Annotated in this window: 52 protein-coding genes, 1 tRNA gene and 1 pseudogene (1 of these 54 running past the window's edge); 29 read left to right on the top strand and 25 right to left on the bottom strand. The window is 46.8% G+C overall.

Annotation, left to right across the window (positions count from 1 at the left end; translation table 11 throughout):
* Together ACM64D_RS07035 and ACM64D_RS07030 are read left to right on the top strand one after the other, a co-directional pair.
* Positions 1 to 213: the 3' portion of a hypothetical protein gene (locus tag ACM64D_RS07035; RefSeq protein WP_415062490.1), read on the top strand. The gene continues 87 nt to the left of window position 1, outside the view; the window shows 213 of its 300 coding nt (coding positions 88-300); the start codon falls outside the window, past its left edge; it ends in the stop codon at positions 211 to 213.
* Positions 213 to 713, top strand: a complete 501-nt coding sequence (locus ACM64D_RS07030; RefSeq protein WP_415062489.1) for a hypothetical protein — start codon at positions 213 to 215, stop codon at positions 711 to 713. The genes ACM64D_RS07035 and ACM64D_RS07030 overlap by 1 nt, the downstream gene beginning before the upstream one ends.
* Positions 714 to 716: 3 nt before the next feature.
* Here ACM64D_RS07030 and ACM64D_RS07025 read toward each other — a convergent pair whose 3' ends face one another.
* Complete coding sequence (locus ACM64D_RS07025; protein WP_415062488.1) at positions 717 to 1550, bottom strand: hypothetical protein; 834 nt, start codon at positions 1548 to 1550, stop codon at positions 717 to 719.
* A 217-nt stretch (positions 1551 to 1767) separates the two neighbouring features.
* Between ACM64D_RS07025 and ACM64D_RS07020 the strand changes: the two genes are divergently transcribed.
* Genes ACM64D_RS07020 through ACM64D_RS07000 form a run of 5 tightly spaced genes read left to right on the top strand, consistent with a single transcriptional unit; the run spans position 1768 to position 7580 of the window.
* Positions 1768 to 2241, top strand: a complete 474-nt coding sequence (locus ACM64D_RS07020) for a cytochrome c3 family protein (RefSeq protein WP_415062487.1) — start codon at positions 1768 to 1770, stop codon at positions 2239 to 2241.
* Entirely contained in the window at positions 2228 to 3214 is a 987-nt protein-coding gene (locus ACM64D_RS07015) for a 4Fe-4S dicluster domain-containing protein (RefSeq protein WP_415062486.1), read from the top strand. The genes ACM64D_RS07020 and ACM64D_RS07015 overlap by 14 nt, the downstream gene beginning before the upstream one ends.
* A gap of 5 nt (positions 3215 to 3219) precedes the next feature.
* Positions 3220 to 4431 (top strand): sulfate reduction electron transfer complex DsrMKJOP subunit DsrP, encoded by a 1212-nt coding sequence (dsrP, locus tag ACM64D_RS07010; protein ID WP_415062485.1) that lies wholly within the window; start codon positions 3220 to 3222, stop codon positions 4429 to 4431.
* On the top strand, positions 4418 to 6067 hold the full coding sequence (locus ACM64D_RS07005) for a cytochrome c biogenesis protein ResB (RefSeq protein ID WP_415062484.1): 1650 nt from the start codon (positions 4418 to 4420) through the stop codon (positions 6065 to 6067). Before dsrP ends, ACM64D_RS07005 begins: the two co-directional genes overlap by 14 nt.
* Before the next feature lies 1 nt (position 6068).
* On the top strand, positions 6069 to 7580 hold the full coding sequence (locus tag ACM64D_RS07000) for a cytochrome c biogenesis protein (protein ID WP_415062483.1): 1512 nt from the start codon (positions 6069 to 6071) through the stop codon (positions 7578 to 7580).
* A gap of 4 nt (positions 7581 to 7584) precedes the next feature.
* Here ACM64D_RS07000 and ACM64D_RS06995 read toward each other — a convergent pair whose 3' ends face one another.
* Positions 7585 to 8688, bottom strand: coding sequence for a cyanophycinase (locus ACM64D_RS06995; protein WP_415062482.1), 1104 nt, complete (start codon positions 8686 to 8688; stop codon positions 7585 to 7587).
* A gap of 227 nt (positions 8689 to 8915) precedes the next feature.
* On the opposite strand from ACM64D_RS06995, the gene ACM64D_RS06990 reads away from it, so the two are divergent.
* Positions 8916 to 9007, top strand: a tRNA-Leu gene (locus tag ACM64D_RS06990).
* Between the two features lie 246 nt (positions 9008 to 9253).
* Here the strand turns inward: ACM64D_RS06990 and ACM64D_RS06985 are convergent.
* Complete coding sequence (locus ACM64D_RS06985) at positions 9254 to 9715, bottom strand: ASCH domain-containing protein (protein ID WP_415062481.1); 462 nt, start codon at positions 9713 to 9715, stop codon at positions 9254 to 9256.
* A 415-nt stretch (positions 9716 to 10130) separates the two neighbouring features.
* Here ACM64D_RS06985 and ACM64D_RS06980 point away from each other — a divergent pair, with 415 nt between their 5' ends.
* Both ACM64D_RS06980 and ACM64D_RS06975 read left to right on the top strand, forming a co-directional pair.
* On the top strand, positions 10131 to 12125 hold the full coding sequence (locus ACM64D_RS06980) for an Ig-like domain-containing protein (RefSeq protein ID WP_415062480.1): 1995 nt from the start codon (positions 10131 to 10133) through the stop codon (positions 12123 to 12125).
* A gap of 218 nt (positions 12126 to 12343) precedes the next feature.
* The gene (locus tag ACM64D_RS06975) at positions 12344 to 12943 is read left to right on the top strand and encodes a hypothetical protein (RefSeq protein WP_415062479.1); all 600 of its coding nucleotides are present in this window, start codon (positions 12344 to 12346) and stop codon (positions 12941 to 12943) included.
* 48 nt (positions 12944 to 12991) lie between these two features.
* Here ACM64D_RS06975 and ACM64D_RS06970 read toward each other — a convergent pair whose 3' ends face one another.
* Both ACM64D_RS06970 and ACM64D_RS06965 read right to left on the bottom strand, forming a co-directional pair.
* Positions 12992 to 13666, bottom strand: coding sequence for an RluA family pseudouridine synthase (locus ACM64D_RS06970; protein WP_415062478.1), 675 nt, complete (start codon positions 13664 to 13666; stop codon positions 12992 to 12994).
* Positions 13663 to 14544 (bottom strand): DUF1524 domain-containing protein, encoded by an 882-nt coding sequence (locus ACM64D_RS06965; protein ID WP_415062477.1) that lies wholly within the window; start codon positions 14542 to 14544, stop codon positions 13663 to 13665. Before ACM64D_RS06965 ends, ACM64D_RS06970 begins: the two co-directional genes overlap by 4 nt.
* Before the next feature lie 291 nt (positions 14545 to 14835).
* Here ACM64D_RS06965 and ACM64D_RS06960 point away from each other — a divergent pair, with 291 nt between their 5' ends.
* The 4 genes from ACM64D_RS06960 to ACM64D_RS06945 all read left to right on the top strand — a co-directional run bounded on the left by ACM64D_RS06960 (position 14836) and on the right by ACM64D_RS06945 (position 20340).
* Positions 14836 to 15024: a hypothetical protein gene (locus ACM64D_RS06960; protein WP_415062476.1), complete on the top strand. Its 189-nt coding sequence runs from the start codon at positions 14836 to 14838 to the stop codon at positions 15022 to 15024.
* Positions 15025 to 15158: 134 nt separating this feature from the next.
* The gene (locus ACM64D_RS06955; protein WP_415062475.1) at positions 15159 to 15806 is read left to right on the top strand and encodes a TetR/AcrR family transcriptional regulator; all 648 of its coding nucleotides are present in this window, start codon (positions 15159 to 15161) and stop codon (positions 15804 to 15806) included.
* Positions 15803 to 17236, top strand: coding sequence for a TolC family protein (locus ACM64D_RS06950; protein WP_415062474.1), 1434 nt, complete (start codon positions 15803 to 15805; stop codon positions 17234 to 17236). The genes ACM64D_RS06955 and ACM64D_RS06950 overlap by 4 nt, the downstream gene beginning before the upstream one ends.
* Positions 17237 to 17238: 2 nt before the next feature.
* Entirely contained in the window at positions 17239 to 20340 is a 3102-nt protein-coding gene (locus tag ACM64D_RS06945; RefSeq protein ID WP_415062473.1) for an efflux RND transporter permease subunit, read from the top strand.
* Here ACM64D_RS06945 and ACM64D_RS06940 read toward each other — a convergent pair.
* Positions 20337 to 21749 carry a protein adenylyltransferase SelO family protein gene (locus ACM64D_RS06940; RefSeq protein ID WP_415062472.1) on the bottom strand — a complete coding sequence of 471 codons (1413 nt, stop codon included), beginning with the start codon at positions 21747 to 21749 and terminating at the stop codon, positions 20337 to 20339. The two genes, ACM64D_RS06945 and ACM64D_RS06940, sit on opposite strands and share 4 nt — an antisense overlap.
* Before the next feature lie 98 nt (positions 21750 to 21847).
* On the opposite strand from ACM64D_RS06940, the gene ACM64D_RS06935 reads away from it, so the two are divergent.
* Positions 21848 to 22288: a MerC domain-containing protein gene (locus tag ACM64D_RS06935; RefSeq protein ID WP_415062471.1), complete on the top strand. Its 441-nt coding sequence runs from the start codon at positions 21848 to 21850 to the stop codon at positions 22286 to 22288.
* Here the strand turns inward: ACM64D_RS06935 and ACM64D_RS06930 are convergent.
* Positions 22181 to 22948, bottom strand: a complete 768-nt coding sequence (locus ACM64D_RS06930) for a murein L,D-transpeptidase catalytic domain family protein (protein ID WP_415062470.1) — start codon at positions 22946 to 22948, stop codon at positions 22181 to 22183. The genes ACM64D_RS06935 and ACM64D_RS06930 overlap by 108 nt on opposite strands.
* Before the next feature lie 283 nt (positions 22949 to 23231).
* Here ACM64D_RS06930 and ACM64D_RS06925 point away from each other — a divergent pair, with 283 nt between their 5' ends.
* Entirely contained in the window at positions 23232 to 23606 is a 375-nt protein-coding gene (locus tag ACM64D_RS06925; protein WP_415062469.1) for a high-potential iron-sulfur protein, read from the top strand.
* A gap of 75 nt (positions 23607 to 23681) precedes the next feature.
* Here the strand turns inward: ACM64D_RS06925 and ACM64D_RS06920 are convergent, their stop codons facing one another.
* Complete coding sequence (locus ACM64D_RS06920) at positions 23682 to 25346, bottom strand: AMP-binding protein (protein ID WP_415062468.1); 1665 nt, start codon at positions 25344 to 25346, stop codon at positions 23682 to 23684.
* A 111-nt stretch (positions 25347 to 25457) separates the two neighbouring features.
* On the opposite strand from ACM64D_RS06920, the gene ACM64D_RS06915 reads away from it, so the two are divergent.
* Together ACM64D_RS06915 and ACM64D_RS06910 are read left to right on the top strand one after the other, a co-directional pair.
* Positions 25458 to 26540 carry a hypothetical protein gene (locus ACM64D_RS06915; RefSeq protein ID WP_415062467.1) on the top strand — a complete coding sequence of 361 codons (1083 nt, stop codon included), beginning with the start codon at positions 25458 to 25460 and terminating at the stop codon, positions 26538 to 26540.
* On the top strand, positions 26530 to 27003 hold the full coding sequence (locus tag ACM64D_RS06910) for a peroxiredoxin (protein WP_415062466.1): 474 nt from the start codon (positions 26530 to 26532) through the stop codon (positions 27001 to 27003). Before ACM64D_RS06915 ends, ACM64D_RS06910 begins: the two co-directional genes overlap by 11 nt.
* Positions 27004 to 27054: 51 nt before the next feature.
* On the opposite strand, the gene htpG is transcribed toward ACM64D_RS06910, so the two are convergent.
* Together htpG and ACM64D_RS06900 are read right to left on the bottom strand one after the other, a co-directional pair.
* Positions 27055 to 28926, bottom strand: coding sequence for a molecular chaperone HtpG (htpG, locus tag ACM64D_RS06905; RefSeq protein ID WP_415062465.1), 1872 nt, complete (start codon positions 28924 to 28926; stop codon positions 27055 to 27057).
* Positions 28927 to 29022: 96 nt separating this feature from the next.
* On the bottom strand, positions 29023 to 29847 hold the full coding sequence (locus ACM64D_RS06900; RefSeq protein WP_415062464.1) for a C1 family peptidase: 825 nt from the start codon (positions 29845 to 29847) through the stop codon (positions 29023 to 29025).
* Positions 29848 to 30186: 339 nt separating this feature from the next.
* Between ACM64D_RS06900 and thrS the strand changes: the two genes are divergently transcribed.
* Positions 30187 to 31449 (top strand): threonine--tRNA ligase, encoded by a 1263-nt coding sequence (gene thrS, locus ACM64D_RS06895; protein WP_415062463.1) that lies wholly within the window; start codon positions 30187 to 30189, stop codon positions 31447 to 31449.
* A 19-nt stretch (positions 31450 to 31468) separates the two neighbouring features.
* Here thrS and ACM64D_RS06890 read toward each other — a convergent pair whose 3' ends face one another.
* The 5 genes from ACM64D_RS06890 to ACM64D_RS06870 are packed head-to-tail and all read right to left on the bottom strand — an operon-like array spanning position 31469 to position 35879.
* The gene (locus ACM64D_RS06890) at positions 31469 to 32548 is read right to left on the bottom strand and encodes a tryptophan 2,3-dioxygenase family protein (protein WP_415062462.1); all 1080 of its coding nucleotides are present in this window, start codon (positions 32546 to 32548) and stop codon (positions 31469 to 31471) included.
* Entirely contained in the window at positions 32545 to 33570 is a 1026-nt protein-coding gene (locus ACM64D_RS06885; RefSeq protein ID WP_415062461.1) for a threonine aldolase family protein, read from the bottom strand. The genes ACM64D_RS06890 and ACM64D_RS06885 overlap by 4 nt, the downstream gene beginning before the upstream one ends.
* Before the next feature lies 1 nt (position 33571).
* On the bottom strand, positions 33572 to 34531 hold the full coding sequence (locus ACM64D_RS06880; protein WP_415062460.1) for a formimidoylglutamase: 960 nt from the start codon (positions 34529 to 34531) through the stop codon (positions 33572 to 33574).
* Complete coding sequence (locus tag ACM64D_RS06875; protein ID WP_415062459.1) at positions 34531 to 35115, bottom strand: hypothetical protein; 585 nt, start codon at positions 35113 to 35115, stop codon at positions 34531 to 34533. The genes ACM64D_RS06880 and ACM64D_RS06875 overlap by 1 nt, the downstream gene beginning before the upstream one ends.
* Positions 35116 to 35159: 44 nt before the next feature.
* The gene (locus ACM64D_RS06870) at positions 35160 to 35879 is read right to left on the bottom strand and encodes a creatininase family protein (protein ID WP_415062458.1); all 720 of its coding nucleotides are present in this window, start codon (positions 35877 to 35879) and stop codon (positions 35160 to 35162) included.
* A gap of 41 nt (positions 35880 to 35920) precedes the next feature.
* On the opposite strand from ACM64D_RS06870, the gene ACM64D_RS06865 reads away from it, so the two are divergent.
* Complete coding sequence (locus ACM64D_RS06865) at positions 35921 to 36763, top strand: hypothetical protein (RefSeq protein WP_415062457.1); 843 nt, start codon at positions 35921 to 35923, stop codon at positions 36761 to 36763.
* Positions 36764 to 36796: 33 nt separating this feature from the next.
* Complete coding sequence (locus ACM64D_RS06860; protein ID WP_415062456.1) at positions 36797 to 37333, top strand: hypothetical protein; 537 nt, start codon at positions 36797 to 36799, stop codon at positions 37331 to 37333.
* Between the two features lie 53 nt (positions 37334 to 37386).
* On the opposite strand, the gene ACM64D_RS06855 is transcribed toward ACM64D_RS06860, so the two are convergent.
* Positions 37387 to 38313, bottom strand: coding sequence for an HD-GYP domain-containing protein (locus tag ACM64D_RS06855; protein ID WP_415062455.1), 927 nt, complete (start codon positions 38311 to 38313; stop codon positions 37387 to 37389).
* A gap of 34 nt (positions 38314 to 38347) precedes the next feature.
* Here ACM64D_RS06855 and ACM64D_RS06850 point away from each other — a divergent pair, with 34 nt between their 5' ends.
* Positions 38348 to 38866: a hypothetical protein gene (locus tag ACM64D_RS06850; protein WP_415062454.1), complete on the top strand. Its 519-nt coding sequence runs from the start codon at positions 38348 to 38350 to the stop codon at positions 38864 to 38866.
* Here ACM64D_RS06850 and queG read toward each other — a convergent pair.
* Positions 38863 to 39915 carry a tRNA epoxyqueuosine(34) reductase QueG gene (gene queG / locus ACM64D_RS06845; RefSeq protein WP_415062453.1) on the bottom strand — a complete coding sequence of 351 codons (1053 nt, stop codon included), beginning with the start codon at positions 39913 to 39915 and terminating at the stop codon, positions 38863 to 38865. The genes ACM64D_RS06850 and queG overlap by 4 nt on opposite strands.
* A 63-nt stretch (positions 39916 to 39978) precedes the next feature.
* Here queG and ACM64D_RS06840 point away from each other — a divergent pair, with 63 nt between their 5' ends.
* Entirely contained in the window at positions 39979 to 41187 is a 1209-nt protein-coding gene (locus ACM64D_RS06840; RefSeq protein WP_415062452.1) for a CCA tRNA nucleotidyltransferase, read from the top strand.
* Positions 41180 to 41791: an RDD family protein gene (locus ACM64D_RS06835; protein WP_415062451.1), complete on the top strand. Its 612-nt coding sequence runs from the start codon at positions 41180 to 41182 to the stop codon at positions 41789 to 41791. Before ACM64D_RS06840 ends, ACM64D_RS06835 begins: the two co-directional genes overlap by 8 nt.
* Here the strand turns inward: ACM64D_RS06835 and ACM64D_RS06830 are convergent.
* Genes ACM64D_RS06830 through ACM64D_RS06820 form a run of 3 tightly spaced genes read right to left on the bottom strand, consistent with a single transcriptional unit; the run spans position 41788 to position 44110 of the window.
* On the bottom strand, positions 41788 to 43167 hold the full coding sequence (locus ACM64D_RS06830) for an HD domain-containing phosphohydrolase (RefSeq protein WP_415062450.1): 1380 nt from the start codon (positions 43165 to 43167) through the stop codon (positions 41788 to 41790). The genes ACM64D_RS06835 and ACM64D_RS06830 overlap by 4 nt on opposite strands.
* Entirely contained in the window at positions 43167 to 43667 is a 501-nt protein-coding gene (locus tag ACM64D_RS06825; protein ID WP_415062449.1) for a chemotaxis protein CheX, read from the bottom strand. Before ACM64D_RS06825 ends, ACM64D_RS06830 begins: the two co-directional genes overlap by 1 nt.
* Before the next feature lie 17 nt (positions 43668 to 43684).
* Positions 43685 to 44110: a response regulator gene (locus ACM64D_RS06820; protein WP_415062448.1), complete on the bottom strand. Its 426-nt coding sequence runs from the start codon at positions 44108 to 44110 to the stop codon at positions 43685 to 43687.
* Positions 44111 to 44321: 211 nt separating this feature from the next.
* Here ACM64D_RS06820 and ACM64D_RS06815 point away from each other — a divergent pair, with 211 nt between their 5' ends.
* Complete coding sequence (locus tag ACM64D_RS06815) at positions 44322 to 44714, top strand: helix-turn-helix domain-containing protein (protein WP_262552272.1); 393 nt, start codon at positions 44322 to 44324, stop codon at positions 44712 to 44714.
* 36 nt (positions 44715 to 44750) lie between these two features.
* Positions 44751 to 45278: an acyl-CoA thioesterase gene (locus tag ACM64D_RS06810; protein WP_415062447.1), complete on the top strand. Its 528-nt coding sequence runs from the start codon at positions 44751 to 44753 to the stop codon at positions 45276 to 45278.
* Here the strand turns inward: ACM64D_RS06810 and hflX are convergent, their stop codons facing one another.
* Genes hflX through ACM64D_RS06795 form a run of 3 tightly spaced genes read right to left on the bottom strand, consistent with a single transcriptional unit; the run spans position 45279 to position 50037 of the window.
* Complete coding sequence (hflX, locus tag ACM64D_RS06805) at positions 45279 to 46553, bottom strand: GTPase HflX (RefSeq protein ID WP_415062446.1); 1275 nt, start codon at positions 46551 to 46553, stop codon at positions 45279 to 45281.
* Positions 46554 to 46604: 51 nt separating this feature from the next.
* On the bottom strand, positions 46605 to 47708 hold the full coding sequence (gene chrA / locus ACM64D_RS06800) for a chromate efflux transporter (RefSeq protein WP_415062445.1): 1104 nt from the start codon (positions 47706 to 47708) through the stop codon (positions 46605 to 46607).
* A complete protein-coding gene (locus ACM64D_RS06795) occupies positions 47701 to 50037 on the bottom strand; it encodes an NADP-dependent malic enzyme (protein ID WP_415062444.1) in 2337 nt (778 codons plus the stop codon). Before ACM64D_RS06795 ends, chrA begins: the two co-directional genes overlap by 8 nt.
* A gap of 398 nt (positions 50038 to 50435) precedes the next feature.
* On the opposite strand from ACM64D_RS06795, the gene ACM64D_RS06790 reads away from it, so the two are divergent.
* Both ACM64D_RS06790 and ACM64D_RS06785 read left to right on the top strand, forming a co-directional pair.
* The gene (locus tag ACM64D_RS06790; RefSeq protein ID WP_415062443.1) at positions 50436 to 51779 is read left to right on the top strand and encodes a thiolase family protein; all 1344 of its coding nucleotides are present in this window, start codon (positions 50436 to 50438) and stop codon (positions 51777 to 51779) included.
* Positions 51780 to 51984: 205 nt separating this feature from the next.
* Complete coding sequence (locus ACM64D_RS06785; RefSeq protein WP_415062442.1) at positions 51985 to 54138, top strand: 3-hydroxyacyl-CoA dehydrogenase NAD-binding domain-containing protein; 2154 nt, start codon at positions 51985 to 51987, stop codon at positions 54136 to 54138.
* A gap of 54 nt (positions 54139 to 54192) precedes the next feature.
* On the opposite strand, the gene ACM64D_RS06780 is transcribed toward ACM64D_RS06785, so the two are convergent.
* Positions 54193 to 54396: a CPXCG motif-containing cysteine-rich protein gene (locus ACM64D_RS06780; RefSeq protein WP_415062441.1), complete on the bottom strand. Its 204-nt coding sequence runs from the start codon at positions 54394 to 54396 to the stop codon at positions 54193 to 54195.
* 95 nt (positions 54397 to 54491) lie between these two features.
* Complete coding sequence (locus ACM64D_RS06775) at positions 54492 to 55862, bottom strand: peptide MFS transporter (RefSeq protein ID WP_415062440.1); 1371 nt, start codon at positions 55860 to 55862, stop codon at positions 54492 to 54494.
* A gap of 109 nt (positions 55863 to 55971) precedes the next feature.
* Here ACM64D_RS06775 and ACM64D_RS06770 point away from each other — a divergent pair.
* Positions 55972 to 56795, top strand: a pseudogene (locus ACM64D_RS06770) (hypothetical protein); the annotation flags it as partial.

The following is a 56795-nucleotide window of genomic DNA, read 5'->3' as shown; positions in this document are numbered from 1 at the left end:
TCCGACGGGCCTGGGGGAATTAATATCATCATCAGTGAAGAACATCAGGGGGGCTGGGGTCGGTCCGAGTGTTTGATGTGCCATAATGCTTCTTTGAATGTTCATAGAAACTCGAATTCCGTGATTGATCCCGAGGCCTTAAATGAGGAAGTGTGGCGTAATGGGGGCTCCAGATTCTGTCTGAAGTGTCACGGCCCAAATGGAGTTGAATAGTGCTTTGGCTGTTATTGGTTCTTAGTCAGGGGTTTACGTCAATGGCCGGTACCGGGCTCTCTGAGAATGTAGAGCTGCAGGCGCGGCCTGTGAAGGCGATCTATTCGCAGTGTGCGAACTGTCACCGCAAGAAGGATTATGCTTTGGTTCCCGGGAAGAAACAGCCCCAACGTGAGCATAAGAATATCAAGCTTGCGCATGGCCAAAAGGAAATGTCTTGTAATCACTGTCATGATAAAAACAATCATAACTTCTTGCGCTCGGAAGGCGAGAAGGTGAACTTTCAGGAGCCATCAAAGGTCTGCTATCAGTGCCATTCCGATGTTTATAAAAGTTGGGAAAACAATATTCACGGAAAACGAACAGGATCGTGGAAAGATAAAAAGGTGCAGTATCACTGTACGGAATGTCATAATCCTCATTTAGTGCCGTTTCAAAAGATGAAGGCGGAGCCTCCACCTTCACGACCTAAATACAGTATTCCCAAAAAGTCTCATTAAAATTTATTCTTCTTCTTTGCCGAAACCGATCTCAGGGAACGAGGACTCCGGTTCTTTTTCATGACAAGAAAGGCAAGTGTCCAGTGTGGGCACTTTGCGTTTGGGGTTCAGATGGCATGAATAGCAAGAACCCTTTTTCTCGGCATTATTTTTAACATAACGGAAGTGTCGGGTCGACCCATCGCCTTCAGCATTGATGAAGTTCTGACCATGAGGCAGATCCGCATGGCAAGAGTTGCAGGCGACATAGTGTTCAGGATGGCGATTCTTAAAGGCCGTGGGTTCATTCGGTTTGTTTTCGTGGCACTTCAGGCATTTGCTATGGTCTCTTTCCAGCGGATTTTCGATCTCGGACTGGCTGCTGCTGATCTTTGAAAATGCGGCACCGTGATTTTCTGGCAGAGCCCATTTTTTATCATGAGGGTATTGATGGCAGTTCAGGCAGGCCACTTTGGCTGATCCGCCCTTAAGATCTTTTCCGTGGCAAGTGGTGCAAGAATTTCTATCCTCGAGATATTTAGATCCATGTTCTGTGGTTTGTTTAAAGCTTGCTGTGTGAGGGAAGGACTGGTGACAGCTATTGCAGGAGATTTTAGAGGAGCCCCCACGATAATCGTCGCCATGGCAAGTCTGACAGGATTTTGCGTTGGCTTGGAATATTTTCCCGTGGGTGGCGGTTTTAAATGCACTAGTATGGGGGTAGATGTTTTCGGACTTATAGCTGACCACAAGGTCAGAGTTGGTTTTAAGAGGTGCCGATTTATCTTCTTTGGAACAGCCCAGATTTAGAAGGAGACTGACAGCAGTCAATAAAACGAGAGTTGTCATTCTTGTCATAAGCGAGTCCTCACTTCACACAGTTCAATATCAAATCTTATTCCAGCTATTGAGCCTTGTCCTTTTCCCTCTGTTTCTTTTGAGTGTCAAAGTCTTTGGCAGTGACGACTTTTTTGCTCATCATGCCAGCCGGTGGAGAGCAAATAGTTCGCAACGATTTCACTCTGGCGCTCTCAAATTGCGCATCCTAAGTGCTTCGTGTATGAATCTCGCGACAATGAAAAAATCAATTATGTTCGTTCTTTTGTTAGGTTTGAGTTTGCCTCTTCAGGGCTGGGGTCGACAGTTGGTCAAAGAGGCGCAATGCCTTGAGTGCCACTCCAAGGGCTCTGTACTTGTAAAAAAGAAAGGTCATGCGAACCTTGAAAGTAAACACTTTCCCAAGAGTGGAACTTGCTCAAGTTGCCATGTTCCCAGTGATGTTACGAAGTTACGTCTTCTAACGGGAGAGACGTTGAGATATTCGCAATCGCCCACCCTCTGTGGTCAGTGCCACGGTCTTGTGAAACGTGATTGGGATCATGCCATTCATGGTAAAAAAATGGGATCTTGGACAAAATCAGGGGAACCTCAACTTTGTGTTCAGTGCCATGATCCACATGCGCCGAAATTCCCTGTTATGAAAGCATTGCCGGCACCCCCGCAGCCCCAATTGGGTATTAAGAAGGAAGAGTCTCATGGACAGCACTGATAAAGACAAGATCAACCAGTGGTCAGAAAGAGTAAGTCAGCGAGTCGATAAGGTCTTGGATCAACCTGTTGAGCGACGAGGTTTTCTAAAAGGTCTTTTGGGAACAGTCGGCGGGGTTGCTGCGGCCTCAACGGCGGCGGGTGCGATTGCTAGCGAAGTTCTTCCTGAGTCTGATTTTTCCTGGGAAAAGTTTTTTCAGGATCACTATAAAGTGATGACGGCAGAAGATAAGGAAAAAGTTTTTGCGCGGATAGAAACAGAGACCAAGAAGAAATATGGAGCGGATGTTAAGGTTCGAGACCCTCAGGCGCTAGACGGAGTGAAGTTCGCTTACGGCCTTAATCTTTCAAAGTGCAATGGTTCTCGGATGTGTGTTTATGCCTGTATGAAAGAGAACAACCAAAGTCGAGACCCGCAGATTCAGTACATCAAAGTGATCGAAATGGATATCGGGACCCTGAATCTTGAAAAAGGGGATATGTACTACGAAGGGGAATCTGTTCCTAAAGCCGGAAAGTACTATCTGCCGGTGCAGTGTCACCAATGTGATAATCCTCCATGTGCCAAGGTGTGTCCCGTGGAAGCAACCTGGAAGGAAAAAGACGGTATCGTCGTCATTGATTATGACTGGTGTATCGGATGCCGTTATTGTATGGCGGCTTGTCCTTACGAAGCTCGACGTTTTAATTTCAGCACTCCCAAAGTACCCAAAGAAGAGGTCAATCCTGATCAGGGTTATCTAAGTAATCGGATGCGCCCTAAAGGGGTCGTTGAAAAATGTCATTTCTGTCTTCATAGAACCCGTGAAGGAAAAAATCCGGCCTGCATGGAGGCTTGTCCTACTGGAGCTAGAAAGTTTGGAAATATTCTGGATCCAAATAGCGAAGTGGCGATGATTCTTAAGACGAAGCGTGTGTTTGTTCTGAAAGAAGAGCTCAATACCATTCCGAGCTTCTTTTATTATTTTGACTGAGGTTGATGATGAAGTCCTATTTGAACTATTGGCTAAGAATGATCCGTTGCGCGATCGTAGGGCCTCCTGCCTTTTATATTTGGAATAGTATTCTTACATTTCTTTTTCTTTTGGGCGGTATTGCCTATATCTATCAACTGCAAAACGGTCTTATCGTCACCAATCTCACTGATCAGGTTAGTTGGGGTGCCTATATCGCAAACTTTACCTTTTTGGTGGGGGTGGCCGCCGCTGCCGTCTTGTTGGTGTTTCCGACGTATGTTCTGCATCGTGAAGATGTAAAAGACGTGGTTTTATTAGGGGAATTGATGGCCTTTACGGCGATCACGATGTGTTTGATGTTCATTTTGGTGGATATGGGACGTCCCGATCGTTTTACTCACGTGATGCCGGTGTTGGGACGTTTGAATTTTCCACGTTCCGTTTTGGCTTGGGATGTTGTGGTTTTAAATGGGTATCTCTTTTTGAATCTGCATGTTCCGGGATATTTGCTTTATATGACTTATAAGGGAAAGAAGCCCAATAAGTGGTTGTACATTCCCTTTGTCTTTGTTTCGATCGCTTGGGCAGTCAGTATTCATACGGTGACGGCGTTCCTGTATTCAGGATTGGGAGGACGTCCTTACTGGAATACGGCGATCCTGGCTCCGCGATTTCTGGTCAGTGCTTTTGCGGGAGGTCCCGCGATTTTGATCATCGTGTTCACTTTGGTGACGTTATTTACAAAGTTAAAAGTCAGACCCCAGGTCTTCGACATGCTCAAAAAAATTGCGATGGTTTTTTTGCCCATCAATATGTTTTTGTTCGGCAGTGAGATCTATAAAGAGTTTTACACTGACAGCGTCCATACGGAATCTATGCGCTATCTGTTTTTTGGTTCTCATGGGCACGCGATGTTAAAGCCCTATATTTGGGCCAGCATTGTGATGAGTTTCACCGCGATGGCGATTTTCTATACTCCGAAACTTCGTCAGAATTCGAAGACGCTGATTTTTGCCTGTGTGCTGGCGGTTTTGGGCATTTGGATTGAAAAAGGGATGGGTCTTATCATTCCAGGATTTATTCCAACTCCACTAGGTGACATGGTCGAGTATACACCTTCGTTGGTGGAATTTTTCGTCTGCCTGGGAATTTGGTCTTTTGGTGCTTTGCTCTTCACGATTCTTGCGAAAGTCGCCGTGGCGATTCAAGTGGGGGAGCTTCGTGAAAATTCTTAAAACAATTTGGAAAATCTCGGGCTCTGCGAAATTCGCCATTCCTCTTTTGGGGGTTTTCACTTTGGCGATGATTGTCGGAACGATTGTGGAAAGTCGTTTGGGGACTCACTTTGCCACCAGAGCGGTTTACTTCACTTGGTGGTTCTTTGTGATCCAGGGGCTGATGGTTTTAAGTTTGATCGTCGCGGTTTTGGACCGTTTGCCCGTTCGCAAAAGACTTACGGGGTTTTATATTGTTCATGCGGCGATCGTGCTTATTATCGCGGGCTCTGTGGTGACCAAGATTAAGGGACTCGATGGGGAACTTCAATTAAGTCCGGACGAGGCCGCTCAGCTTGTCAGAGTGAATGAAGATCAAATTTATGTTTCGACGCCACAAAAAGAGTATCAATTTTCGTTGCCCTTCACTGTGGGAGTTCAAGACTCTGTAAAACATCTTTTGGATGACGGTGATCTCAAGATTGATTTGCTCCGATTTTATCCCTATGCCAGTGTTGATAAAAATTGGATTGAACAAAAGGGTTACTGGGCGACGGATTGGCTTCTTAAAAATGACGATGTTGTACAAAAAGTGGAACTGATGTTTCCTCCAAGTGCGATTTTGTCAGACGAGGCGCAACTGGGGCCTATGAAAGTTAAACTTCTGTCGTGGAGCGATTTTGGCGGCAAAACAAAAGCCAAAGAGAGTGGCCTTGTTACGTTGCATATCAAAAATCAAGAGAGCCCTTTGCAGATCTCGCAGCTTCCGGCAAAGGTTCGTCTAGAGGATGGCTCTTTTGTCAGTCTTAAAAGTGTTCACGTAGAAAAGTCTTCGGTGCGCTTTATTGAAGTCATCTATGCGGGGAAAGTTTATAAGTTCTTTCCAAAATACTCTGAGTTTCCGATGTCAGATCATCTGGAAGTGGATAAAGAATCCCCTTTACGTCTTTTCGGCAGCGAAGCGACCTCCGGAGGAAAAAATCAGGTTCTGATCTCCCGAGACCCGTCGGGACGGATTTATATCGCTTTTCAGGTTAAGGGGGCTTGGCAAATCTGGCCCTACTCCGACCATGGAGTTCGACTTCCTTGGATGAATTTAAGGATGACTCTTTTAAAGCAGCGTGTGGATCAAAGAGCTGAACTTATCTATGAAGAGGGCAAAGCCCATAAAGACAGTGAGCGAAACACCATGGCAGCCTTAGTGCGAATCACGAAAGCTTCAGGTGACTCCGCAGACAGCAAAGAGGTCTGGTTGTCGGATGCGACCCGGGAAGATTTCACCGTTTCTGATATGGGTGTTTCTGGTTTTATCGGGAAAAAACTTGTCCGACTGCCGTTTGCGCTGACCTTGGATAGATTTAAGATGGAAACGAACCCGGGAACGGAGGAGGCTGCAAGCTATGAGTCCTTCGTGAAGGTGGGAGACGGTAATGAAACCGCTCACATCTATATGAATCATCCCTTAAAAAAAGAAGGTTTTACGTTTTATCAGGCATCTTATTTTCAGGACGATCAAGGGCAGTATCACTCAGTGCTTTCTGTGAATCAGGACCCAGGTCGTTGGCTTAAATACCTGGGATCTTTGGTTCTTATTGTGGGATTGTTGATTCATTATCTGATTGTTTATCGGGCGACAGCCGCTTCTAAGGAAGTGTAATTTGAAAACAGTTCTTTTTATTTTAGCGATATTTACCGGACTGACGTCACAGGCGCAGGAGTTCTGCCAGAACAAGTCCTTAGAGAATATTCCTGTTTTGGCGGACGGTCGTATTAAGCCACTTCGGGTTCATGCCACGGAATTGCGAAAAAAGGTTTTCACACACAATTGTGGAGTCTCGGATTCTGAGTTGTTTTGTTATCTTTCCCTGGGGCAAAGAGCGCAACTTCAAAACGAACGAAAATGTGAAGTTCTTTTAAAGGTTGATCATGAAAAGGTCATGAAACTTCTTTCCCGCGTCGGTCACGATGTGCCGCCTGAAATGGCTGAAAAGAATCAGTTTGTGTTAAGAACTGAATATGAAAACGAAGAGAGACAGGGGCACAAAGAATCAGGATATGCGCTCAGTCTGGCGCGCGTCCTCACGGGATTGGCCATTTTGAAAGAGATAGAGTCGGGACAGGATTGGAAAGTGCTCGATGATTCCCATCAATGGCAGCCGATCGCACACGTGAGTCCCGAGGCTCTGGAAAAAACACTTTTTTCTCAGGAAGGTTTTTTGAAGTCCTCCGAGGCCGAATCGTTGAAGTATGAAATTATTTTGGATCGGTTGAATCCTTTTTCTGTCGCGATCTGGGTGGGGCTTGTCGCATTTCTGCTGACCTTGGGGGCTATTCGAATTCCCAGATTATTCGTTTATGGATATTTTGCCTCTATTGCTCTTTATCTGTTGCAGATTTTGACCATGGTTTTACGAACTCTTGTGTCGGGGCGGGCCCCGGTGGCGAATATGTTTGAAACTGTGATGTGGGCTGGTTTTGGTATTTTGACTCTGGGGTTGATCCTGAGTTGGAAGAAGCGTGATGCAAAAGTTCTGAGCATTGCTTTAGGGGTGATTGTTATTGTCCTGTTTATGATGAGATTTTCAACGACCATGCTAGATAGTAGCATTCGTCCTTTGGCACCGGTGCTTCGGGATAATTTCTGGTTAAGCACTCACGTTACCACCATTACGTTGTCTTATTCTTGTTTTGCCTTTGGCTGGTTTATTGCCAACGTGGCCTTGGTGATGTTTCTCATGGGGCGAATGACACTTTCTCAAGTGTTAAAAATGAATGAAACCATCCGCTTGAACATGCAGGTGGGAAGTGTTTTGTTGGCGGCGGGAATTATTTTGGGTGGCGTTTGGGCGGATTATTCTTGGGGGCGTTTTTGGGGTTGGGATCCTAAAGAGACCTGGTCTCTGATCGCCTTGATGATCTATATGATGATCCTGCACGGAAAGTACGCGGGTTGGTTTAAGAATATTCACTTCACCATGTTAGGCGCTTTTGGATTCATGTTTGTGTTGATGGCCTGGTTCGGGGTGAACTACATTCTGGCCACAGGACTTCATAGTTACGGCTTTAGCTCTGGAGGAGCGGCCTTCTTGGCAAGCATCTTCGGCGCACAGATGGCAATTCTTTTAGGTGTCTGGATTCGAGTCAAGACAGCCTCTGGCGGCGTGGCTTAAGTATCTAGCGAGTCGGCCATTCCTCAGCGGGGCTTTCCCCAATGACCGGAAGAAATGGATTGGACCCATCAATCCACCAGTATTGGGAGATTCCACCAAAGCCTCGCCATAAAGACATATTAAATCTGGCGCTGGGGGTGTCAGAACCTTTAATCGTGTAAGCCGCAATAGCTTGGCGGCTGCCGAACCAATCCAAAGACGATCCCGGCTGGATCCGCTCAATCGGGGTCAGGCCTTGAAGGAAGTAGACACTTCCAACTCCATAGACCTGGGCAATGCCCGTATCGTCATAACAAACCGCAGTTCCTTCGTCCGCGCCGATTCCTCGGATATTCTCATAGTAGATGTCGTCATAGTTATTATAGATGGCGCGAGCCATGAATCCCATCAGTCTTCCTTTGCGATTGCGCTGACTGAAGTGAGTTTCCGTGATGACATTTTTCATGTAGGGAGGAACCAATACCTCTCGATCCAGGGCGAGGAACTTTCCGGTGGGATCTTTAAGAGCGTCTTCGGACGTCACAAAAGCTTTTTTGTTTGCGGGGGAGGGGAGATCGGCGCGGTAATCAATTCCTGCCAGAAGAGCCATCCCCGCACTGCTGCCTCCCACAGGAATGCGTTTGGTGCGCATCACATAGTCGACGGCCTTAATCAGGCGTGAGTTTCTAAACCAGTTGATATAGCGAGATTGATCACCTCCCGCAAAGAACACCAACTCGGCGTTGAGGATCATGCGTTCCACATCAGCTCGATTGGCGTCCCGGGCTCGGGAAATGGTGATGGTTTTTACCGAGTTGACCCGAGGAAAACCGTTTTCACCTTCATCGTTATAGATCCAAGGTTCATAGCCTCCGCGTTGGCCGTCGCTTCGAATGATCACAATGTCGCCACCACCGGAGGCTTCCAGCATGGCCCGCCAGCCTTGCCCCCAACGGTTGTCGCTGCCACCTCCGGCTAAACAGATCAAAGGGGTTGTGGAGGTTGAAATATCGGTCGTACTGCCTGTTGTATGAATTCTGACGGCGTAAGCAGGATGAACCACGGTGAGCGTGAGAATGAGAGTGCGAGCGATGAATTTCCTTAAGACTTTAAAAATGTCTACCAGCATTTCAGGCTCCATTAATCGTTGGGACCACTCAAAAAACGGTACCATAGATAAAAGAGGCTGCTCAAGTTTCCAGGGGTTAATGGTCGCGGTGGATTTTTTTGCGTTCCGGCTGGGGCCTTTTTCTTCTATCTGTTGATTATTTAAGCATTTTTAGGGGTTAAGGCCTCTATTTTCGGGGTTCGACTATTGACCTTTATCATAAGAAATGTTTGAGTGTTTGTTCGCGTGCCCCGGTGGCGAAATTGGTAGACGCACAGGACTTAAAATCCTGGGCTTCCTTTACAGGGGCGTGCCGGTTCAATTCCGGCCCGGGGCACCATTTCCTCTTCTTTTGCTTCAGACAGTCCTCGCTCGGGCTTACTTCACTTAATTAAGTTAACTTTTTGACTCGATGATTTTCTTTTGCCTTCGTGTTGACTACAGAGGCCTGCGGAACTCGCAAAAGAAGAGGAAATGGTGCTCGTGGATTTGGGATATTACTTGCTGGCCCCGCGGGCGTCGCGGTCGGGAATGCGCCAGGTTTCGACAATTACTTTGGCTAGTTCTTAAGTTAAGTGGTTCGGGATTAAGGGAAAACTTTTTCAAATTCTTCAAAAACAATCGGCATTGATTCATTAAAGATAAGACCCATTTTTTCGAATTCTTCTTTGTAAAATTTAATATGAACTCGCCGCCAGTACTGCAGAGTTCGATCACCTTCACCTTCGCGATAGGCATTTTCTTCTGAAATCTTATTGAATGGAATAATGGAAACCTTGGTGGTTTTGACAATGCAAACGGCGTTTCGGTCCCAGTCGGTTACTACAAAAATGCCATCCACGGATGGAAGCTGGCCTCCAGTTTTCTGAATAGACCAAAGAGATTGTGCCGTAGCACGCTTGATGCCTTTATTTACTAAAATCGCAAGTTCATTGGCTTCTTTTTCATTATTGCAAAACAAATCGGCAAGGATCTCCGCTGGTGCCGATGTCCCTATTAGCCGATGATAGTCCTGCCACATTTTCTTTACCGATTCGCTGAAATCCATGAAGACTTTGTACTTCAACGTAATTGAGCTGTCCATAAAAGGAATAGTTTCGATACTGAACAAGAATTAAATAAGACTGACTTCCTGACTCGCACGACTCGCTGTTTAACAACAGCATCTCGATATTCTTCTAATAATGGGTACCACTTCCAACAGTACAGATTCTACATACAGCTGAAAGAACACAGCGTTCGGCGAAGAAAAACTCGTGATTAGCGTGGATACTTTATGCCCTTTAGTTTTTCAATAGGCTTCGCTCCTGGATCTCTTGGGGAGTTGTGAAGAAAGTGAGGTTGAATCCATTTGCGATGTTCCCCTGTGATAAAAGCACATTGATGTCCATAGAATAAAAATGCAAGGAAAGACTTATATCTCCCGGCGATGAGCCGATAAGTAAAGACATCCTGGAGATAATATGCGCGTTCTGGTAACTCTTCTGTTTTTGCTCCAAAGTGCTTGCACTTTAGATAGTGTTATTCAGGAACTTCACCTGAAGTCTATTGACTCGGCGGTTCTGGATCTTGATGGTCAGATTATTGTGACGTCTCACAATAAGACTGCTGTGCATATCAAAGGAAACTGCTCACCCGAAAGTATGATGTTTCAAATAAGGAGCCATCAGGGCTCTTTTCCCGTGACCTGTGAAAAGGGCCTATGGGAAGTCGACTTGGACTTGAGTGGCCTGCCAGAGGGAAGTCAAACCATTGAGGCGGTGATCGAAGAGCAGAATCTTGTGTTTCAGTGGCCGGTCCTCAAAGACACGACTCCTCCTTCAGCATTGACCTTGGTTTTGGAATCGGGGGCTCCCGCCACCTCAAAGCTCAACATCAATGCCGAAGTCGGTGGCGCGGATATTGACTCCATCTATTTGAGCGAGTCCTCCGCATGCATCGGTGGAGGGACGTGGCAGAAGTGGACTCCATCGACGACGTGGCTGCTTTCTGTCGGTGATGAGGTGAAAACGGTTTATCTGAAGGCTCGAGATGCATATGGCAATGAATCAGCCTGTATTAGTGAAAACATTGTTCTGGATACGACACCTCCTGAGGTCACCTTGTCCTATGCAGGATCGAACGCCTTTTCCGAAGCAAGCTTTTCTTTAACCATCACACCATCAGAGGATGTGACCGGTTTGAGTCTGTCCAGCTTTTTACTTACGAATGCGACGTTGAGTGATCTTGTCGTCACGGGATCTGGTTACACTGTGACGGTCACGCCAAGTTCATACGGAGTGGTGCAGGTGACTTTGAATGCAGATGCGGTTCAGGATGTTGTGGGCCTGGGTAATTCCAGCGCAGTCAGCATATCGCGGACGTACAGCGCTGTTCCGATCTTTGCAGGGTATATTCCGGCCTCTAAGATGTCAGATGATTTTCTGTATGTTTCAAGTGGAATAGTCAGCATTTGCAACATGACGGCTGCCAATAGTTGTGTGGCGATTCCGGCATACACTGATGCAAGTTCCGCGGTGGTAACATTAACGTCTGCGCGCTTGTTGCTAAATGGAGATGTGGTCGCGGTTGGATATGTAGTGGTGGGAGGCTATCGGCAGGCTGTTGCAGCTTTATATGATATCAGTGCAGGGACATGGGCAGAGTTAAATCGCTTCTCTTACGAGGCTACCACCGGCTCAGACGTATACTCTGTGGCGGTGTCTCCGTCGGGCTCTTTGGCGATGTTGGTCTCAGCTAAAGATTCCAGTGGAATTTTGAACGTCATTGTTCGGGAGCTGCGGGCGGGAGAACCTGAGGTATGGCAATCCGTCGATGTGTTTAATCGCGGTGGATCCCTTGGTTCGGCATCGGAAATTATGTACACCAGCGATGAAAGTTTGATCTGGGCCGGGAAGTTGTACAACAGCTCATTGCAGTCGGCGGGTTTGGTTCGTCGAAGAGACGGGACCGACAATAGTAAATGGTCCACCGTCGATCAATATGTTCATGGCGGTGTGGAAACAGGTTTTATGGCCCTGGATGTTTTCGAGGACAAGATTTTCCTTGTCGGCTGGATTGGCGGCGGTACCCGCCAGATGATCCTTCGCCAATGTCTCATTTCTACCAGCAGTTGCACCAATCTTCGCGTGGAATCTGTTGGTGGGACAGACACGTATCCGAATAAAATCATGACAACGAACGGAACAACTTTGTACATCTCGTCTTCGAATCGGTCGGGTCCGAGCGGATCTTCGCAGTCGCTTTTGTTGTCTTATGATGTGCCCGGCAATCAACTCACGCAGAAGCATGCATATCAATTGGCGTCGGGCTGGAACTCCAATCCTACCGTTTGGATGGGATTTGGCATTGATGGGCGAATCTGGAAGTTTAGCACGGGATATGATGGGGCCACGACAAAGAATATTATGAAGTTCTACTCAAAGACCGGGGATCTCATTGATGCTTATGTCTTCTAGATGCGATCCACCTGATTTCGGGTGTCGAACTTTTATACGTTGTAAAGATGGGTCATCAACGGGGCGATAAGTCTGTCCGTCATGTCTGCCTAGCAAATTGCGCTTATTGTAAGCCAGATCGAGTTTAACTGGGGTTTGGCTCGAAAAATACGTGGTATGGGGAGTGCAAAAGGATATCTTTCGGATAGCTCTAATAACTATATCGAAAGGACCTCTTTATGAAGAAAATGAAACTCCTTAATGCTTCTGCAGCGCTCTGTCTTGCGTTTTGTGGAACGCTTGCCTGGGCAGGCGAATCTTTTCCAATTTATGGATCGGCATCGCCGACTAAAAGCTCCCAAGGTTCATTTTGTGACTATGGTACGTGGGGTGACTGTCTTATTGTAAGCGAATCTGCTTACAATGAGGTGCATGCCGCAGAATTCCCTAGATTTGATTCTGGCACGACCATGACTCTCGGTCGGTCGGTGCGCTTTGATGTTAATGAAAATATGAAAACCCTCATTAACTTTAAAAATATGAACGTAAATGTTGAGCTTCGCTGGGGGCTGACTGCCACGCATCCTCAGATTTTGCAGCCTCGTGTCTTGAAGATTAAGAGTGTATATTTCACAGTCGACCGGACTCTTGTTATTGAGACTGACGGGGATTCCGCAGTAGACAAAATTGTTGTGCGTGATCAGAGCATAGACACCTCAGAAACCTTCGCAAAACTGGCTATCCTCAATGGTAATATCTGGGATCTGCATCCAGAGCTTATCAAAGCTCTTGGTTCGGTGGGTATCACCTTCAAATTTTCCGCTGCGACAAACCTTTAAGGATCATTGATACATGTGAAAGAGGGCGAAGTAACTTCGCCCTCTTTTTTAGAGAGATTTTTTGAACTCTTCCATGTCCCGGGGCACGGGGCATTCGATGTTCATCGCTTGTTGTGTGAAGGGATGTGTAAACTCCAAGCGAAGAGCATGTAACATAAGGCGAGGAGCTTGTGGGGCTTTGGGGGAAGGATAAATATCGTCCCCATAGATGCCGAGGCCCTCTTCGGCAAGATGAACGCGAATCTGGTGCATCCGTCCCGTAAGGGGCTTGGCTTCAATCAAGAGTCCTTTTTTATAAACTTCGAGTCTGCGAAATAGAGTTTGTGCTTTGTCGCCTCCAGAACGTACGGAGTGCATCTTCATTTTCTTTAAAACAGGGTCGCGAGTTTCAGCCAGGTGATTTTGGACGTCCCAGCTTTCAGGGGTCTTGCGAAATTGAGTCAGGCAGAGATAGGTTTTTTGGATGAGATGCTTCTTGAACATCTCCGCCAGGGGTTCGTTGGCGATCTTATTTTTTGCAAAAATCATGACCCCCGAAGTGTCACGATCAAGTCGATGATGAAGGGCGAGATAGAAACTATTCCCGCGTTCTTCGGTCAGCTGTTTTTTAAGAAGAGTAAAAAAATCCGGTCGTCGTTTGTCGACAGTGGGTTGCGAGGGGAGGCCGGCTGGTTTTTCTGCGGCTAAAAAGTACTCGTCCTCGAAGAGAATCTTAAAGATCATCTCTTGTTGATCATGCAAAATTCTAGGTTGCTATTGATGTACTGGCGCTGTTCTTCGATTTCTTCTTTGGAAAGACGGAAGTCAGAGATATTGCAGTTGTAGTTCGTCACCACTTCATGGATGGCTTGAACTTCATCGGTCGTCATATTGAGCTTCCAGATCAACTTAATCGCCAGCCAGTCTTTAACATACTGACAACGATAAGAAAGTTCTGATGGAAGGTATTTATCAGGAGCACGATCTCCCTTGGACGTGTTTTCACGAACCGTGGAAGGGACGAGGTGATTGCGGTACCCCATGTAGTTGGCATATAGACAGCGTGTTTTATAGTCCCATTGCCAAGCCCCCGCTAGGTAGGCGTGCTTTAGAGGAACCATATGATCAATCTGAATGTCCTTAGAAGAAGTGAGTTCTTGATTTGAATAAGGATCTAGCCACTTGCCAGACTCAACAACACAGTTGCGTTGATTGCGGAAAGTAACATCTTGTTCGCTATCACGAACCAGAACTTTCGCGCGGGTATTCATACAAGTATCGTCAGTGGGATCGTTGATCCAACGTCCGAAGTGAAGCTTACGCATGTAGTTCTCAATAGGCTGAGGGCGCTCTTCACTGTGCAGAGTCCATTTTAATAAATTGATAAGGAGCTTTTTGGCCGCCTGAAGGAACTGGTCGGGGCCAAACTCGGCAGAAAACTCATTAAAGCCGCTATGGGATATTTTTCGGCCCGCTTCTGAGTCGAGGTTTCTTTCGTCGATAGTATAGTATTCGCGATAAACGGGTTCATTTTTAGGGGCGGCGGTACTGGATAATGGCTGTGCGTGGGCAAAACTTGCCAACCACATTGCGAATATAATCATCCATTTCAATGATTTCATCGGGTCCCCCTCCGTGAATCGGAATTATTAAGCCCCAGATCGAATTTAGATTCAACAAAACAATGTGTTAGGATTTGGTTGATTTTGCACACTCTGCATTAAGTCTTCTATAGCAGGTGAGTTTGCACGATTTTTACACAGATTTAATAAGCGCTGTTTCATGAAATGGTCCTTGGCGTGAATAATATATAGGCAGAGGGTGGGGTGGCTAAAGGTAGGGAGCGAGTTCTTTTGTTGTCTCTGGGGCAGAAATGTCGCTAAGCTATTGATATTCAACAATAGGAGAACCTCATGAACTTCAAAATGATCGTTTTGACATCTGTTGCAGCTTTGATGATGGGAGCTTGTGCTCACCATGGACACCATAACTGCGGTAGCTGCAGTGGGAAAGAGACCACTAAAGAGTGCGCAACAAAAGAATGCCCCATGGACAGCAAGAAAAAGTGTTCTGAGTGCGAAAAATCTGAAAGCGCCAAGTAGTCTGCTGCCTAAAGATTTTTAATTTAAACCCCTGTTTATACAGGGGTTTTTTATTTCCCCCGAAGGGGGCTGTAAAATTCAAACAAACGATTAAAGCATTTGATTAAAGCGTTTGTTTGAATTACCGTACTTCCATGAACTCATTAAAAGATCTCAAGCCTGAAGAGTTAGGACCTCGGCAAAAAATTATCGAGGCGGCCACCGTGCTGTTTGCCCATGAAGGGCTGCATGGCACCAGCACCCGGGATATCGCGCGAGAATCAGGGCTGAATGTCAGTCTGATCAGCTATTATTTCGGCGGCAAAGAAAATCTATATAAAACAGTGATCCAAGAATTTGTCCTGAACGTTTTTTCGCATATTGAGAACGTTATCAACGAGTTTGAACAGGATGAAGTGAGTGCCAAGTCCATCGAGCGTGCCATTCGTTCTTTGATAGAGACGCTTGTTGATATGCGGGTCGCCAACCCTCACGTGGTGAAGATCCTCACGCGTGAAAAGATCTCTGGTCTGCCGTTCTCACGCGAAATTCATGAGACGATGCTGACGAATGCGGGAGAAAAAATTGAGTCCATCATTGCTCACGGGCAAAAGGCGGGAGTTGTTAATAAGAAAATCAATTCGCGTCTTTTTTTGATCTGCCTGGTTGAGGGAGTCATGGGTTACTTCAATATGTTGGACTGTCAGTGTTCTTGGAACAAGGGCCTTTACGAAATGCCCGATCAAAGAAAAGAATTTACGAATCAAATTTCGACGTTGTTTTTGGAAGGGATTTTAAAATGAAAAAGGGAACCGTTGTTATCGGTTTGTTTTTTTTAGTGTGGCAACCCCAGGCTTTTGCGATGAGTTTGCAGGAGTTTTTAAAGGCCGTTGAAGGCAATCATAAGGGAGTGCAGTCGTACGAAGTGTCGAAGGGAGCTTCCGAAGATCGCAAAGAAGCCGGGGATATTGAGCTTGTTCCTGTATTTACGGCAGGACTGGGATATCTCAATGATAAGAGCCCTCTGGGTCAGTTTGTGCAGTTTGGAGCCAGTCAAACGACGGCAAAGGACTTGAAGTTGGGTTTGGCGAAGAAGTTCTCTACGGGCACGAGTGTCAGTCTTACGGCAAATGCCAGTGAGATTGAAAATGAGGGAACTTTATTGAATCCTTCTTTTGGAAAGTTTGCCTATGGATCCATGGGGCTGGGAGTCAGTCAGTCTTTATGGAAGAACGCGTTTGGAACGGCGACGCGCCTTCGTTGGGAGCGTCAAGACGCCGCAACGTCGGCTGAAGTGGGACGCTTTGATTTACAAAAAAAGCTGTTGTTAGTAGAGGCGGAAGCCGCGTTTTGGGACTACCTTTATCTGAATGAAAACCTCAAAATTGGTCGCGCCTCTTTGGAACGCGCAAAGCGGATTGAGGCTTGGACTCGTCGTCGCGTGAATGACGGAATCAGTGATCGCGCAGATCTTTATTCGGCTCAAGCCTTGGTGGCGGCTCGTCAGTTGCAGTTGGTGTCATCAGAGGACGATCTGGCTGCCGCGAAAAGAAAAATTCGGGACTTTTTGGAGCTCGCCGACTCTGAGGCCTTGCCGGAAATGACCGGGAATATTTCCCAGACGCGAGCCCTGAATGCGATGGTCGATGGTAAGTCAGGAAAAGTCGTCGCCCTGGATGCTTATTTAGCGTCACTCAATGCCAAAGCAATGTCTTTAGTCGCGAAGGAAACAGAGGATGCCTATAGCACCGATCTGGTTTTGTCAGGAGCTTATAATACAAACAGCTTCCGTCCTAATGACTCAATGGCAGATGCGACGGCCAAGTGGACTGACACCAATCTTCCAACCTGGAAGGTGGGGCTGAACATGGTTTACATGTTTGATACCGACGTGAAGAGTTCGGCTAAGTCAGCAGCCCGCAAGGACGCTTTAGCTGCGAAATTGCAGAGTGAACGTAAAATGTTGGATAGTGAAAGTTCTTGGATTGAATTGAACCGTCGTTATTCAGAGATGAGCAAAAGAATCGAAAATGCCTCTGAGATTTCTCGTTTGCAGATGGCGGCCGCCAAAGCGCAAACGGATTTATTTAATAAAGGACGTTCCATCACGGCCAACGTGATTACTGCGGAAGAAGACGCGGGAAATGCAGAGTTGGCCTTAGTAAAGTTGAAATCAGAGCAAAGAAAGATGGAGGCTCAAGGACGTCTGTTTGTCGTCATTGAGGAGAAATAACAATGAATTTACCAAGTCTGTCGATTAAAAGACCGATCTTTATATCTTGTATCGTGATCTTGATGTTGATCCTCGGGGCTTTTTCTTTAAGAAAAATGCCGGTGGATATGTTTCCAGATGTCACCTTCCCGGTTTTATTTGTGCAAGTGACCTATCCCGGGGCGTCGCCTCTGGATTTGGAAAAGCAAGTATCAAAACTTGTTGAAGATGAAGTGGGAAGTATTTCCGGGTTAAAGACCCTGACATCCAATAATTTGGATAGCGTTGCGATTATTGTGATGGAGTTCCAGCTGGGAACCGACATCAAAGAAGTCGAACAAGAAGTGCGCAACCGGATCGGAAATATTCGGCGCGATCTTCCGGCGGATATTTATGAGCCGGTCATTCGTCGTTTTGACCCTGCGGATCAGCCCATTGTGACCTTGGCGATTACAACGGATCTGGCTGACGGGGAGTCCTACGACTTGGCGAACGAAGTTATCAAACCGCAGTTTGAACGTTTGAAAGACGTTGGACAGGTCGATATCTTTGGCGGACGTAAACAAGAGATCCATGTCCTGATTGATAAGAATAAACTTCAAGATCGTAAGATCTCAATGCTGCAGGTGTCTCAGCGTATTTTGGATACTTCTAAAGATATTCCCGTAGGGAAAATCGAGAATCCGAAAACAGAGACGACCTTACGTACCAGTGGTGAGTTTGATTCGTTGAAGCAAATTTCTGAAGTGAGTGTGAACTTTGTCGGTTCTGATAAAGCCGTTCGCGTTCAGGATGTCGGTCGTGTGGTGCGAAGCCTGGAAGATCAGAAAACCATCGGTCGTATTAAAGGAAAAAAAGCACTCTTGATGAACGTCTATAAGCAACGGGGGGCAAACACGGTCGCCGTAGCTGAAAACGTGAAGAAAAACATCGAGAAAACCAACGCGATTCTTAAAGAAAAGAAGATCTCTGGAGAAGTGACCTTGGTGCGTGATACTTCTCGGCCCATTCAATTGAACGTCTATGACGTGAAGGAATCCATCCTCATTGGTATTTTCCTGTGCGTGATTGTCGTGTTTTTCTTCTTGGGATCGGCGCGTTCGACTTTTATCACCGCAATGGCATTGCCGAACTCGTTATTGGGTGGTTTTGTCATTATGTATGCGATGGGGTTTACCATCAATTTGATGACCTTGTTGGCACTTTCGTTGGCGGTCGGTCTTCTGATCGATGATGCGATCGTGGTGCGGGAAAACATCTTCCGGCACCTTGAGATGGGAAAGAAACCTAAAGACGCGGCTTTAGAGGGTACCAAAGAGGTGGCCATGGCTGTTATCGCGACCACGCTGGTCGTGATCGCCGTATTCGGTCCGATCTCTTTCCTTCAGGGTATTGTGGGGCAGTTCTTTAAGCAGTTCGGATTGACCGTGGTTTTCACGATGTTGATCTCGTTGTTTGACGCCTTCACGGTGGCACCGATGCTTTCAGCTTATTTAGCCCATCCTGATGAGCATAACAAAGGGACTGGTGTTATCGGAAGGATGTTGGCGGCTTTTGATAGATTCCAAACTTGGTTGGAAGATATTTACGAGACGGCCCTCAAATACACGCTCCATAATCCTAAAAAGATTTTGGTGGGTGGGACGTTGATCTTTTTTAGTTCCTTGGCAACGATTGCGTTTATTCCAAAGACGTTCTTGCCGTCCCCCGATAACGGTGAATTTATGGTTAACGTCGAACTTCCTGTGGGATCTTCGTTGATGGCGACCAGTCAGTTCACAGAGAAGATTGAAAAGATTTTCGATGGCGATAAAGCGGTGGATATCGTTTTGACGATCGTCGGTAACACCAACAACGAGTCGAATAAGTCATCTCTGTTTGTACGCTTGGTTGAACGTAAAAAGCGTAGCATGTCGACCACGGACTATAAAGAAAGCGTTCGTAAGAAGTTGAAGGAGTTCGAAGGACAAGCTATCGTGTCTTTAGGAGACATTGACGCCGTGAACTCGGGACAAAAGCCGTTGAATGTGAATATTCAAGGTGAAAATCTTGAAGAGCTGAATGCTTATGCTCAGAAAGTGGTAGAGCGCATTAAGAAGATTCCGGGGCTTGTCGATGTCGACACGAACTTCCGATCAGGAAAACCAGAGTATCATGTGATCTTTGATCGTAAAAAATCAGAAGCTTTGGGCGTTTCCACAGTGACGGCGGGGGCAGAGCTTCGCAATCGCACTGAGGGGAATGAAAATGCGATTTTCCGTGAAAATGGGATCGACTATAAAATTCGCATTCGCTTCGAAGAGGCGTTCCGTGATTTGCGCACTCAATTTTCTTCGACGTTTGTTCCTAATGCCAATCATAATATGATTCCCTTGACTCGTATCGCACAAGGGGAAGAGACGTTCGGTTACTCTCAGATCAATCGTCAGAATAAAGGACGTTATATTCAGATTTCCGGGAACCTGGCAAAAGGGGGCGCTTTAGGAACGATCTCTGCCGAAATTGAAAAGGTGGTCAAAAACGAGATTCCTCCTCCGAAGGGGATTGATTATAAATTCCAAGGACAGGCTGATGACTTTAAAGAACTCATCGAGAATATGTTGTTGGCGATTTTCCTGGGTGTGACCTTCATCTATCTTGTTCTGGCAAGTTTGTATGAAAGTTTCATCACGCCGTTTTCGATCCTATTGGCCTTGCCACTGGCGATGACCGGAGCCTTCTTGGCGTTGTTAGTCTTTGGTAAGACAATCGATATCTTCTCGTTGATCGGTATTGTCTTGCTTTTAGGGGTTGTGGCGAAGAATTCGATCTTGCTCGTAGACTACACGAATCATTTGATCCACGAAGGATTAGAGCGAAATGCGGCCCTTTTAAAAGCATGTCGCACACGTCTTCGTCCAATTTTGATGACATCCTTGGCTTTGATCGCGGGGATGATTCCGATTGCGATTGGTTTGAACGAAGCTTCGGCGATGAGAACGTCCATGGGGATTGCTATCATTGGAGGTTTGTTGAGTTCAACACTCTTAACTCTTTTGATCGTTCCTGCGGCCTTCGGCTTTATTGAGGACTTCAAAGCTTGGTTCCGCAGAAAACTTGCGAAACTGAGCGGTTATCAACCTTAAGAGTACACACCACGGAAGCTGCGAATTTCAGCAAGCTTCCGTTCAAAAGGGGCCCAGTTGTCATTGTCGGCGATGGGCTTCCATAAAGACTCCAATTCATCAATAAGTAGGGAACACGCAGCCTCTTTTTCAAAGTAGGGATGTTGGGCCCTTTCTTCTGAAGCTATTTCAAAGCAATCCAATGTGTCGTGAAGCTTTTTGAAGGACTCTTTAGTGTAAAGATCTTTCTGGGGCGAACGAGTCAGTCTTTCAGGTTGTCCGCCTGAATGCAGATCAAAAAAAGTCTGTTCAAAAAGTGATTTTTCTTCTTCCATGAATTGGAAGAGTTGTGTGACCAAAGAGACATTCAGCTCCCAGGCTTGAGTGGGCTCTTGAAGTGGGTTTCTGAGGTTGAGCCGTTTCAAGGCATAACGATGGACTTGAGAGGTGAAGACCTCGCCAAAGTCCGCGAAGATCTCATCTAAAGAAAGATCGGGGAAAGCGGTCTGTAGGGCTGCTCCGAGCTGATAGAGATTCCACAGGACGGCGGCAGGTTGGCGCCCAAAACAGTAAAGGCCGGTCTGATCAAAGTAGGCGGCGGTGAAGCGGGGATCGTACGTGGGAAGGAAACGGTAAGGACCGTAGTCAAAACTTTCTGAGGTAATATTCATATTGTCAGTGTTTAAAACGCCATGAACAAAGCCGCTCATCATCCAGGCCGCCGTGGTTTCAGCCACGGCGTGAGAGACGGCTTGGAGGAACAGCGTTGCCAGTTCTTGGTCTTTGTATAGGGTCAACTGAGGGTAATAGTGTTTCACGCAATAGCTTAAAAGTTTTTTGATGTTCTCCGGTTGTTTCAAATAAGCCAGTCTCTGGAAAGTTCCAAAGCGAATATGACTGTGACTGAGGCGGACTAAGACTCCGGCGCGAGTGGGAGAGGGTTCGTCGTGGCGCTCTAGAGTTTCACCGGTTTCAAAGACTGAGAAAGTTTTGCTGGTGTTGACGCCGTAAGATTCTAGCAGTTCTGTGGCGAGGATTTCACGGAAGGCTCCCTTCAGAGTTAAACGCCCGTCGCCGCCCCGAGAATACGGAGTCTGACCACTTCCCTTTGTTCCCAGATCTAAAAGTTTTGAAGCCATTTGAAATTGAGCAAAGAGAAACCCCCGACCGTCGCCAAGCTGCGGGTTGTAGCTTTGAAATTGATGGCCGTGATAGCGTAAAGCCAAAGGTTTATGGATATTTCCAGGAAGAGGTTGGAAAGCCCAAAAGTGTTTTTGCCATTCATCGGCGGTAAGCTCAGAGAGCCCGACCTCTTGAGCGGCTTGCTGATTGCGATAGCGGAGGGTGGCGTGAGGGAATGTCGCTGGGGACACTTCGTCATAAAAATCAGGGCCGAGCTCATAAATGGGGGCGGTAGTTAAAGCAGACATCGTCCTTTTATGGGGCTTTCTCAATTGAAACGCAAGTCTCACCACAACTCTAGTTGACAATAACTTGCATTTAGGCCAAAACATTATCACCGAGGGCGGTGACTGTGGATGATGTGAAATCTTGTTGCGATGTGAATCATGCTGAGCACGAAAGTTTTGAAGAACAATCAGATCGCTGGGATAAGCTAGGTATTTTTCTTTCTAGTCTTTGTGCCATTCACTGTCTGGTGACGCCTCTTTTGATCATGACTCTTCCAGTATTAGGGGGGGTGTTTGAGCAGGAGTGGGTTCATATTTCTATGGCTCTTTTCGTAGTTCCGGTGGGCCTTTTCGCTTTTTGGTCAGGATATAAACATCATCGACAACCCAAAGTTTTTGGTCTTGGAGTCCTTGGTCTTTTGATGGTAGGGGGAGCTTCAGTGGCTCCCCATTCATGGGTTGAGTTCTTCGAGCACGACCTTGTTACTATTTTCGGGAGTATTTTTCTGATCATTGCCCACGTTCTGAATCGTCGGGCTTGTTTGTGTCACCGCCATTAAGTCCTTGTGATAAGCGTAAAAGACGGCGCCGTTTTTTATAAGCGGCAGCAGTTTTTTATTTATTGCCGGAGAGACCGCAGGGCACCCCCAACTTCGTCCCATCCGTCCGTACTTTTCTAAGAAATCCAAAGAAACATAGTCGGCTCCGTGCATGACGATGGCTCTCTCAAAGGCGCGATCGTTCGATTTTTCAAGTCCATGCAAAAACAGAGATTCGCCGTGACTTCCTTGATACGAAGAACCGGTAATAAAGAATCCAAGAGAGCTTTTCCGGGAATCCATCTGATTTGAAAAGCTAATGGCTTCATCTTCTCCGGTGTTCACGCCGTGGGCCACATAGTACTTTTCCACCTTGCCCTCTTTCAGATTTAAGAAATACAGGCGTCGCGAGGAGGAGGGTTTGGAGTAGTCAATAATCACCGCATAGTCTTTGTTGGCGATCTTCTTGGTGGTTTGTTCTTGGTGTAAGTTCACCTTGAATTCTTTTTCTTCATTGAGGTCTAGGAATTCAAAGGTTCTTTCAAGGGCAGGAAGGGGGATGTCGGCCTCTTTGAAGAGATCGTAAAGAAGCTTTCCTTCGACCTTCTTTTCATACCAAGATCCGGCCCAGCCTTGTGAAGTGATGAGTAAAATAAGAGAGACACTGCAAAGAGATTTCATACGTCCACCCCCCAAGATGAAGCATTTGAATCAGGTTCGTGAGAACGACTATCAAGGTCTGTGCCCATGCTGGACGTTTGTGAAAGATGGCTATTTTCTTTACAGCCGTAGTTAGAGATCAAGAAGCGACAGAATGGGGCCAGGAGTGCAGCAATCTGCGACACCGGGGAGGAGACTTTTGTCGATTCTCGGCAGGGCCTCTGAAAAAATTGTAAAAATACAATTGAAAACCAAATGAAAAGGAATAGTATCTAACTTTGTAAACTCATTTTACGGAGGCAACATGATCGATAATAAGATGAATCGTCGTAGTTTCTTTTCAACTCTAGCAAAAATCACGGGTGTCGCTGTCGTGGCTCCAGCTGTTTTGACAACAGTGTTCTCTTCTGAAGCAAATGCTCAGAAGAAACGTGGTTCTGCTCCTGCAGCAGGTGGCGCTATGCCGTTGATCGATCCAAACGATTCAGTAGCAAAAGCAGTTAAGTACATCGAAGACTACAAAAAATCTCCAGAGGCTAAGGGCAACCACTGTATTACTTGTGGATTCTACACAAAAACAGAAGTTCGCGCTGGTAAGGAAGTTGGAACTTGCACAATCTTCGCTGGTAAAGTTGTTTTGGGAGACGCTTGGTGCGCTTCTTGGAATAAACGCGCTTAATCTTGAATTTATAAGATAAAAGCAAAAGGGCAGATCTTTGATCTGCCCTTTTTTTTTACCTTTGATTTTTAAAATCTATTTGCTGGATTCTCTGAGCGCACGACGAAGGATTTTTCCGACATTTGTTTTTGGAAGCTCCGTGCGGAACTCGACCAGGCGAGGAACCTTGTAGTTGGTCAGGGATTTGCGGGCGAAGGCAATAACATCTTCAGCCGTCAGGTTTGGATCTTTCTTAACGACAACGGCTTTTACGATCTCTCCGGAATGCTCATCGGGAACGCCGATCGCGGCAACTTCAAGAACGCCAGGGTGCCCAGCAATCGCTTCCTCGACCTCATTGGGGTAAACATTGAAGCCAGAAACCAGAATCATATCTTTCTTGCGATCAACGATCTTGAAGAAACCATTCTCATCAAACATGGCGATATCGCCGGTTCTGAGCCAGCCGTCCTTTAGGACTTTAGCGGTCTCATCATCGCGCTTCCAATATCCAGCCATGACCTGAGGGCCTTTGCAGCACAGCTCTCCCGCTTCACCTAGGCCGACTTCTTGGTCGTCATCATTGAGAAGTTTAATATCAGTACTAGGGAAGGGGAGGCCGATGGTGCCCACTTTGTCCGTGCCATCAATGGGATTGCAGCAGACCACAGGTGAGGCCTCGGTCAGTCCGTAACCTTCGACGATCACGGATTTTGTGAGTTCCATCCATTTTTCAGCGACTGATTTTTGTAAGGTCATGGCTCCGGCGACACTGACTTTAACTTTGCTAAAATCAATGGTCATGAACTCTGGATTGTTCATAAGAGCGTTAAATAATGTATTGACCCCGGCCATAACAGAGAACGGAGTTTTTTTAAGTTCTTTGATAAAACCAGGAATGTCGCGTGGATTGGTGATGAGAACGTTCTCAGCACCATAACGAAGAAGGCCAAGGCAATTCAACGTCAAGGCGAAGATGTGATAGAGAGGAAGGGCCGCGATGGCGATTTCTTCGCCTTCGCGAAGTTTCGGCGTCATCCAATCGCGGATTTGCAGAACGTTCGCTAAGACATTGCGATGAAGGAGCATGGCCCCTTTAGCAACTCCGGTTGTCCCCCCCGTGTACTGCAAAAATGCAATATCTTCCAAAGTAGTGCTGATCTTTTGAGAGGGCTTCATGGCACCCAGTTCGAGAGCTTGGCGGAACGTGTAAGCTTGAGGAAGGTGATAAGCGGGCACCATTTTTTTGATATACTTAACAACAGAATTTACCAAGAGACGTTTGGGAGTAGGGAAAAGGTCGGCGATCTCTGTGATCACGATACTTTCGATATCCGTGTCTTTAAGAATTTGCTCTAAGAGGTGGGCATAGTTCGCCAAAATAACAATGGCTTTCGCGCCGGAATCTTTGAACTGGTGCTGCATTTCCTTCGCGGTGTAAAGAGGGTTGGTGTTTACGATGGTAAGTCCACAGCGCAGGGCTGCGAACGCCACGATCGGGAATTGAAGAAGGTTGGGCATCTGAATGGCGATGCGGTCGCCTTTTTTCAGTTTAAGTTCGTTCTGAAGGAAGGACGCGAAAATATCCACTTTGCGATCCAACTCTGAGAAGGTGAGACTGACTCCCATGTTGGTGAAGGCTTTTTTGGAGGAGAACATCCGAATGGACTCTTCGTAGATGTCATAAAGAGAAGAATATTTTGAAAGGTCGACTTCGGTAGAGACTCCTTTGGGATAGTTTTTAAGCCAGATCTTTTCCATTTTTCTCCTCCAGTTGCTAATAAATTCTGCACTTTGAAAGTTTAGAGTAAAGATTCGAGCCGGGTAAAGTAAATTCTTGTTTTCACTCGGTCTATTTGCAAGACTTAGAGTATGAAAGTCCTTCGTGCCTTCGTTGTTGCTGGATCTCTTTGCGGCCTAACTTCCTGTTTTTCGAAGGAAGAAAAGGTTCCCGAGCCTGTTGTGGCCGCGCCTAAAGTGATTCAGAAGTCCGTCGCGACAGAAGACGGGATGAATAAGGACAAAAGTCTCAGTATTTTCACCCGTTATTTTGAACAGGCAGATGCCATTCATCGCGAGGCCTGGTGGGTCTTGACCGCAGAACGACGACCTGTTGGAAAATCTCCGTTTGGAAAAATTCAAAGAGCTTTACTGTCATCACAAAACATCAAGCTTTCAAATAAATCCATGTTTCGCTGTGATCGCTATGTGGTGAAGCGCGATGTGATGGGTCTGGATGGATTTCCTCAAAAAGGGGAAGTTTTTGAAAAATGCAGTGAAAAAACGGAAGCAAAGAAGCTGGCCGATTTTTCCGCGACCAGCTTCAGTGAGATTCAGGTGACTTTTTTTCCAGAAAATTTAGAGGAAATTTTGGGCCTGGGAGCCACGGTCCTCAATAAACATATTCAGTGTACTTTGCGGGGAAATGAAAAAGGACAGTTGTCATCCCTCAAATGTAAAGATTGGGCGCAAGACCGCAACAAAGAACAGATGATACGTCTTGATGTTTATGATTATGAACAGGCGGGACGAAATTTGATTAAACTTCGTGGGAAGGTCTATGAGAATCTCAGTGACATTCGCAAGATTGAAGCGGATGTGCCCCTGGAAGGCAAAATTCTGGTCACAGAGACAGAACTTTATGCTCCAACGCCGACACCGACGCCCTCTCCTACGGCAAAACCAACACCCTCTCCAAGTCCGAAGGTGAATGCGGAACGAGTTCCGGGGGCGCCTCCTCTGGAGTTACCGCCGGAGGGTGAGGAGGCACCGGCTCCCGCAGGGCCTGCTAAAATCACGCCGCTTCCGGGGTCTCCGTTGCCTCCGCCTCGAGTTGTGGATCCTGATGTTCTTATGCAGCAGGGGACTTTTGGCGCAGAGCCCGTTGTCGAGCCGGAAACACAAGAGGCCCCACCAGTTGAAGAACCGCAAGAAGGAGTGCCGCATGGCCGCTAAAGTTGAAATGGGAAAGAAAGTTCCAAATTTTAAAATCGCCTCATCAAGCGGGGAAGAGTTCAGTCTGGCTTCGCAAAAGGGCAAGAAAGTTGTTCTTTATTTCTATCCTAAAGACAGCACACCGGGGTGTACGACAGAAGGAATTGAGTTCAACGAGATGTTGTCGCAATTTAAAAAGCAGAATGCCGAAGTGTACGGTATTTCCCGCGACAGTCTTAAGTCGCACGACAAGTTTATTTGTAAATATGATTTCAAATTTGAGCTGCTTTCTGACGAAGACGAAGAGGTCTGCAAACTCTTTGACGTGATCAAAGAAAAGAATATGTACGGAAAGAAAGTCATGGGCATTGAGCGCAGCACTTTTGTGATCGACGAAAGCCAGAAGCTGGTCGGTGAGTTTCGCAAAATCAAGGCCGAGGGGCATGCCGCAGAGATTTTGAAATTTATTAAGAGCCTGGAGTAAGAAAGCAAAAGGGGCCTGTTAGAGCCCCTTTTGTTTATGTAAGAATATGCTTTAGTGCTGACCTTCCGCTGCCTGCACCATCAGCTCTGCAACCTGTTGCGAGAACTTCACAGGATCTGGAAGGCTTGAGCCTTCCGTAAGCAGTGCCTGCGCATAAAGAATCTCGGCCCACTTCTTTTGTTGCTCTTCAGAAGCCTTCAGCATCTTAGAGAAGACCGGGTGCTTGGGGTTGATCTCTAAAATTCGTTTCACCGGAGTCGAGTACTCTTTCCCCATTTGCGACATCAGCTTCTGCATGTGAGCCGACGGATCTTGAGAAGAAGAAACCAAACAAGCCGGAGTCTGAGTCAGACGGTCTGATAGAACGACGTCTTTTACATCATCAGCCAAAGCCTTTTTCATAGAATCCAAAACCGGCTTTAAAGTATCTTCCGCCTGTTTTTTCTCTTCGGCTTTTTTCTGCTTTTCCTCTTCTGTATCTAGATCAAGACCTTCGCGAGTGATGGATTGCAGTTTCTTACCTTTAAACTCGGTCAATGAGCTGACCACCCACTCATCAACAGGGTCTACGAGAAGCAAAACTTCAAAGCCCTTTTCTTTAAGTTTTTCCAGATAAGGACTGTTGTGAACCTGAGACAAAGAATCGCCCGTGATATAGTAGATATCTTTTTGCGCCTCTTTCATGCGAGTGACGTATTCGTCCAAAGTCGTCATCTTATCCGAAGAAGTCGAATGGAACAAAATCAGATCCTGAAGCTTCTCTTTGTTAGAAGAATCACTGGGTAAGCCCTCTTTCAAAGTCGCGCCGAACTCTGTCCAGAAATCTTCATAGGCTGTGCGTTCTTTGCTCAAAAGATCTTTCAAAGTGCCAAGAACTTTGTTGGTCACGTTCTTACGGATTTGTGAAACCTGACGATCCTGTTGCAGAAGTTCGCGGGACACGTTGAGCGACAAGTCGCTGCTATCAACGAGTCCCTTCACAAAGCGAAGGTAAGACGGCAGCAGGTCCTTGCAGTCAGACATAATAAAGACGCGCTTGATGTAGAGGCTGAGCCCATACTCCATATCGCGCATGTTATAGTTCCAAGGTTTTTTACCGGGCAGATATAGAAGCGCATTAAACTCCATCGTGCCTTCAGCTTTGTAGTGAACCGTGCGCAGAGGATCATTCCAATCATGAGTGAGGTGCTGGTAGAATTCTTTGTATTCCTCTTTAGAGATTTCAGAGGGAGATTTAAGCCACAGGGCTTTTTGTGAATTCAAGGTCTCGTCCTCTTTTTCGCCCTTCATCTTGATGGGATGAGCGATAAAGTCAGAGTACTTTTTTACCAACGATTTTAAAACCCAAGCATCTGTGAAGTTTTGAACTTCCTCTTCTTCCTGGAACTCTTTCAGATGCAGAGTGATAGTTGTTCCCGTGCCGTCAGGGCGTGGAACGCTTTCCAGACTGTAAGTGCCATCGCCCTGGGATTCCCACACTGTGCCGTCGTTAGAGCCCGCTTTTTGAGTGTGCAGGGTGACTTTATCGGCAACCATAAATGCCGAATAAAAACCCACGCCGAACTGACCGATAAGCTCAGGCTTGGTCTTCATTTCCGCATTCATCTGCATAAAAGCCTTAGCGCCCGAACGGGCGATAGTTCCGATAAACTCGACGACTTCCTCTTGAGTCATGCCGATACCGTTATCAATGATCTTTAAGGTTTTTGTGCCAGCATCAGGGGATAGACGAATGCTTGGTTCCCAGTCGGAAGGGAGGAGGCTGGGGTGTGTCAAGGACTGGAACTTGAGTTTGTCGATAGCGTCCGAGGCGTTGGAAAGCAACTCGCGCAAAAAGATCTCTTTATGTGAATAAAGAGAGTGAATCACGATATCTAAAAGTTGTTTGATTTCTGCATTAAAGCTTTGAACCTGTTTTGCCATAGAGACTCCTGAAAATAAACCCATCGCCTGCGAGGGGCGTTTTTAGGGATAATCTGTGTCGGATTGTCTATTTGGCAAGTCGAAAAATGGGAAGAATTAGGGATTTGTGACGCGAACCCAAGGGTCTATCATTTTGTCAAAATAGGCCGTCAGGGAATCTGCTGAAAACTTGTCCACATGTTCAAAGGTGACAAAGCCATACCCTTGCATTCCCCAGGCCGGGCCCCAGGAGTTTTTGAACATAAAGACCTTCTGCTCATCGTCATAGCCGACGATCAGAACGGCATGGCCGCCGCAAGAAAGATTTCTTGCGGTGCATTCTTTAGCGATCTCATCGTTGTAAGAGAAGGTGCCTTTTTGATCGTTGATATGGGGGACAGAGACCATGAGGGTCGTCACCACGGATCTTTTTTGATCCAGTTCGTCTTTGAACATTTGCGACCAGGGACGCTTCACCCAAAGCTGTGTCAGCATTTTGGGTTTAAGGCTGCGATGCTGCACTTGGGGAATTTTCTGACTGCGCAGGTCGTAGAAGCTTAACTGGGACGGGGACAGCGGTTTCGTGAAGTCAGGACTGCTTTTTTGATAAGGCAGATATTCCTCGGTATAGAAGAACAGGCTTTGTGCGAAACCGTGAAGCAGGTCGTAGGTGCTTCCAAACTCCACTTCGGGGCGCCAGGGCTTAATCACTTTGTGACGGAAGATTTCAAACTCTTCAGAAATATCGTATTCTGTGCCCGTGAGATTTTTGATCGCACTTTCGACTAACGCCGAAACCGCGAAATAGGCGCAGGTGTCCCGATCGCCTTGATTTTTCACTGGAGTTTGTAGGGCTCTGAGGTCAACTTGTTTTGCATAGGTCGCAGGAACCCCAACCAGACAGGCGATAAGACAGACAGAACAAAAACGAACCAGATTCATAGCAAGACCTCAGATTAGTTGCTGGGACAAGATATAACTAAAGCTCTTTCATTGCCAGTAACAGGCGCTCTAAGATCGTCGCCTGGTAATTTTCTCACTGACTTGTACAGAGTTTAGACACTTTCCTTATGGCAGCTCTAAATTTTATTTATTGGCGGGTCGAAGAAAGGACGTGATAGTCTGATTTTATGAGTTTCATCCTTTTTAAACTTATTCATAGCGTTCGTATCACCACCCCGTAGGGGTTTCATCTTTTATCGTCGCGACAGCGACTTTTGCGATTTCTGTTTTTAAATATTAATTTTATTTATTTTCCCTCTTGGGAAATTTGGAGATTTTATGTCTTCCGTCAAAGATCACGGTAAGGCGGGGCCCTCCCATGCCTTGAAGGATCACCGTGAATTAAATCAAAATCATTTTTACTATCATCTCGATGAATCCGTGGGGGCCGGTCTGCCCCTGTGGCTTCCCGCCGGTGTGGTGATTCGCGAAGAGTTGGAAAAGCTAATGAAGGAGCTGGAGTTTTTAGCGGGCTATCAGCGTGTCGCAAGTCCTCATATCGCCAAAGAAGAGCTTTATTATCAGTCAGGCCATCTGCCTTACTATGAAGAGTCCATGTATCCCTCAATGAATTTGGACAACGTGCGCTTTCGTTTGCGACCAATGTGTTGCCCGCATCATCACAAGATCTATGCGTCGCAACTGAGAAGTTACAGAGACATGCCATTGCGCTTGGCGGAGTACGGGCAGGTGTATCGCTATGAAGGCTCGGGGGCCTTGTCGGGTCTGATGCGAGTGCGAGGTCTTTGTCAAAATGACGCCCACATTTATTGCCGCCGATCTCAAGTAAAAGAAGAGATTCTAAAGGTTCTAAAAATGTATCAGGAGGCCTATCGAATTTTAGGAATCTCCAAATATCATCTTCGACTTTCCAAATGGGAAAGCGAGGAGTCCGACAAATCCCAGAAGTACGTACCCTTTCCCGAAAAATGGCAATGGGCTGAAAATGTTCTGAGAGAGGTCTTAATCGAAAGCAATCTCCCCTTTGTGGAGGCCCCCGGAGAAGCCGCTTTCTATGGACCCAAGATCGACATACAGATGGAATCAATCCACGGCAAAGAAGAAAGTGCCTCTACTGTACAACTGGATTTCATCAGTGCGGAACGCTTTGATCTGTCCTTCATCAATGAAGCTGGAGAGCGAGAACATCCTTTGATAATTCACCGGGCTCCGCTGGGTTCCCACGAAAGGATGGTGGCGCTTTTAATTGAAGCGTATCAGGGGGCCTTGCCACTGTGGTTATCTCCAGAGCAGATTCGAATTTTACCTCTGGCGGATCGACATATCGAGGAGGCTGAAAAATCTCGCTTGCTGTTACATAATTCTTTTGTGCGAGTGCGTGTCGATGATCGTGTTGAGTCCTTGTCGCGAAAAATCGCCGAAGCCTGGCAAGCCAAAGTGTCTTATGTCGTTATTATCGGGGATCAAGAGATAGCACAAGGTTGTGTGAGCGTGCAGGAGCGGGGACAGCGAAAGGCAGAAAAAATGGAGGTATCCAAACTGCGAGATATGCTGCTAGATAAAATCAAAAGGAGGAGCTAAAAGCTCCTCCATAAAATATCTAGTAGTGAAAATTCATTTTATCCGCGATGGACTTCGGCAGTGCCGGCACTTGAGAACGCGGGATGAAGAATGTCGTCAGATTAAAGAAGTCGCCGAAGATCTTGTGTTTTGAAGTGGCCTCAGCCAGGTACTTGTGCCCGCTGGAACCACCAGTGCCGATTTTCTGGCCTAACATGCGGAGGGCCATCAAGGCATGGCGATAGCGCCAGGTGGTCATAGTCTCGTCAATATCCAATAACGCCTGAATGATGCGGAAGGGAGTTTGCAAGACGGGTTGATCCCGATAAAGCTGAATCAAGAGAGCGGCATGCATCGCCTTGTAGCTAAGGCGGAACTGTCCCTCTTGACGAAGTTTTTCATAAGCTGTTTCGTCAAAAAGGGCATCGAAACTTTTCAGGGTCTGCTCAAGGCCCTGAAGGTTTTTTTGTTTGTCGTCGTCTGATAATCTTGGATTAGTTTTAACGGTATTGAGATCGTCTTGGAACATGCGATTGACGGCCTCTTTATAAGAATCCCAGAAGTTGAAGTTTTCACCCTGCAAAAAGGGCGTTCTTTCCAACCATTTTTCCAGGCAATCATACAAAGACGGTTGGTCCAGAACATCCAGCATCCGCTTTTGTTGATCTTCGCTCAGAGATTTATAGAACGGTGCCTGGTTGTAAGCCAGACGATCTCCCATGCGCAATCCCAGTTTGGTTTCAATCAAACGCCACTGGAAGCTTTGAAATCCAGAGGCGGGGTAAAGCATGTCACGGAAATCCAGAAAATCTAAAGGTGTCATGGTCTCAAGCACGTCGACCTGACCGATGATCAGCTTTAAGATGCTGACGATTCGTTCAAGACGAGCACTGGCAAATCCCATCTCGGTTTCAGCGACCTGAGGTTTTTGAAACGCGGATAAAACAGAATCCAATTCGAAGATAATCTGCTTAAACCAAAGTTCGTAAGTCTGATGAACGATGATAAAAAGCATTTCATCGTGGGCGGGCTTTCCATACTCTTCGCTTTTGCGATGTTGTGTGGATAAAAGTGGGTCCAAACCCAGATAGTGATGATAATGAACCGGAGGATATTTCATCGTGCGATCTCCTTGATAGCTTGTACAAATCCGTCGATATCTTCTTTAGTGGTGTCCCAGGAGGTCATCCAGCGACACTCAAACGTTTTTTCGTCCCACACATAGAAAAAATAACGATCCCGAAGTGGCTTCACCCAAGATGAGGGAATCGTGGCGAAGACGGCGTTGCTTTGTGGGATCGCGCGCACCTGCACCTGGGGAAGATCTTTGACTGAGTTATAAAGATATTGGGCCATTTCACAAGAATGGGTCGCAATCTTCTTCCAGAGGTCGTCTGTAAAGTAGGTCTGAAACTGACAGGCGATAAAGCGGGTTTTCGAGGGAAGCTGACAACTTTGCTTGCGGATGTATTTAAAATCCTGGGCCAGGTTGTGATTAAGAAAGACGACGGCTTCCCCCATCATCAGACCATTTTTGGTCCCACCAAAGGAAACCACATCGACACCCAGATCCGTGGTGAACTCTTTAAAACTTTTTTGCAAAAAAACCGCGGCATTAGAAAGACGGGCGCCATCCATGTGAACATAAAGTTTCTTGGACTTGGCCCAGGCAATGATTTCTTTGAGTTCCGTCAGTGTGTAGGTGGTGCCAAGCTCTGTGGGTTGCGTGATACTCAGTGCTTGTGCCTGGGAAAAGTGTTGATCACCACGACGGATGTAAGCTTTCTCAAGTTCAGAAACGGAAATCTTTCCGTCCGTGGAGGCGACGGGGATGAGTTTGCATCCGGCCAGATATTCTGGGGCTCCGCACTCATCGACGTTCAGATGAGAGACATCCGAACAAAGCACCGCCTGATAGGGTTTTACCAAGGCCCGCATTGAGGTGGCATTGGCTGCCGTACCGTTAAAGACAAAGAACACTTGTGCCTCGCGACCGAAGTGCTGGCGAAATCCTTCTATGGCTTTTTCCGTCCACTCATCTGTTCCATAGGCGGGGGCGTGTTCCGTGTTGGCTAAAGCCAAAGAAGAAAAAATCTGCGGGTGAACACCAGCATGGTTGTCGCTACCAAAGCCGCGTTTCATGTCAGGCCTTGTTTAAGGTCGAAAAGATAAAGTTGTGCGCGATCAAGGCTGCAAGCTTGCTGGTGCGGTTGTCTTGATCTAGTGGTGGAGAAACTTCATAAAGACCGATACCTCGAACATCAAAGTTCTGGTTCAGCCAATGGAAGGTTTGCAAAAACTCTTTTGTGAAAAGGCCTGTCGTCCAAGACTGACTGCAGCCTGGCGCTTCGCTGGAAGAAAAGGCATCGATATCAATGCTTAAGAAGATCTTCTTTTTTTCTTTTCCCTGCATAAAGTTTTTTAAAAGGATCCCAAGACCCTCTTGGTTCACTTGATCTAAGGTGAAGACCGTCGCGCCTTGTTTTTTTGCCCAAGCGATATGAGCCTGACTGTTGCATTGGTTTTGAATGCCCACTTCGGCAAAATCCACATGGCCCGAAAACTCACTGAGAATGCGATGAAAAGGCGTTCCTGAATTGAATCCTTTGTCAGTGGGGCGGACATCCATGTGAGCGTCAAAGTTAATCAGAACCGCCTGGTCTTTGAAAACATCGAGAAAACCCGCACCATCACAGTAACCATAATCGTGACCACCACCAAGCGAGATCCAGCGTTTTCCAGCTTGTGCCAGCGTTCGCGTGATTTCTCGCGCTTTTTCGTGACGAGCCTCCAATGGTTTTTCTTTATCAACCATGTCCCCCAAATCAAGAATTTGCGGCAGACGAGTGCTGGTCAGGTGGGGTGTCATTTTATAAAGATAAGTACGGATTTCGCGGGGAGCGGCTTGGGCTCCAGGTCGTCCACCATTCAGATTGATTCCTTCATCATCGGGAAACCCCAGAAGAGCGAAATCAAAAGAGTAAGCAGAAAGATTGTGGAAATCCCCTTTGGGAAGAATCTGGACGCATTCACCGAGGCGAGGATCCTCTTTATCATTTTTTGTGAAAAGAAGATGTTTGTCGACGGGGTGAAGCCAGCTCATTAGCGAAGGTTGCTCCACTTAGACAGGTGAAGAACTTTCGTGAGGCGTCCGGTCTCAGAATCATAGATTTTCATCGTGGCGGCCCCTTTGTTGAACTGAATAGTCGCAAAGGTTGTGCTTTTAGAGTCTGACAAGAAAAGAACCCACTCTTTGCCGTCGGTGGGGGTTACGCTGTAACGATAGTTGATAGGATCAACAGTGCGGTATCCAGACCCATTTTGGAAGTCTTTCAGAGAGATCGGATAGAAGCTTAAAGAGTTAAAGTCACGAACAGACATGATGCCCTCAGCGCTGTACCAGTGACCCAACATTTTTCGAAGGCCGACATAGTCCACGCTTTCAATAACAGCGGTGCAGGTGTCGTGATCTAAAGTTCCAGAGGCTGTAACGGAATCCCCAGTAGAGAGTTTGCGAACGCTTTTAAAAGAGTCTTCAGACTTGGTGTCGACGACGTATCTTTTGCATGCTTGACCAGTGATCAAGTAAGTACCAGTAGAGTCCTTTTCTACTGTTCCCATCAAAGGCAGAGCAGAAAAAGCCACAGAAGATGCGGTCAAACTGAGGACGAAAAGCAATAATCTCATGCCCCACCTTCTTCCATGGCTCCGAAATCCGGTCAATAGTATTTCTACTCCATTTTGTGACAGATTGAGTCAACTGCTAAATTAAATAGCATTTCTCCATGCTTAGGGGAGCTGAGGCGGGGGTTTGAACCCATTCTCCCGTCCGGAAAAACCTCACGGAACTCTTGAGGGGACATGGGCCAATGAGGACGCTCTTGGGTGGGTTTAAAATCCATCGCCGGGATGTCTTTGTAGGCCTCAGGATGGGTGAACATGGTGACCGAGATTTCCCCGCAAGTGGCGTGAAAGCCATTTTCTTTTCCAAAGTGTTCAGCCTCATAAGCCGTCACTTCGGGAAGATGCCACCAGTTGAACAAGTTAATGTCGTAAGTTTCGTTGTGTTGTTTGGCTTGGCAAAAGGCCGTGGTCAGAGGAGCAATGTTTCCGCCGTGACCGTTAATAAAGGTGAACTTGTTAAAACCATGGCGCCCCAGGCTTTGAATGATTTCGGTAATGACCTGAATGTAGGTCAAAGGTGAAAAAGTGATTGTTCCCGGGAAAGCCATATGATGAACGGCCATTCCGAAACAAAGCGGAGGCGCGACGAGGGTCTTTGTTTTCTCACCAACGGCTTTAGCGATTTCCCACGCCGACAGATAATCAATCCCAATTAGCCCGGTGGGGCCATGTTGTTCCGTGGACCCCACGGGGATGAGGATGTGTTTTTTCGTTTTTAGATAGTCTTCGATTTGTGGCCAGGTTTTTTCTTGAAGATTCATCGACATTTCTTGCTCCAGTCCCCTTAGCACACATAAGATAGACTTAAATGTCTATCGATAACGGAACTTGTCAGCTTTCTTTTCCCCTGCGCGGAGAGATTCCTTCCGCCGAGACACTTATTGTGCGCGATATTGATATTGTGGGCGCGGGTTCATTGCGGCGCCATCAGTTAGAAGAGTTGCAAAAAACAAAGAACCTTATCTTGTACACTTACGAGGACAAGATTCCGTCTTCAGTCTTTGCGATCTATCAGGCAGAGATTCTTCGCACCTTGCAGTGGTTGCGTCCTGTGAAGGCGGAGCGAGGGCCGACTTTGAATCTTGCCGAAGAAAAAAAAGCACTCTTCAGTCGAATTTTTCCCGAAACGGAAAAGTCCTTGGGATCGTTCGCAGCAAAGGTCCGTGATGAATATCTTCAGGATATGGGGTGGAGCAGTTGGCTTTTGCAGGATCATTGGCGATATTTTGTGGGCTATCTTCGTCAGAAATTTCCAGAAAATCGAGCCCTGCTTGAATTAGCTCATTGGGAGTGGACTCAAGCATGGATTGAGGTTCAACCTTTTGAGATGATAGAACCCGAGCCCGGCCTCGTGACTTTGAATACTAGTCTGCAAGTGGTGTCTCTTTCAACGGATAACCCTGTGTTAAAGCGAGACAAAGGTTTGTACGCTTTTGTCTATAGTGCCGAGAAATCCACTGTGGTGGAAAGGCAACTTGATATTTATGAGGCGCAAATCATCGACTTATTACAAGAGGATAGAAAGTACACACCGTCTCAGTTGGTGGAGATGGCGCTTCTCTGTGACGAAATAACACCTCAACTATCATCCGTAGAGTGGGAAAAAAAGTTCTTATCACTCTGCCAGGACGCTATAATCTTTTCTATGTGATGATGTGATTTCGAACGAACAAGGAGTGTGAGTATGAAGAAAAATATCCTGGCCCTAGCGGCTCTTTTGATAACAAGTGCGATGGCGTCTTTTGCCCAAGCCCGAGGTAGTGCGAGCGGTGTGATGTTGACGGCAAATGCCTTTATGTACAACACCACGATCGAAACGGCCTCTGGAAAGGCAGACTCAAAATCGAGCATTTACGATGTGAAGTTGGGATATCTGATGGGGAGTGGTTTATACCTAGGTGGTATCTACAGTATTCGCAATCAGAGTGGTGCTTCATCAAGCGATGGAAAGGCGACGGGGGCTTCTTTAGGATATGTGGGGTCTAGTGGGTTCTTTTTGAAAGGGCACTACATTTTGACGGCTGAAAATGATATTTACAAGGAAGGCACCGGTTTTCAAGGTGACTTTGGGTATCTCACAAACGTGACGGGAGCCTTTATCGTTGGCGTTGAACTGACGTATCGTACGATTGAATACAAAAAGAGCGACGCGGATCCTTCGTTCACTAAACTCAAGCAAGATGAACTTTTCCCAATGTTAACTGTGGGATTTGTGTTCTAGTTGATATTTAAAGAGAAGTTTAAAAAAGGACGCCGATTGGCGTCCTTTTTTATTTAGAGACCTTTAAGAATTTCGTTTAAGAATTGAATGTGTTGCAGCGGGTGTTTGCCGACATGATCAATCATCATCTTTTTCGCGGCTTCGGCCTTGGGAACGCCTTCAAATGTAATCAAGCGATCCATGGCATTGGCCGAGGAAACTAAAATAGACAAAGGGTCCTGATCTTTTTCTCGGAGTCCCTTCGGGCCGGCTCCATTGATGGTTTCTTCATGTTGCGCGATGATATTGATGACCGTTTGGTCAAAATGCTTTTTATCCTGAACACGAGCGGCCCCTTCTGTGGGATGTTTAATCCACAGAGCTTTGTCTTCAGGGCTCATGGCATCTAGAGGCTGGCTGAGATTCAAAGTCGTGTTGTGATGTCCGTAATCATGCAGGAGTGCGCCGAGGGTTAAAAGCTGGGTTTTCTTAGGATCATTGATTCCTAATTTTTGTGCCAGCGCAATAGAAAGGGTCGCGACAGTCACACCGTGATGGGCGATGTTCTTATCGGCATTTTCGATATTCATGACTGAGCCAAGGGCGCTGGCATTGCTCATGATAAAATTCACGTACTTGCCCGCCGCATCCTTGGCATAGTTATAGGATTCGACGTTTTCAGGATTTTCGAAAACTTCTTCCGTGTTGCTTTGTTGAGAGCCTTGAATGATCTCGGCGCGTGTTTGAATGTCTTTGTTCGAAGAGTCGTCGTACGCGGTTTCGATATTTTTTTGCAAATAGCTGCGATAGCTGTTTTCTTCATCCGTCAGGATGAACATTTTGCGCAATTTCTTTTCTTTAAGGCGTTTTAAGCGATCGCCTTCGAAACTGTCGCCGCGACGAAGGTATAGCACCATCTTTTCATTGATCTTGATGTAAGCGTTAAAGTCGATTTTTTGATCGCCTCGGAGGGTGCTTACTCGAATAGAAACATAATCCATTGCCTCAGTGTCCTTCGATTGTTATCGTTTATTCATGTCGATTGATAAAGAAATTGTAGAAGATTTTGTGAACGAGTCAAAGACCTTGATTGGGGAATTAATAGACCTTCTCGAAGGTATTGAAGGTGATTTTTCTCAGGTTCAGAAATTGTCGGACTATGGTAATAACGTAGACCGAATTATGGGGGGCGCAAAGAATCTGGCCTTGATGGCGTCCTCTCCAGATCACGCGCTGCATATGATTTCGGACTATGCCGCTCTTTGTAAGGCGGTGGGATATAAAGCCTCACAAATCACTGACAACGAGCAGTTTTATGATGTGTGTGTCGCGCTTTTGTTAGATGCGACAGAGACTCTCAATACGCTTTTAGATAATATTGACCAAGAGGGGCCTGTTCTTCGCGAGACAATTCCTCAAGCGTTTATTGAGCGCTTGCGTTGGGTTTCCCATCAGTTCAGCGAAGCTTATAGCATCAGTGTTGGGACGGGATCTGCGCCTCAGAAGCTCAAGCAGAGCGATATTGATGATTTATTGAAGAAGTTGGGACTCTAACCTTCTTCTGCCGAGGATGGGTGCATGTTTTTGAGAGCCCATCCGGCGAGTTCTCCCAGTTTCTCATGTTCAAGTAAAGAGCGAACTTCCTTTTCCAAGGCAGTTATTTTTCTGTTGCCAATGACAATCAGGGCATTTCTCTTTAATCCGAAAGAGCCCGCGCGAGCCAATGGGGTTCCCATAAAATCTTTACTCAATTTCTTGCCTGAGGATGTAAGAATATAACGAAGATCTTCGACCAAGGACGTTTCATCTTTTGGCGAAAGGGACAGGCTTTTCTCAACGGAAAGCTGTCCTTTAAAAACTTTCTGATTCCAGGGGCAGGTTGTTTGGCAAAGATCACATCCAAAAAACCAATCTCCGATCTGGGCACGCAGTTCTTCGGGGGGCACTTGTCGAGACTCAATGGTCAGATACGAGATGCACTTTCGCGCATCCATCTTTCGCGGTTCAAGAAGGGCTCCTGTGGGGCAGATATCAATGCACTTGGTGCAAGCGCCGCAGAAGTTCGGTAGCGGTTCCATTTCGGTTTTTAAGCTGAGAGAAGTGTAGATTTCTCCAATGAAAAATAAGCTGCCTTTTTGAGAATGAATCAGGCAGGTGTTCTTTCCGACCCAACCCAGGCCTGCTTTTTTTGCGAGGTCTCTTTCTAAAACAGGACTGCTGTCGGTGAAGGGCAGAAACTCTTCCTCGGGCAAAATCTCTGAAAGCTTTTTGCATAGTTGTAACATGCGATCTTTGAACCAAAAATGATAGTCCATACCCTGGGCATAAAGACTGATGCGAGCTTGCCGCAGAGGAAAATCCGCTTTCTTTTCAGGGTGAGGGAAGTAGGGAATGGCAAAGACCAGGGCGCTTTGAACTCGGGGCCATTTGCGACGAGGATCTTCTTTGATGGGAGCATGGTCCTCAAGATAGGTCATGTCTCCATGAAGTCCCTCTTGCAGCCATGTTTGATAGAATTCAAAACTCAAGGGTTTGTCCAATGGGGTGATGCCGAAGTGGGAAAATCCCAATTCTTCGAGAGTTTCATCAATGAGAGACTTCATCTCCTGTGGCGTCACGCGAACAATCTCTTTCTTTCGGCTCAGTATTTTTTTACACTCAAGAGGATGTCTGAAGTTCAAAAGATCTTAGAATCTCACCCTCATTGGCCAGCTGTGGAAGTAATTTATCACAGATTGCAAGCCCATGGCTACAAGGCCTTTTTGGCGGGAGGCTGCGTGCGGGACGCTCTTCTGGGGATTCAGGCCAACGATTTGGATGTGGCCACGGATGCGAGCCCGGATCAAATCGAGGGACTTTTTGAAAAGACCGTCAATGTCGGCAAAATTTTTGGTGTCATGCGGGTTCTTGTTGAAGGGGCGGATATCGAGGTCGCGACCTTCCGAACGGATGGGACATATCAAGACGGACGAAGACCAGAGGGTGTGCAATTCTCAACTCCAGAACAAGATGCTGAGCGCCGCGATTTTACCGTGAATGCCTTGTTTTATGACCTCGGGACCAAAAAAGTTTTGGATTTTGTAAACGGCGAAGCGGATCTGCGACAAGGTTTGCTGAAAACCGTGGGGATCCCAGATCGTCGTTTTCAGGAAGATCATTTAAGATTACTTCGGGCGGCTCGTTTTGTGGGGCAATTGGATTTCCGCTTAGATCCTCAAACTTTTGAAGCTCTTAAAAGAATGTCGTCCTTGGTGAAGACGGTGAGTGGCGAGAGGTTGCGCGATGAAATGGGCAAAATCTTGAAATCCAAAGCTGTAGGCAAAGGACTTCAGATTATGGAAGAGTCCGATCTGATGGCGCATCTTTTCCCCTTTCGGTTGCGTGACAATCGGTGGGAGGGGAGTTGTGGGGCAAAATCCCCATGGCAACTTCTAAGTCTGTTTGTGCGTCAAACAACAAAAGATGAACTTGTCGCCACCCTTCAACTTTTAAAGCTTTCTGGGAAAGAACAACGAGCGATTGAAAGAGCCTGGGAGCTTTGGCAAAATCCCGCAGCCTTTTTTGCCATGAATCTAGGAAAAAAACTGCAGAAACTGCCCGATGAGGGCACTCTATGGGCCTTGCAGGTGTTAGAGTTTGAGGGCAGTTCTTGGCAGCAGGCCCTTATCGATCTTTTTAAAGAATGGGATCTTTTGCAGCGACATATTCCCGCTCCCTTCTTGAGTGGGGATGACGTGAAGGGACAACTGACCGGGCGAGCGATTGGTGCCTGTTTAGAAGAAGCCCTGGAGTTGCAGTTGGAGCGAAAGTTAAGGTCCCGTGATGAAGCTCTGCAGTGGTTGAAAGAATATTTGGAAAGAGAAACTCATGGATAGTGTTTATGTGCCGAGTACCTGGAGACGTTTGGTCGCGCAAGGGGTCGATCAAGTCATTCGCTTGGTGTTTTATATTCCTTTTATGAAGTCTTTTTTTCTGTTGGTGACGACAGACGAAGATGTGCGGATTTCATTGGGCGGTCTTGTCCTGATGTTTCTGATTCCGGCCTTGTATGAGTTTATATTTTTGGTTCTTATGCAGGCGACTCCCGGCAAGTGGTTGATGGGGCTTAAGGTCGTGCCTTTTGCCAACGCTACAGGGGCCTTGGATTGGCGCCAGTGTGTGCTACGCCCTTTGGCCGAGCGTCTGACGTTCTTTTTTTCGTGGGCCGTTTATGCGCTGGCATTTTTTCGATATGATCGCACTCATTTTGCCGATTGGGTGGCCGAAACCCGAGTTGTGCAGTTTCATCCGCGAATGACTCGCGCGAAGATTCGTTGGTTTTTAGGAAGTCTTTTGCTCATTTTTTATGTGTACGACGGGATCAGCACGTCGAAGGTAATTCTTAAGCAGATTGACTGGGAAAATCGTCAGGTAGAGCTACGATCATTGTTTGATGTGGATTCCATGAGCGACATGGTCGAAGAGTACGAAGAACTCTAAGTCTTCCACTTTTTGAAAATCTGTGTGGTCAGAAGAAGATCTACGCCGCCTTCACCACTTAAAGCTTCATCACGAAGTGTCGAGATGGCTTGAGTCGGAGTCATCGCCTGGCGGGACTCTTTGAGGGAGGTCATCTCGAGGAAGCGATAAGCAATGGCCATGAGTTTTCCCATTTCAGAAAGAGAGTCTGATTTTAACTTTTTAGGGAATCCTGTGCCGTTGATAGTTTCTCGATGTTGACCGATGGCCTCAGATATTTCTGGTGACAGGGGGACCTTTTTGGCTTTGACCATAATCACCGAGCGATCGGGATACAGTTTGTATTCGCTCATCTCTTCGTCAGTATAGTCTTTGAGATCTTTGTCGCCAATGGAGGCGGGAAGCTGAGAAAGGCCGATGTTATGAAGAAGTCCTGCAATGGCAGCGCTTTCTCTTTTTTCGGCGTTCCAGCCTAAGAGCTGCGCAAAATAGGCGGCATAGGCGGAAAGGCAAATACAGTCGTGATAAAGAGTGCGGTTGTTGCCGGTAAAGCGGAAGATCTCGTTAAAGATTTCCTGGGGATCGAGATCTTTGGTGAGCTCAAACTCCAGAACAATGTTTTTGCATTTATCGAGAATGTTTTTACCTTCTTGATAGTCCGTGACCGCGCCATTTAAGAACTGCGCCATAATTTCGTAGATGGCTTTCTTAGAGCGGTGAAACTTTTCCGTCATAGACACGGGAAGAGGGATGTTTCGCAGGCTCATGACCGTGCGGGCGTACTCAAAAAAAGCCTTCATTTGGGTTTTTTTTACGTACATTTGCTGGCGAAGGTTGCGAAATTTTTCGATGTGCTTTTCGTCAACGGAGTCGCCGGCTCGTCGCAGGACCACCGAGCGTTGGTTGGCGGGCAGGTGAACGTAAACATTGAAGTTGATGTTCATCTCCGGCTCCATGTCGCGCAAATCCACCGGCATCAACGATGTGATGGGGATGTGATCCCCTTCCATTTCAATGGGCGCAAGTTGCAGAATAATGTCAGAGATAAATTCCCGGTCGAAATTGATGTGCATCAGCTCATCGGCGCCGTTCTTCTTTGCAATATTGAAATCCAAAGGGGCTGCCGCAGAATGAAGAACAATGACTTTGCAGTCGGGGTAGTTCATCTTGATGGATTGGACCCACTCATTGGTTTTTGTAGATCCATCTTGTCCGTCGATCAAAGCCAATACGGGATTAAAACCTTGTTCGGAGTACTCCAAAGCTTCATCGACGGAACGAAAGTGTTTAAGTTGGTAGGGATAGTACCCCTTCAGGATCACAGTGACTGTCTCCCAGAAGGAAGTTCGAGGACTTCCAATGAGGACGTCAACCGTTGGACCTGAAGTGGTTTTCATTACTGTACCGTGATCTCCACGTAAAAAGTGGAACCATTAGATAAATTGAAGGGGATAACCAGAGTGGCACTTTTATCAGCATGGCTGATCTTGAAGTTACCAGAGATGACGGATGGAATCGCCATTTCGAAGTTATAGCCCATTTGATTTAACGTTGTCTTTGCGGATCCATAGATCATGTTGGTCATTTCACCAACGGCATCCGAGACTTCACCGTTAATTTGCGTGTATTTTTCACCCAACATATTCTCAAGAATATGGAAAATACTGTCTTTCCCATAAGAGATCAGAAGAGTGCCTTTGAGCGGGGGAGCCACCATACCCACCATACCAGCAATTTCGCCTTTAAGAACGAACTGAGGTTCGATAAAAGGTTTGCCGGGAGTGGCATCGGTTTGTGCCATTGTTTTGAGGGTCTTGATAACTCCATCGACAAAAGCATTGATCAGTCGTTTGTCGAAGAGAGGATTGATTGCTTCCACTTTAGGTGCTGCTGACATTGAAGACTCCTTAAAGCCTAGGAAGCTTTCGCTTGGGTTGTAGGATTATGTTTAGCCCAAACGCGCTCCATCTTTGCCTTCAGAGTGGCAGAGTTGAAGGGCTTCACGACGTAGTCAGAAACTCCGGCTTTGGCAGCTTCAAGAATATGTTTTTGTTCAGACTCGGCCGTCACCAGCATAAAGGGGGTGGCTTTTAGGCGAGCGTCCAATTTACAGGCCTTCAAAAGGTCGATCCCCTGCATTCCGGGCATATTCCAGTCCGAAATAACAAATCCATAAGGCTGTCCTGCATCATGAGCGGCCTGGATCATGGGCAAGGCCGTTTTACCGTCGTCGGCTTCCTCGACATTGGTATAACCCAGCTCATTTAGCACTTTTTTAATGATTTTTCGCATAGTTGCGAAGTCATCAACGACCAAAAACTTCGTATTCGTGGGAAACATAATATCTCCTAATTTAGTGAAAGCATGTAAAATCCTCATGCTTATCGGTCTAGTTTTTTAAAACTAGAGTCCAAAGCTATTGCGAATTTTAAAAATTGTTGTCAGACTTTATTACAGGTGGTCGAGCTACTTTTGGACATGAGTCCTGGGTGGCGTAAAAGGTTTAGATAGAGTTTTTAAAACAAAAACAATTTAGCGGGAGGGAGCAAGGATGCTCAGAGATGTCCTCATTCAAAAAGGTCTTTCAAACAGAGAGGCAGAAGTTGCTGAACTTGTTTCAAAGGGCTTGTCCAACAAGGAAGTTGCGAATCAGCTTTTTGTTACTGAAAAAACAGTAAAATTTCACCTCACAAACATTTATAAAAAAATGAATGTTAAGTCGCGTGCACAGTTGATCGTATGGTGCTTGCCTCACCTTGGCTTTGTTGAAAGCGAAATTCGCGCTGAAAACAACAACCAAAGTGCAGCAGCGGCGACTGCATTCAATAACAACGCAACTCAAACGATCCCAGCGGGATCTGCGACAGTTGCAGGTACGACAACTCTTCCTGGTAGCGGATTGAACCGTGGTGGTAATTCCGATATCGGTATGGGTGGCATCTAATCTTTATTGATTAGATAGTACTTAAGGCGCAGGGGTATGACTTTTGTCTGTACCGCCTGCGCTTTGTCTTTTTGGAAGGGGATCTACACCTTGAAAAATTCCAAACCTGTTTCTTCCTCTCAAGTAATAATGACTCAACTGGTTCTGCCATCCCATACAAACTCTTTAGGGACGATCTTTGGTGGAACGATCATGTCGTGGATCGATATTGCGGCAGCGATTGCGGCACAAAGACATTCCAATAAAGAAGTTGTGACTGCAAGTATTGACCGGCTGGACTTTGTGGCTCCCGTCTATAAAGGTTGGGTGGTGAACTTGAAGGCCAGTGTGAACTTCACTTCTAGAACATCGATGGAAGTGGGGGTTCGCGTGGACGCTGAAAATCCCAAGACGGGCGAGATGTTTCATACCGCCTCGGCTTATTGCACTTTTGTCGCCTTAGGGTCTAATGGAAAACCGACGGAAATTCCTTCTTTGGAATTGGTCACTGAAGACGACAAACGTCGTTACGAACAGGCTCAGCGACGTCGTGAAATTCGCCTTCAGAATAAAGCGAACTCCTAATTATTTAACTAAATAGTCCTTCCAGCGATTCATCAAGGCGGAGCTTAGTTGAGTGTAACAAACAGTTCCTTCGGTCGCTGTTTCTTTGCGAATGATTTGGGCTTCGCGGCCTAAATCGAAAATCTTATATTCTTCAGAGCGTGGGAAGTACAACTGCACATCGGTCTGCATTTCGCTGACAGTTTGGGCCATCAGTTTTTTAAGTTGTTCCATGCCTTGGCCGGTGAGGGCGCTCACAAAGACGCGTGGATAGTGTTTTACACGAAATTGTCTTTCTAAAGGTGCGACATCACACTTATTAAAGACATGAATGACTTTTTTATCCTGCCAGTTGAATTCTTTAATTAAAGCTTCAACCACCTCGATTTGTCTTTCCATGTTAGGGGATGAAAGATCCACCACATGCAAAAGAACGTCAGCTTCGGAGGACTCTTCAAGTGTTGCTTTAAAGGCCTCGATCAGTTGAGTGGGAAGTTTGCGGATAAACCCCACCGTGTCTGTCACGACGGCGGGCGGTCCGTCGGGCAAAAAGATCTTACGAGTTGTGGGGTCCAGGGTGGCAAAGACTTGGTTCTTTGCTAAAACCTGAGCTCCGGTGAGGCGGTTTAAGATCGAACTTTTTCCTGAGTTGGTGTATCCGATCAAAGCAAAAGAAGGAATCTCGTGACGTCGACGAGATTGTCTATGCTGGGCACGGTTTTTACGAACACCCTCAAGTTTCTTTTTAATAATCGCCACTCTTTCGCGAATGCGACGACGGTCGTTTTCAAGAGCCGTTTCTCCGGGGCCACGGGTTCCGATACCGCCCCCTTGACGGGATAAGGATTCCAACCAGGCGCCGACCATGCGAGGCATCTGATCTAAGAGTTGTGCAAGTTCTACTTGAAGTTTTCCTTCAAAAGTTTGCGCTCTCTGCGCGAAAATATCCAAGATAAGCTGATTGCGATCAATCACGCGGGCTTTGACGATTTGCTCAAGGTTTCGCTGCTGAACCCCCGAAAGTTGATGGTCCATCACAACAATGTTCGCGCGGCTATCGCGAACCATTTCCGCCACTTCCTCCACCTTGCCGGTTCCGATCAGGGTGGCGGGGTTCCATTGAGGTAAGACTTGAATAATAGAACCGACGACTTCGCCTCCGGCAGCGGAGACAAGCTCTTCAAGTTCCAACAAGTTTTCTTTGATTTCAGTGAGTGGTTCAGACTTGAGTCCGACGCCGATGACAATGGCTCTATCTTGGGATTTTACGTGGGCTTGATTAGTCAACGAGATCAATCCTCCCTTACCTTAGTCTTAATGGTAGCATGGATGAATTCTTGGTCAAAGTTAAATTTTGAAATAGAAAAAGGATAAAAGCCCCCCTCCCAAAATCAGAAGGGCCGTGGGAATTCGCGTTTTCCATATCAAAAATAATGAAGCGACAACAAGAATGGGGGGAAAGACAGAGGTGAAGAGGCCCTGACCGAAAGTCCAGAGAGTGCTTAAAAGAAGTCCGACGGAACCCGCGACGACACCGTTGAGAACAATCCGCAAACGGTGGGAGGAATTCATCTTGTGATAAAGGGGAATGCTTAAGGCGACAAAAAAGAAAGCGGGAAGAAAGATTCCCAAGGTGGCAACAAAGGCCCCGGCAGGGCCTTGTAAAAGGTAGCCTATAAACGTGGCCGTTGTGAAAACAGGTCCCGGAGTAAATTGCCCGACCGAGATGGCATCCAGTAATTGGTTTTGGGTGAGCCATTGGCGTTGGTCGACGAACTCTCCTTGAAGGAAGCTAAGAAGGACATAGCCGCTTCCAAAAAGGAGTGATCCGACTTTGAGGAAGATCCAAAAAAGAGATCCCAATTCGTATTTTTGCTTGAAGAGAAAACGCTCTGAAACAAAAAGTGAAATCAGTCCGCAGTTCAACAAAATGGCGACCTCGTTAAATCCTTGCAGACTTAAATAAACACTGCTGAGAAGGGTGAAAACGCTCAAGGTCTTCTGTCGATCCGCCCAAAAGTCTTTGGCAAAAATCTTCTGATAGCCCTCAATTTTTAAAACACTTTTAAGAAAACGATCAAAGGCATGAATGATGACTGCTAAAACAACGGCTTTGGTTCCCAGTAAAAAATGTTGGGCCTGAGGTAAACTGGCATATTGAACATAGAAGAAGGCCACAGCCAGGACAATAAGAAAGGCTGGAAGAATAAAACAAATTCCCGCAATGGCAAATCCCCACCAGCCGGCGCGGAGATATCCTAAGTGAATGGCCAATTCCGTGGAATTTGGTCCCGGTATAAGGTTTGTCAGTGCAATAAGATCTAAGAATTTATCATGGGAAAGCCACTTGCGACGATGGACGAATTCTTCTTCCATCATCGCGACGTGCGCTGCGGGACCACCAAAGGAGGTGGCCCCAAGTTTTAAGAAAAGCCAGGCTAATTTAGCCACGCGATTTTAGAACGTCCTTGATGAACTGAGCTTCGAGGGCTGCGAAAACCACCGAGTTCACGATACCATCGACTGTCGTTGTTCTTTGTAGGACGTTGGCAGATCTGCGGACGCCCGTCAAGAAAGGCCCAATCACTTCGACCTTGCCGATTTGTTGGATCAGCTTGTAGGTGATGTTAGCGGATTCCAAGTTCGGGAAGACCAGAATGTTGGCGCCGCCTTTGAGTGTAGAGAATGGGAAAAGTCTTTCCATAATCTCTTCATTCACGGCGGTATCGGCTTGCATGTCACCATCCACCATCAAACCAGGACGAAGTTGTCTGACGATTTCCGCCGCTTTTTTCATCTTGCGAGGAGTGCCATCTGTGCCGGTAAAGTTTGAATAGCTAAGCATAGCGATGCGGGGTTCGATGCCGAAGTACTCAACGATTTTTGCCGCTTGCAATGCAATTTGTGCGCATTGTTCGGCCGTCGGGTTGAAGTTGACTGTGGTGTCGGCAAGAACCAAGAACTTATCTTCAAGCAGAATAAAGTTGAGGCCCGCAGGGACGCCATTTTGGTAGACTCCGATTGTTTGCAGAATCGGGCGAACCGCATCGGCGTAATGAATGGAAGCGCCATTGACCATGCCGTCAGCGTCACCCATGTGAACCATCATCGCTGCAAAGTAATTCGGCTCTGACATAAGGCGCTCGGCTTCACGTAAGTTGATCCCCTTACGTTGTCTCAAGGCATAAAGTCTTTCAACGTAAGTGTAATACTTGGGATAGCTGGCCGGGTGGATAATCGGCACGTCTTTAAGTGAAGGAATATCCAAAGCGGCGATCTTTTCTTTCACGCGTTCTGGGTAACCCAACAAGATCGGTTCGCAGATTTTTTCTTCCACTAATGTCGCCAGGGCTTTAAGAACTTTCGTGCTTGTGCCTTCAGGGAAAACGATCTTAGGAAGTTCTCCGCCGTTGGCTGCTGAGTTTTGGTGAACACGATTGATCGCAGAGCGGATGAAAACTTTGGAAGGACCTTGAAGGGCTTCGAGAGTTTCACTGTATTGATCCCAATCTTCAATTTTGCGAGTGGCAACACCTGAATCCATCGCGGCTTTTGCCACGGCTGGCGCCACGCGCATCAACACGCGCGTATCAAACGGTTTTGGGATGAGGTATTCACGTCCAAATTTGAAACTCTTTCCGCCATAGGTGGCAGAAACTTTATCAGGGACGTCTTCTCTGGCTAGATTAGCTAAAGCATGAACGGCCGCAAGTTTCATCGCTTCATTGATTTGCGTCGAGCGCGTGTCCAAAGCTCCACGGAAGATCGAAGGGAAGCCCAAGACGTTATTGACTTGGTTCGGGTAGTCGGATCTTCCGGTGGCCACAATAGCATCGGGGCGAGCGGTACGCGCTTTATCAGGAGTGATTTCAGGCTCGGGATTTGCCATCGCAAAGATGATAGGATCCTTGGCCATCTCTTTGAGCATCTCTGGAGTAAGGGCTCCGGCAACGGAAAGACCGACGAATACGTCAGCCCCTTTGAGGGCTTCCGTCAGAGTACGAGCTTCGGTTTCAGAGGCGAAGAATTCTTTGTACTTGTTCATTCCCGCAGTGCGACCTTTGTAGATCACTCCTTGAGAGTCGCACATAATGATGTTTTCGCGACGAGCACCCAGGGCGATAAAGATTTTCGCGCAAGAGTTCGCAGAAGCACCGGCTCCGTTAACAACGATGCGGATGTTTTCCATTTTACGTTGCGTGATAGCGCAAGCATTTAAAAGAGCCGCACCCGAGACGATCGCAGTCCCGTGTTGATCATCGTGGAACACGGGGATGTTCATCTCTTTTTTGAGTCGTTCTTCGATCTCAAAACACTCGGGAGCTTTGATGTCCTCAAGGTTGATACCTCCAAACGTCGGTTCTAGAACGCGAACCGCGTTGCAGAAAGTGTCGACGTCGTTGGTGGCAACTTCGATGTCGAACACATCGATACCGGCAAACTGTTTAAAAAGAATTCCTTTTCCTTCCATCACGGGTTTTCCCGCAGCGGGTCCGATATTTCCCAGGCCTAAAACGGCCGTTCCGTTCGAGATCACAGCGACAAGGTTTCCTTTGGCCGTGTAGTCATAAACTTTTGAAGGGTCTTTCGCGATCGCTTTACATGGAGCCGCAACCCCTGGCGAGTAAGCCAACGAGAGGTCTTTTTCGGTCACGCAGGGTTTGGAAGAAATGACTTCAATTTTTCCGGGTTTACCTTGTGAGTGATAAAGAAGAGCTTCTTGGTCGAAGTTTGCGGAGCTGGTCTTTGTTTCTGTTTTAGCGTCTGTTTTTGTATCCAAGGATACTCCTTTTCTAGTGTTGAGCAGGACCTCGTTTTGAGAGATTTTTTCGACCCTTTTCAAGGGGTTAGGTAAAGTCCTGCGACAAGTGCTCTTACTCTACAGAGGGGGGTGGTAAGGGTCAATGAATGGGGGCTTTGGCGCAGATGGCAATGAGGGGACCAAAGGAGGTTTTGTGAGGCCTTTTTCAAAATCTGGGACGGGGGGCTTAATTTTATTAGAGTTTTCTCTCTAATTGTCGACTGGAACGTCAAGCTGGGAGAGGGTTTAAGTGTTTTGAAGTCCATTGATGCTTCGCATTGAAACATAAAAAGGTGCATAAATTTGCCTCATTATATTTGGTGGAGCAGCCGAAAAGGCATATGATTTTAATGGCTTATACAACTAAGGAGACGCACATGAAATCACCACGTGATGTGGTTCTTGTTGATGGTGTTCGCACACCTTTCGCAAAGGCAGGAACAAAACTTAAAAAAGTTCATCCCGCAGAACTCGGTAAAACAGCTTTAAAGCAACTTATCGCGCAAACAAATTTGGATGTGAATAGCGTTGATGAAGTGATTATCGGCAACACGGGGAATCCTGCGGATGCCGTTAACATCTCTCGTGTGGTGGCCCTGAATGCCGGCATTCCATTGAAGACCTCCGCGTACACGGTGCACAGAAATTGTGCTTCGGCGATGGAATCCATCTCAAATGGTTTTGAAAAAATCAAATCCGGCACAATGGAAGTTGTGCTTGCGGGTGGTACAGAAAGCATGTCGCAAATGCCGACATTGCAACCTAAAAAATTTCAAGAGATCTACGAGAAACTTTTTGCAGCGAAGGGACCGAAACAGGCTTTGCCTTTGTTGTGGAAACTTTTTAAAGCGGACTTGAGTCAAATCAAAGCTCTTCTTCAGGGTAATATGAAAGACGATTATTTCCCGCAGATCTCTGTGATGTTGGGTCTGACAGATCCTTTCGTGGGAATCAACATGGGACAGACCGCTGAAATTTTAGCGAAGGAATGGGGCTTGAGTCGCGAGATGCAAGACCGCTTTGCTTTGCGTTCTCATCAGCTAGCATCAGCTGCGATGAAAGAGGGGCGCATGAAGCAAGAGTCGACGCCGGTTTATCTGGCGCCTGATTTTAAAGAAGTCGTTTCTGAAGATATCGGTCCTCGTGACAATCAGACGATGGAAGCGTTGGCGAAGTTGAAACCTTTCTTTGATAAGGCCACGGGCTCGATCACCGCCGGGAACTCTTGCCCGATCACGGATGGGGCGGCGATGGTGCTTTTGATGTCTCGAGAAAAAGCAGAGTCTTTGGGATATAAACCTTTAGCGACCGTTCGTTCTTATGGTTTTGCGGGCTTAGAGCCTGAGCGCATGGGTTTAGGCCCGGCGTACTCCAGTCCTTTGGCGTTAAAACGTGCGGGACTTTCCATGAAAGACATCGGCCTTGTCGAGTTGAATGAAGCTTTCGCAGCGCAAGTGATGGCTTGTCAAAGAGCTTTGGATTCAGACAAGTTTGCACAAGAAAAATTAGGTCTTTCTGCAAAAGTGGGTGAAATCCGCGACGAGATTTTGAATGTCAACGGGGGCGCGATTGCCCTGGGGCATCCTGTGGGTGCAACGGGAACTCGTATTGTTTTGACCTTGGCTAAAGAGATGAAACGTCGAAATGTGCAGTTCGGACTTGCGACGTTGTGTATTGGTGGGGGCCAAGGCGGATCCATGATTTTGGAGAACGAAGGCTAAGAAGCCCTCGGACCCACACCCCTTTGTCTGAGCCCTCTACCTTTCCTCATCGGCTCAGACAGTCCTCGCGGACGCGGTCCCTGGCGGGACCTGCTGCTGCGGAACTCGCCGGTGAGGAAAGGTAGAGGGCTCAGACAAAGGGGCGTGGATGCAGATCTTTTTTGTGTTCTCAAAATTTATTTTTTAGCGACTTAGGAGTTACAGAATGTCTATTCAAGAAAGTATTAGGATTGTTCCTCAAGGGGATGTTGCTGTTGTTGAGTTTGATTTGGTGGGAGAGAAAGTTAATAAGTTTTCTACTCCGGTGATGACAAGGCTTAAAGAGGTTCTTGAAGAGCTGAAGAAGTCTTCCTATAAGGCGGTGATTTTTAAATCTAATAAGCCCAAGATTTTTATTGCGGGGGCGGATATTGAAGAAATTAAGAGTATGACGACCAAAGAGCAGTTTGAAGCGGCTGTGAAGGGTGGACAGGATATTCTTAATATGGTGGAGGATTTGCCCATTCCAACGATTGCGGCGGTGAACGGCGCTTGTATGGGTGGGGGATGTGAGTTCATCCTAGCTTGTGATTATCGAATTGCCTCTGAAGACTCTTCAACCAAGATTGGTCTTCCGGAAATTCAATTGGGAATTCTGCCTGGTTTTGGCGGAACTCAGCGTATGCCTCGTGCGATTGGTTTGCAGGCGGCTTTGGATATCATTCTGGCCGGTAAGTCCGTGAATGCAAAAAAAGCCCTGAAGATGGGTCTTGTCGATAAGATGGTTCACCCAAATCTGCTAGAAGAGCAAGCGATGAAATGGGCCAAAGAGATCATCGCTTCAGGTGCAAAAAAACGTCGTAAGAAATTCCAACCACAAGGGGCTGTGAACAAGTTTCTTGAGAGTGCGTTGGGACGCGGAATCGTGTTTAAGAAAGCTCGTGAAGGTGTTTTGAAAGCGACCAAGGGTCATTATCCGGCTCCTTTGAAAGCGCTAGATGTGATTCAACAAACTTACGGAATGAGCGATCGTGAAGCCGGTATGCGTATTGAGCGCGAAGGTTTCTGCGTTCTGGGTGTGACCGATATCTCCAAGAGTCTGATCCACGTTTTCTATTTGACTGAAATGGTGAAAAAACAAAACGGCGTTCCTGGGGTTGATGTGAAACCTCGTGACGTGAAAGGCCTTGGTATTTTAGGTGCTGGAACCATGGGCGGCGGTATTGCTTACGTCGCTGCCGATAAAGGCGTTCAGGTTCGTATGAAGGACCTCAGTACGGATGCCTTGGGTAAAGGACTTAAACATGCCAGTGATTTGTGGATGAAACTTCTTAAGCGCAAGTCCATCGACAAATATCAGTTCCAGCAAAAAATGGATTTGATCTCGGTAACGACGGACTATTCGGGATTTAAAAATCTGGATGTTGTCGTGGAAGCGATTGTTGAAGACATGGGCATCAAACAAAAAGTGATCGGTGAGTGCGCAGGTTTCATGCGCCCGGATGCGATCATTGCGACCAACACCAGTTCCTTGTCTGTGACGGAGATGGCAAAGGGTCATCCTCGCCCTGAGTATTTTGCGGGAATGCACTTCTTCAATCCCGTGAATAAAATGCCGCTGGTGGAGGTGATCCGTGGAGAAAAAACCTCGGATGAAACCATTGCGACGATCTATGAGCTTTCTAAGAAAATGGGCAAAATGCCGGTGGTTGTAAAAGATGGACCGGGCTTTTTGGTGAATCGTCTTCTTTTGCCTTACATGGGTGAAGCGGCCTTCTTGATGCAAGAGGGAATGAATATTGAGACCGTGGATAAAGCCTATGTGAAAGAATTCGGAATGCCGATGGGGCCTTTCGAGCTGATGGATGAAGTGGGTCTTGATGTGTGTATCAAGGTTCTGAAGATTTTCAAAAAAGCCTTCGGAGAGCGTATTGAAATCGCCTCTTGTATGGATGCTTTGGAAAAATCCGGTCGTTTGGGTCGTAAAAATGGCAAAGGTTTCTATCATTACTCTGAAGATGGCAAGCGCGGCGACGTGGATCAGTCCATTTATGCGGCTTTGGGATTGGGACAGCCGACCAACCCCTATGACTCTAAAGAGTGTATTGAGCGCGGTGTGTTTGCAATGGTCAACGAGTGCTCTTTGGCACTGGTTGAAGATCGCATCGTTGAAACACCTCATGAGGTGGATTTGGCGATGATCATGGGAACAGGATTCCCGCCGTTCCGCGGAGGTCTTTTGAAGTATGCAGACTCTATTGGAAGTCAGTATATCGCCGATCAGTTGGCGACCTACGCTTCCAGCCGTAAAGCGGCCCGTTTAAAGCCCGCGACACCTTTAACAAATATGGCCAAGGGCAATAGCAAGTTTTATAAATAGCTTGTTATAGACTGACGAGATTTACGAAGGCACCTCCGAACGAGGTGCCTTTTTTTATATGGCCATCTCATCAAATCCCGAACTGGGGTCCACGCGAAGTGAAAAACGATGGTGGCCTTCATCCCAGCGGGCATGAACATCCATGGGGCGGCAGCAGATCTCACAGTCCCACACAAACTCCTGATCCTCGCCATCTTCCTTAAGAATTTCGATAGAGAATTTTTCCCGACAAAAAGGGCATTGAACTTTGTATTCCATAAAACCTTCTTGCTGTTTGTCAGCCAAGTCTCTTTCTATTGTCTAAGAGGAGACTTGGCTGCCACAAGAGCCGTTGTCGAAATACAAATAAACGTCTAGACGTTCCTACCTAAGGCCTTTGTTAGCACACGGTGGGTAACCAGGAAGAGCACTGCAGGGACTAAGCTAAGGACCGCTAAAAGTAAAAAGAAGTCTTGTTTGGAGATGACTTCATAGTAGCTTCCGATATGACCCGCAATGATGTTTCCAAAGAACGTTGCCAGAAGCCAAACTCCCATCATCATAGAGACGATCTTTGTCGGTGAAACCTTTGTAACCAAAGACAGTCCGATGGGGGAGATATAGAGTTCGGCCATCGTGAGCAGGAACGTGGATCCCAAAAGCCAAAGGACGCTGCCTTTTCCTGAACCCACGGCTTGGGCCGCGAAATACATCACAATCAGAGCGACAGCCCCAATAAAGCTTCCTAGCGCCATCTTGGTCACGGTGGAGGGAGCCTTGTTATCTCGAGCTCTCCAAGCCCAATAGCGATCCAACAAAGGCGCAACAAAGACGATCACCAGTGGGTTGAATGATTGGTACCACGTGGAGGGAATCTCAAAGCCAAAGAAGTTCCAATCGGTACTTTGATCTGACCAAAGCTGCAAGGTGTTGCCTTGTTGTTCGTAAACACCCCAGAAGAAAATCGTGACCATGCAAAGGAAGGTCAATGCGATCGTGCGACCCCATTCTTCTTTAGTCAGAGGCTTGTGAGCTGCCGATTCCACTTCTTGAATACTTTGACGATGTTCTGAGAGGGGGAGGTTCTTTCCCCCAAAGTGATAGATAACCAGTGATAACACCATGCCGACGCCGGCAGCGCCAAAGCCCCAGTGCCAACCCACTTTTTGTCCCAAGGTGCCACAGATTAGTGGAGACAAAATCGCCCCTAAGTTGATGCCCATATAAAACAGGGTGTAGGCGCCATCACGACGAGGATCGTTTTCGCTGTAAAGGCCTCCCACTTGAGTGGAAATGTTGGGTTTAAAAAAGCCATTCCCGAAAATCAAAAAGAGCAGGGCTGGAAAAAACATACTTTCGACGGCCATTAAAAAATGCCCGATCGCCATAAGAATCCCGCCCACGTAGACGGCCCGGCGTTGCCCGATATAACGATCGGCAATCAGTCCCCCAAAGAAGGGCGTGAAGTACACAAAACCCGTATAGAGCCCATAAATCTGCGACGACAGAGCCTGATGCGACATGGGGCCAAAGAAATGCGTGAGGATCCCCCGGATGGCGGCGTAACCGAACACCTCTTTGCCGGCCTCAGCCTGCTCAAAGAGATACTGAGTCATGTAAAGGACTAAAAGGACCCGCATTCCGTAATATGAGAATCTTTCCCACATTTCCGTTAGGAACAGGGTAAAGAGGGGGCGGGGATGTCCAAAAAAAGTCTTAGCTGCAGTAGGCGCGGTTTGAGCCATGGGTCTCCTGTAAACATTATGAACATTTCATTCTTTTTTTCAGATCTCTTTTGATCTTGGCAATTCTTTGGCATAAATGCACTTGAAAAATGTTTTAGGGGGTTCCGTAATGACATTGAAACGGCACATCTTTGTTGGCAGCGTTCTACTTTCATCTTTGCTTTTAAGTGCGTGTACCAAGGAAACCGTCATTGAAAAGCAAGCCCCGGCGAATATGCTGGAGTCGTTCAATAAAAGTCCCAGCTCTGCTTGCAGTCTTGCCTCCTGCATCACGATTCAAAAAGAATCTTTAGGGAAGATCTTCCTGTTGATTGCCTCAGGGAAAACCGCAGGCTCGACGCCACAGTGGTATGACCTAAAGCCCCTGGTTGTCAGTTTTGAGAAATCCGGCAATAAAGTGGCCCTTTTGGGGGAAAACTATAACAGCATCTATGAGGAAATTCGCACCGTAAATCTGATTCAAACCTTTGACGTTGTCTCTGAGGATGAAAAATCCGTGACGTTTGATTGGGGACAAGGGCTTAAAACTTTTGTTATACAAAGCTCCTATGACGTGGACGGGGCGCGAGGCAAAAATAATGATTTGACCGAAGGGTCGTTCTCTTCATTGCCAGTGACGGATTCTTTTGTTCGCAATATCAAGTTTGATGAAAAGAACATCGAGCTTGAACAGGTTTCCAAGGTGCGCTCTGACGCGGTGAAACCCGGCGGGGACAAGAGTCTGAATGTTGAAACTCGTGAAGAAACCCTGGCGATGAATATTCAGATCCGCTCTTACAACCTTTCTTCTGAGTTCTCTAAAAAAGAGTACGATAAATCTCGCCGTGTGGGTTTCTTTGTGACCAAGGTGGCGAAAAAAGGTTACAGCCAGGATCTGGCGAATCTTATTACGAAGTGGGATCTTTCTTCTTCAAAAGGACCCATCGTTGTTCG

This window comes from Bdellovibrio sp., from assembly GCF_047637665.1.
In the GTDB taxonomy this organism is placed as follows: Bacteria; Bdellovibrionota; Bdellovibrionia; order Bdellovibrionales; family Bdellovibrionaceae; genus Bdellovibrio.
This window is presented reverse-complemented; position numbering and strand designations above follow the sequence as displayed.

Bases quoted from the DNA above. Each gene is read 5' to 3' on its own strand.
- ACM64D_RS06780 (WP_415062441.1), bottom strand. From the start codon at position 54,396: ATGGAATACAAAGTTCAATGCCCTTTTTGTCGGGAAAAATTCTCTATC.
- ACM64D_RS07020 (WP_415062487.1), top strand. From the start codon at position 1,768: ATGAAAAAATCAATTATGTTCGTTCTTTTGTTAGGTTTGAGTTTGCCT.
- ACM64D_RS06830 (WP_415062450.1), bottom strand. From the start codon at position 43,167: ATGAAAACCACTTCAGGTCCAACGGTTGACGTCCTCATTGGAAGTCCT.
- ACM64D_RS06885 (WP_415062461.1), bottom strand. From the start codon at position 33,570: ATGAAACGCGGCTTTGGTAGCGACAACCATGCTGGTGTTCACCCGCAG.
- ACM64D_RS06840 (WP_415062452.1), top strand. From the start codon at position 39,979: ATGTCTGAAGTTCAAAAGATCTTAGAATCTCACCCTCATTGGCCAGCT.
- ACM64D_RS06790 (WP_415062443.1), top strand. From the start codon at position 50,436: ATGAAATCACCACGTGATGTGGTTCTTGTTGATGGTGTTCGCACACCT.
- ACM64D_RS06915 (WP_415062467.1), top strand. From the start codon at position 25,458: ATGAAAGTCCTTCGTGCCTTCGTTGTTGCTGGATCTCTTTGCGGCCTA.
- ACM64D_RS06815 (WP_262552272.1), top strand. From the start codon at position 44,322: ATGCTCAGAGATGTCCTCATTCAAAAAGGTCTTTCAAACAGAGAGGCA.
- ACM64D_RS06940 (WP_415062472.1), bottom strand. From the start codon at position 21,749: ATGTCTGCTTTAACTACCGCCCCCATTTATGAGCTCGGCCCTGATTTT.
- thrS (WP_415062463.1), top strand. From the start codon at position 30,187: ATGTCTTCCGTCAAAGATCACGGTAAGGCGGGGCCCTCCCATGCCTTG.
- ACM64D_RS06775 (WP_415062440.1), bottom strand. From the start codon at position 55,862: ATGGCTCAAACCGCGCCTACTGCAGCTAAGACTTTTTTTGGACATCCC.
- ACM64D_RS07025 (WP_415062488.1), bottom strand. From the start codon at position 1,550: ATGACAAGAATGACAACTCTCGTTTTATTGACTGCTGTCAGTCTCCTT.
- ACM64D_RS06825 (WP_415062449.1), bottom strand. From the start codon at position 43,667: ATGTCAGCAGCACCTAAAGTGGAAGCAATCAATCCTCTCTTCGACAAA.
- ACM64D_RS06985 (WP_415062481.1), bottom strand. From the start codon at position 9,715: ATGGATTTCAGCGAATCGGTAAAGAAAATGTGGCAGGACTATCATCGG.
- ACM64D_RS06950 (WP_415062474.1), top strand. From the start codon at position 15,803: ATGAAAAAGGGAACCGTTGTTATCGGTTTGTTTTTTTTAGTGTGGCAA.
- ACM64D_RS06820 (WP_415062448.1), bottom strand. From the start codon at position 44,110: ATGTTTCCCACGAATACGAAGTTTTTGGTCGTTGATGACTTCGCAACT.
- ACM64D_RS06870 (WP_415062458.1), bottom strand. From the start codon at position 35,879: ATGTCGATGAATCTTCAAGAAAAAACCTGGCCACAAATCGAAGACTAT.
- ACM64D_RS06970 (WP_415062478.1), bottom strand. From the start codon at position 13,666: ATGATCTTTAAGATTCTCTTCGAGGACGAGTACTTTTTAGCCGCAGAA.
- ACM64D_RS06890 (WP_415062462.1), bottom strand. From the start codon at position 32,548: ATGAAATATCCTCCGGTTCATTATCATCACTATCTGGGTTTGGACCCA.
- ACM64D_RS06850 (WP_415062454.1), top strand. From the start codon at position 38,348: ATGTCGATTGATAAAGAAATTGTAGAAGATTTTGTGAACGAGTCAAAG.
- ACM64D_RS06925 (WP_415062469.1), top strand. From the start codon at position 23,232: ATGATCGATAATAAGATGAATCGTCGTAGTTTCTTTTCAACTCTAGCA.
- ACM64D_RS06955 (WP_415062475.1), top strand. From the start codon at position 15,159: ATGAACTCATTAAAAGATCTCAAGCCTGAAGAGTTAGGACCTCGGCAA.
- ACM64D_RS06920 (WP_415062468.1), bottom strand. From the start codon at position 25,346: ATGGAAAAGATCTGGCTTAAAAACTATCCCAAAGGAGTCTCTACCGAA.
- ACM64D_RS06875 (WP_415062459.1), bottom strand. From the start codon at position 35,115: ATGAGATTATTGCTTTTCGTCCTCAGTTTGACCGCATCTTCTGTGGCT.
- ACM64D_RS06910 (WP_415062466.1), top strand. From the start codon at position 26,530: ATGGCCGCTAAAGTTGAAATGGGAAAGAAAGTTCCAAATTTTAAAATC.
- queG (WP_415062453.1), bottom strand. From the start codon at position 39,915: ATGAAGTCTCTCATTGATGAAACTCTCGAAGAATTGGGATTTTCCCAC.
- ACM64D_RS06855 (WP_415062455.1), bottom strand. From the start codon at position 38,313: ATGGATTATGTTTCTATTCGAGTAAGCACCCTCCGAGGCGATCAAAAA.
- ACM64D_RS07015 (WP_415062486.1), top strand. From the start codon at position 2,228: ATGGACAGCACTGATAAAGACAAGATCAACCAGTGGTCAGAAAGAGTA.
- ACM64D_RS06835 (WP_415062451.1), top strand. From the start codon at position 41,180: ATGGATAGTGTTTATGTGCCGAGTACCTGGAGACGTTTGGTCGCGCAA.
- ACM64D_RS06930 (WP_415062470.1), bottom strand. From the start codon at position 22,948: ATGAAATCTCTTTGCAGTGTCTCTCTTATTTTACTCATCACTTCACAA.
- ACM64D_RS06880 (WP_415062460.1), bottom strand. From the start codon at position 34,531: ATGAGCTGGCTTCACCCCGTCGACAAACATCTTCTTTTCACAAAAAAT.
- htpG (WP_415062465.1), bottom strand. From the start codon at position 28,926: ATGGCAAAACAGGTTCAAAGCTTTAATGCAGAAATCAAACAACTTTTA.
- ACM64D_RS06980 (WP_415062480.1), top strand. From the start codon at position 10,131: ATGCGCGTTCTGGTAACTCTTCTGTTTTTGCTCCAAAGTGCTTGCACT.
- dsrP (WP_415062485.1), top strand. From the start codon at position 3,220: ATGATGAAGTCCTATTTGAACTATTGGCTAAGAATGATCCGTTGCGCG.
- ACM64D_RS06975 (WP_415062479.1), top strand. From the start codon at position 12,344: ATGAAGAAAATGAAACTCCTTAATGCTTCTGCAGCGCTCTGTCTTGCG.
- ACM64D_RS06945 (WP_415062473.1), top strand. From the start codon at position 17,239: ATGAATTTACCAAGTCTGTCGATTAAAAGACCGATCTTTATATCTTGT.
- ACM64D_RS06810 (WP_415062447.1), top strand. From the start codon at position 44,751: ATGACTTTTGTCTGTACCGCCTGCGCTTTGTCTTTTTGGAAGGGGATC.
- ACM64D_RS06900 (WP_415062464.1), bottom strand. From the start codon at position 29,847: ATGAATCTGGTTCGTTTTTGTTCTGTCTGTCTTATCGCCTGTCTGGTT.
- ACM64D_RS06965 (WP_415062477.1), bottom strand. From the start codon at position 14,544: ATGAAATCATTGAAATGGATGATTATATTCGCAATGTGGTTGGCAAGT.
- ACM64D_RS06860 (WP_415062456.1), top strand. From the start codon at position 36,797: ATGAAGAAAAATATCCTGGCCCTAGCGGCTCTTTTGATAACAAGTGCG.
- ACM64D_RS06865 (WP_415062457.1), top strand. From the start codon at position 35,921: ATGTCTATCGATAACGGAACTTGTCAGCTTTCTTTTCCCCTGCGCGGA.
- ACM64D_RS06960 (WP_415062476.1), top strand. From the start codon at position 14,836: ATGAACTTCAAAATGATCGTTTTGACATCTGTTGCAGCTTTGATGATG.
- ACM64D_RS06785 (WP_415062442.1), top strand. From the start codon at position 51,985: ATGTCTATTCAAGAAAGTATTAGGATTGTTCCTCAAGGGGATGTTGCT.
- ACM64D_RS06995 (WP_415062482.1), bottom strand. From the start codon at position 8,688: ATGCTGGTAGACATTTTTAAAGTCTTAAGGAAATTCATCGCTCGCACT.